Below are 57671 nucleotides of genomic sequence, written 5' to 3' on the forward strand. Positions count from 1 at the left end.
CGAGTGCCGCCGCCGGTGGTCGGAGATCCTCGGGCGGGTCCGCGCCGACCTCGACGCCACCGACCCGGACCACCACGCCGCCTACTTCCTCATGCGGGACTCGTCGTTGCGTGGTGACCTGCCCCGGCGCTGCGGCTACCTGGTCGGGCTGGCGGCGGTGCGCCGACTTCGCCAGCGGCACGGCCTGCCGGAACTGGCCACGTGGCCACTGCCCCGGGTCCGGGCGGAGATGGCCGCCGCGCTCACGGACCTGCCCGCCCCTCGTGCGGTTCGCTGAGACCTGCCTCACAGTATGGACATGGACACCACCACCTCCGCGCCCGAGGACGCTCGGCCCGCCCGCCGCGACCGCACCCGGTACCTCTACCTGGCGGTCATCGTCGCCGTCGTCGCCGGCATCGTGGTCGGCCTCGTCGCCCCCGACGTCGGCAAGGCGCTGAAACCGCTGGGCACCGGCTTCGTCAACCTGATCAAGATGATGATCAGCCCGGTCATCTTCTGCACCATCGTGCTCGGCGTCGGTTCGGTCCGGCAGGCGGCCAAGGTCGGCAAGGTCGGTGGCCTTGCGCTCGGCTACTTCCTGGTCATGTCCACGGTGGCGCTGGCGATCGGCCTGGTGGTCGGCAACCTCATCCACCCCGGCTCCGGCCTCGACCTGGGCCCGGACGTGGCCGACGCCGGCCGGTCCGCGGCCGGTGAGGAGAGCGCCGGCACGGTCGACTTCCTGCTCGGGATCATCCCGACCACGCTGGTCTCCGCGCTGACCGAGGGCGAGGTGTTGCAGACGCTGCTGGTCGCGCTGCTGGTCGGCTTTGCGGTGCAGAGCCTGGGCAGTCGGGGCGAGCCGGTGCTGCGGGCGATCGGCGTGCTCCAGCGCCTGGTCTTCAAGGTGCTGGCGATGATCATGTGGCTGGCGCCGATCGGCGCGTTCGGGGCGATGGCGGCGGTGGTCGGCGCCACCGGCGTGGACGCCCTGAAGAGCCTGGCCCAGATCATGCTCGGCTTCTACGCCACCTGCCTGATCTTCGTGATCGTGGTGCTGGGCCTGCTGCTGCGCCTGATCGCCGGGATCTCGATCTTCTCGCTGCTGCGTTACCTGGGCCGGGAGTTCCTGCTGATCCTCTCCACCTCGTCGTCGGAGTCGGCGCTGCCCCGGCTGATCGCGAAGATGGAGCACGCCGGGGTCAGCCGGCCGGTGGTCGGCATCACCGTCCCCACCGGCTACTCGTTCAACCTCGACGGCACCGCGATCTACCTGACCATGGCCTCGCTCTTCGTGGCCGACGCGCTGGGCAAGCCGCTCGCGGTCGGGGAACAGATCTCGCTGCTGGTGTTCATGGTGATCGCGTCCAAGGGCGCGGCCGGGGTGACCGGCGCCGGGCTGGCCACGCTGGCCGGTGGTCTCCAGTCGCACCGGCCGGACCTGGTCGACGGCGTCGGCCTGATCGTCGGCATCGACCGGTTCATGTCCGAGGCCCGGGCGTTGACCAACTTCGCCGGCAATGCCGTGGCGACCGTGCTGGTCGGCACCTGGACCGGGGAGTTCGACCGGGACCAGGCCCGCGCCGTGCTGTCCGGCGACCGGCCGTTCGACGAGAGCAGCATGCTCGACGAGGACGACGACGAGCGCCCCGCCGAGACCGGGACCCCGCCCGGCGCCGACCGGCCCCTCGCCGGCTCCACCGCCTGACCCCGTCCCGTTCCGGCCGGTCCTGCGGCCCGGCTCGTGCCGCTCGCTCGGGATTGGTCCGGGCCGCTCGGCTCTGCCCGGCGTGGCGCGCTGCTGCTGCGTCTGAGCGGCTCAGTCTGGTCGGCTCGGCCTGCCACGACCAGCCTCGACGATCATGCACTTGGTGCCCGGGCGAAGCGGGCGAAACCGCGCGACACGGGGGCCGAAACCGCAAGATCGGCGAGTGAGGGTGGGCCACGGGCCACGGGGGTGGGATTGGCGGTGTCGGGTGGGCGGTGCGGGTGGTTAGCGTCGGTGGCATGGAGCTGGAGCAGGCACGGAAGTTGTGGCAACCGGAGCCGGGCTGGCTGAACACCGCCACCTACGGGCTGCCGCCCGATCCGGTGTGGACGGCGATGCAGCAGGTGCTCGCCGACTGGCGGACCGGGCGGGTGTCGTTCGAGGTGTGGGACGAGTCGGTCGGGCGTTCCCGGGCCGCGTTCGCCCGGCTGGTCGGCGTGGACGCGGCCGACGTGAGCATCGGCGCGGCCGTCTCCCAGTTGGCGGCGCCGATCGCGGCGGCGCTGCCGCCGGGCGCCACGGTGGTGGTGCCCGAGGTCGAGTTCACCTCGATCCTGTTCCCCTGGTTGGTGCAGGAGGAGCGCGGCGTGCGGGTGCGCACCGTCCCGCTCGACGGCCTGGTCGACGCCATCGACGCCGGGACCGACCTGGTGGCGTTCAGCCTGGTGCAGTCCGCCGACGGCACGGTCGCCCCGTACGACGAGATCGTCGCGGCGGCCCGGGCGCACGACGCGCTCGTGGTGGTCGACGCCACCCAGGCCTGCGGGTGGCTGCCGTTCGCGGCGGACCGGGCGGACGCGGTGCTGGTGGGGGCGTACAAGTGGTTGATGGCACCGCGCGGTGCGGCCTTCGCCTACCTGGCGCCGGCGCTGCGCGAGCGGATGCGTGCCGACGCCGCCGGTTGGTACGCCGGCCGCGACCCGAGCGCCTCGTTCTACGGCCTGCCGCTGCGGCTGGCCGACGACGCCCGCCGGTTCGACATCTCCCCGTCCTGGCTCTGCTACGCCGGCGCGGCCCCGGCGCTGGAGCTGCTCGCCGAACTCGACCCGGTGGCGGTGCGCGACCACGACGTGGCGCTGGCCAACCGGTTCCTGGCCGGGCTGGGGCGACCGCCCGGCGACAGCGCGATCGTCACCGTCGAGGTGCCGGACGCGCAGGAGAAGCTGGCCCGGGCCGGGGTGCGGGCGGCGGTGCGGGCCGGCCGGGTGCGCGCCTCGTTCCACCTCTACACCACCGAGGCGGACGTGGACCGGGCGGTCGAGGCGCTGACCGACTGACCAGGCGGGGCGGCCGGCGTGCCACTCCGGGCACGCCGGCCGTTCCTCCCAAGCTCAGGAGCAGATGTTCGCCGACGTGTAGGAGAGCAGCCGCCATTCGAGGCCGGGACCGAGGGTCATGTCCCACCGGCCGTCCGCTCGGCGCCCGAGGTGGAAGAGCCTGCTGCCGACGCCGTCGTAGTAGAACCACCCCTCGCCCTCCCAGACGCCGAGGCGGGTCGCCGCCCTGGTCAGCGTCTTGGAGCCGACGACGCCGTCGCTGACGAGACCTCGGTCGCTCTGCCACTGCTTGGTGGCGGCCGTCGTCGCCGGCCCGAACCGGCAGTCGACGTCGGAGCGGGCGAGATACCCGTCGGCCCACAGGATCATCTGCCACATGGCGACGACGTTGCTGTGCGAGCGCGTCGACGCGGAGACGGGACCCTCGTCCCCCCAGTCGTCGGTCCAGGTGCCGGAGCCCGCGATGTACCCCTGGCTGACGCTGGCCGACGCCGGTCCGGCCGACATCGCGAGAGTGCCGAACGTGACGACGGCCATCGCCGTCACGAGGGCTCTGGTTCGAGTGCGCATGAGCGTCCTTTCTGCCTGACGGTGGTTGTGCCGGAGACACGTGTCGCGAGCGTCTCCGGTTGCCCTCCGTCAGGGTCCGGACACTCTGACTCAGGTCAGGTGGCCGCCGATCTTTGTGTAGCCGCGCAGCAGGTCCCGCGCGATGATCAGCCGCTGCATCTCGTCGGTGCCCTCGAAGATCCGGTACAGGCGCACCTGCCGGTACCAGCGCTCGATCGGTAGCTCCCGGGTGTAGCCCATGCCGCCGTGGATCTGGAGCACCCGGTCCACCACCCGGTTGACCATGCCGGCGCCGTAGAGCTTGCCCATCGAGGAGGCATGCCGGGGGTCCAGCCCTTGGTCGACCGTCCAGGCCGAGCGCAGGATCAGCCAGCGGGCGGCCTCCAGCTCGGTCTCCGAGTCGGCGATCATCCACTGGATGGCCTGGTTGGTGGCGATCGGCGCGCCGAACGTCTCCCGCGTGTTGGCGTGGTCGATCGCCATCTGGAGGGCCCGCTCGGCGATGCCGACCGCGTGCGAGGGGATGGTGTAGCGGCCCTTGCCGATCCACTCCATGCCCAGCGTGAAGCCCTGCCCGATCTCGCCGAGGATGTTGCGGTGCGGCACCCGTACGCCGTCGAACACGAGCGCGGCGGGGCCGCCCTCGCCCATGGTCTGGATGAACTCCGACCGCCAGCCCATCGCGCGGTCGACCAGGAACGCGGTGGCGCCGCCGTGCCGGGCGCCCTTCTCCGGGTCGGTCACCGCCACCACGATGGCGAAGTCGGCGTCGTTGCCGTTGGTGATGAACGTCTTCTCGCCGTCGAGGATCCAGTCGTCGCCGTCGCGTCGGGCGCGCAGCTTGATGTTCGCCGCGTCCGAGCCGGCCCCCGGCTCGGTGATGGCGAAGCAGGAGATCCGGTCCCCGGCGATGGTGGGGAGCAGGAACTCCCGCTGCTGCTCCTCGGTGGCGTGGAACAGGATGTTGTCGGCCTCGCCGCCGAAGCGGAACGGCACGAAGCTGCGCCCCAGCTCGGTCCAGATCAGCGACTGCGTGACCGCCGGCAGCGCCATCCCGCCGTACTCCTCCGGGGTGGCCAGCCCCCAGAAACCGAACGTCTTCGCCTTGAGCTGGAGCTCGCGCAGCTCGGCGCGGTCCAGGCCGGGCCGGTGGGCGCGTTCGCGGCGTAGCAGCTCCGCCTCCAGCGGCATCACCTCGCGGGTGACGAACGCGCGGACGGTGTCCCGGATCGCGCGTTCCTCGTCGGACAGGGCGAAGTCCACGGTGCCTCCTCGGGTCGGCGTCGGGTCCCAAACTAGCGCTCGGGTAGCGTCCCCATTCCCACCGCTGGTCTCCGCCCGGAAGGACGTCATGGAGCTGTGCATCGAGCTGGCGGCGAGCCGGCGATGAGGGCGCTCGTGGTACGCGGCCAGGGCGAGACCCCGGCCGTCGAGGAGGTACGCCTGCCCGCGCCCGGCCCGGGGGAGCTGCGGGTCCGGATCCGCGCCGCCGGCCTCTGCCACTCCGACCTGGCCATGGTGAACGGCACGCTGACCCCCGGGTACCCGCTGGTGCTGGGGCACGAGGCGACCGGCGTGGTGGCCGAGGCCGGGCCGGGCACCACGCTGGCCGTGGGCACGCCGGTGGTGCTCAACTGGGCGCCCGCCTGCCGCGACTGCTGGCACTGCCGGCACGGCGAGCCCTGGCTCTGTGCCGCGAACAGTGCCCCCTCGGTGCCGCGCGGCGAGACCGCCGCCGGGGAGCCGGTGCAGGTCACGCTCGGCCTCGGCGCGCTCGCCGAGGAGGTGGTGGTGCCGGAACGGGCGGCTGTGCCGGTGCCGGCCGGGCTGCCGCCGGCCCAGGCGGCGCTGCTGGGGTGCGCGGTGCTCACCGGCACCGGCGCGGTCCGCAACACCGCAGGGGTCACCGCCGGCGAGTCGGTCGCGGTGATCGGGCTGGGCGGCGTCGGGCTGGCCGTGCTCACCGCCGCCCGCCGGGCCGGCGCGTCGCCGATCCTCGCCGTCGACGTGGTGGCGGCCAAGCGGGAGCTGGCGCTGGCCGCCGGCGCCACCGACTTCCTGCGCTCCGACGACACGCTCGGCAAGCAGATCCGGGCCCGTACCGACGGGCGCGGCGTGGACCACGCGTTCGAGTGCGTGGGCCGGGCCGCCACCATCCGCGCCGCCTGGCGGGCGACCCGGCGCGGGGGAGCGGTCACCGTGGTCGGCATGGGCGGCCGGGACGACCTGCTCAGCCTCTCCGCGCTGGACATCTTCCACTCGGCGCGCACGTTGCGCTCCTCGGTCTACGGCTCGACCGACCCGGATCGGGAGGTGCCGGAGCTGGCCGCCGCGCTCGCCGCCGGCGACCTCGACCTGGCGCCGCTGGTCAGCGGCACGGTGTCGCTGGACGAGGCGCCCGCCGCGCTGGACCGGCTGGCCCGCGGCGAGGGCGCCCGCTGGGTGGTCACGTTCCCGGACTGAGCCCGGCCTCGACCAGCACCGCGACGCCGTCGAGCAGCCGCCGCAGGCCGACGTCGAGTTACGCCACCAGGCGGTGAGCCCGCCGCCCGGTCGCCGGGCACGGTGCCGGGCCACATGTCGACGACTGCCGATGGGTCGGGAACGCCCGGCGCCTGTGGAGGTCCGCCCCGTGCCGCGCGGGGGGAATGTGTGGCGCATCGACATGGTTCGACCCATTCGACGCCCCGTAGGTTTCCTGCACGCGACGGCCCTGTGACCCCGGTCACCGACCTGGCCGTGGCGGGTGGACCTGCGGAGGGTGCGGCGATGGTCGGGCAAGCGATCCTGTCGGCCCGTGGGCTGACCCGGGACTTCCGGGGTTTCCGGGCCGTCGATCGCGTCGATCTGGACGTGGCGCCGGGCACCGTGCACGCCCTGGTGGGCCCGAACGGCGCCGGCAAGACCACCCTGTTCAACCTGCTCACCGGCTTCCTGACGCCCAGCGGCGGGCGGATCGAGCTGGACGGCCGGGACGTCACCGGGCTGCCCCCGGAGCGGGTGGCCCGGCTCGGCGTGGCCCGGTCGTTCCAGATCACCAGCCTCTTCCCGCAGCTCGGCGCACGGGAGCACGTGGAGTTGGCGCTCCAGTCGCCCAGCGGGCTGGGCTGGCGGTTCTGGCGGTCGGCGAAGCTGCTGGGCCGCTACCGGGAGCGGGCCGACGAACTGCTGGCCATGGTCGGTCTCGCCGACCTCGCCGAGGCCCCGGCCGAGGCGCTCGCGTACGGGCGCAAGCGGGCCCTGGAGTTGGCCATCGCGCTGGCCCTGGACCCGAAGGTGCTGCTGCTCGACGAGCCGACCGCCGGGATGGGGCTGGAGGACGTCGACCGCACCGTCGAGCTGATCGCCACCGTCCGCACCGGACGGACCGTGGTCATGGTCGAGCACAACATGAGCGTGGTGGGCCGGCTCGCCGACACGGTCACCGTCCTCCAGGCCGGCACGGTGCTGGTCGAAGGACCGTACGAGCAGGTCCGCGCCGACGAGCGGGTCATCACCGCCTACCTGGGAGCCACCGATGCTGCGCATTGAGAACCTGTCCGCCTGGTACGGCGAGGCCCAGGTGCTGCGCGAGGTGAGCCTGGAGGTGGCCGCCGGCGAGGTGGTCACCCTGGTCGGGCGCAACGGCGCCGGCAAGTCCACACTGCTGCGGTCCGTGATGGGGCTGCACCCCGGGCGGCGCGGCGCGGTGCGCCTCGACGGGCGCGACATCTCCCGGCTGCCGGCGTACAAGCGGGCGCGGGCCGGGCTCGGCTGGGTCCCCGACGACCGGGGCGCGTACGCCACGCTCACGGTCACCGAGAACCTGACGCTGCCGCCCCGGGTCGGTCCCGACCCGTGGCCGCTGGCGCGGGTGTACGAGGCGTTCCCCGCCCTGTACGCCCGGCGCGACTCGGCCGCGACCATGCTCTCCGGCGGTGAGCAGCAGATGCTCGCGCTGGCCCGGGTGCTGCGCATGGGCGCCCGGCTGCTGCTCTGCGACGAGCCCACCGAAGGGCTGTCGCCGAGACTCGTCCAGCAGGTCGGCGACCTGCTGCGGGAGGCCAAGCAGCACGGCGTGACAGTGCTGCTGGTGGAACAGAACCTGCACTTCGCCACCGGCGTCGCCGACCGGCACTACCTGCTGGCCGAGGGACGGATCGCGGCGGCGATGGAGAACGCCGAGGTGCGGTCGCGGGAACGCGAACTGCTGGCGTACCTCGGGATCTGACAATCGACGGCTGGCTGCGCGCGGACCGCGCGGCGACGAAGGGGATGACCATGCGGAGGAGCGTGGGTGTGGCCGCCGCCTCGGCGGCGGCGCTGCTGGTGGCCGGCTGCGGCGGCGGTGGCCCGCAGTCCGGCGGTGACTCGAAGCTGACCGGCGACAAGATCGTGCTGGGCGTGCTCAACGACCAGTCGGGGGCCTACTCGGAGCTGTCCGGGCGGAACTCGGTCAAGGCCGTGGAGATGGCCATCGCCGACTTCACGGCCAAGCACGGCGACGACGCGGTCACGAAGAACATCAGCGTGGAGACCGCCGACCACCAGAACAAGCCGGACGTGGCCAACAGCAAGGCCCAGGAGATGGTCGACCGCAAGGGCGTCGACGCGATCCTGGACGTGCCGACCTCGTCGGCCGCGCTGAAGGTCGCCGACGTGGCCAAGGAGAAGAAGAAGCTCTATTTCAACATCGGCGCGGCGACCACGGACCTGACCGGCAAGAGCTGCAACAAGTACACGTTCCACTACGCGTACGACACCTACATGCTGGCGCACGGCACCGGCACGGTGACCACCGAGCAGGTCGGCAAGAACTGGTACATCCTCTACCCGAACTACGCGTTCGGGCAGGACATGGAGAAGAGCTTCACGGCCGCCATCGGCGCGGCCGGCGGGCAGGTCGTCGGCAAGGACGGGGCACCGTTCCCGAACACCAGCGGCGACTACTCGTCGTTCCTGCTCAAGGCGCCGACGCTGAACCCGAGGCCGCAGGTGCTCGGCACCATGCAGGCCGGCGCCGAGCTGGTCAACGTGGTGAAGCAGTACAACGAGTTCAAGCTGCGGGAGAAGGGCGTCGGGCTGGCCGTCGGCCTGATGTTCATCACCGACATCCACTCGCTCACCCCGGCCGCGCTGGCCGGCACCACCTACACCGACGCCTGGTACTGGAACTTCGACCAGCAGAACCGGGAGTGGGCGGACCGGTTCCAGAAAGAGACCGGCACCCGGCCGTCGTTCGCGCACGCGGCCAACTACTCCGCCGCCATGCAGTACCTGGAGGCGGTGCAGGCCGCCGGCACCGACGACGCCGACGCCGTGGTCAAGGAACTGGAGGGCAAGGAGATCAACGACCTCTTCCTGCGCAACGGCAAGATCCGCGCGGAGGACCACCGGGTCGTGCACGACGCGTACCTGGCCCAGGTGAAGCCGCAGGCCGAGGTCAAGGAGCCCTGGGACTACGTGAAGATCCTCAAGACCATCCCGGCGGCCGAGGCGTTCCGCGCCCCGTCGGCCGACTGCAAGCTCTGACATGTCCGGCTTCCTGCAGAACACGTTCAACGGGCTGGTGGGCGGGGCGTTCTACGCCCTGCTCGCCCTCGGGCTCGCGGTCATCTTCGGCATGCTCCGGGTGGTGAACTTCGCCCACGGCGCGTTCTACATGCTCGGCGCGTTCGGGGCGTACGTGCTGCTCGCCGAGGCGGGCGTGCCGTTCTGGGCCGCGCTGGTGATCATGCCGCTGGCGCTGGGCCTGCTCGGCATGGCGCTGGAACGGGCGGTGATCCACCGGCTCACCCGGCTCGACCCGCTCTACAACTTCCTGCTCACCTTCGGCCTGACGCTGATCCTGCAGGACCTGGTCAAGTCCCGGTACGGCGTGCAGTCCAGCCCGTACGCCACGCCCGCCGAGCTGAGCGGGACTGTCGACTTCGGGCTGTTCGACTTCCCGACGTACCGGGTGTTCATCCTCGGCTTCACCGTGCTGCTGTGCGTGGCGGTCTGGTGGGTGCTCGGGCGGACCCGGATCGGCATGGTGGTCCGGGCCGCCACCGAGCGGCCGGAGCTGACCCGGGCGTTCGGCATCGACGTGGGGAGGTGGGTCACCCCGGTGTTCGGCTTCGGCATCGCGCTCGCCGGGCTGGCCGGGGTGCTCGCCGCCCCGATGCGGGCGGTCAACCCGCTGATGGGCGCCGACCTGATCATCGTGGTCTTCGCGGTGGTGGTGATCGGCGGGCTCGGCTCGATCTTCGGCTCGGTCGCCGCCGGCTTCGGCATCGGCCTGGTCCAGGCGTGGGGCGAGGCGTACCTGTCCGACTACCCGCTCGTGTCGCAGACCGTCGTGTTCGTGGTGATGGCCGCCGTGCTGCTGTGGCGCCCGGCCGGCCTGTTCGGCCGTGAGGAGGCGCCGGCATGAGCGAACGCACCGAGCGGAGCGAGGGCCGTGAGGGCATGCCCGGTCGGCTCGGCATGAGCGAACGCACCGAGCGGAGCGAGGGCCGTGAGGGCATGCCCGGTCGGCTCGGCGTGAGTACTGCGGTGGACACCACCGGGGTCGAGAGGCCCGCACCACGGTCCGGCCTGCTCGCCGTCGCGCGGGCACCCGGCTGGGTCCGGTACGCGCTGCTGGCCGCCGGGCTGCTGGTCGCGCTCTGGCTGCCCAACGGGCTCTACCCGGCCGTCGCGGTGGACATCCTGTGCTGGGCGCTCTTCGCCGTCTCGGTGGACCTGCTGCTCGGCTTCACCGGCCTGATGTCGTTCGGGCACGCCGCGTTCTGGGGCACCTCGGCGTACGTCACCGGGCTGGTCGCGATCCACGCCGGCCTGCCGTTCCCGGCCGCGGTGCTGGCCGGGGCGCTGGCCGCGGCGCTGCTCGCGCTGCCGATCGGCTACCTCGCGGTGAAGCGCACCGGCATCTACTTCGCCATGGTCACGTTGGCGTTCGCGCAGATGGTCTACTACGTGGCCAACGAGTGGCGTTCGGTCACCCAGGGCGAGAACGGCCTCCAGGGCGTGCCGCGCGCGTTCTTCGGCGCCGACCTCACCGACGACTACTACTTCTACTACGCGATCCTGCCGATCGTGCTGCTCGGCCTGCTCGCGGCCTGGCGGATCGTGCACTCGCCGTTCGGCCGGGTGCTGGTCGGCATCCGGGACAACCCGGCCCGGGCCCGCGCGCTGGGCTACCCGGTGCACCGCTACAAGCTGACCGCGTTCGTGCTCTCCGGGTTCCTGGCCGGGCTCGGCGGCGGGCTGTTCGCGGTCGGCCACCGGTTCGTCTCGCTGGACGTGCTGCACTGGACCACGTCCGGCAAGGCGGTCATCGTGGTGGTGCTCGGCGGCATCGGCACGCTGTGGGGCGGCGTGCTCGGCGCGGCACTGGTGGTGCGGTTGGAGGACTGGCTGTCGTTCTCCGGGTTCGAGGCGATCGGGCTGGTCACCGGCGGCATCTTCGTACTGGTCGTGCTGCTGTTCCGGCGGGGTCTGTGGGGCACCGTCGCGCACCTGCTCCGGCGTCGGGGAGCCGCCCGGCGCGGATGAATTCCCCGGTGGCGCATCCGGATCGGGCCGCCCGGACGAACCCCCTGGTAGCAGAGCTACCCGGGGGTACGACCGTTGCTGACCGAGAACATGCCGGCCGGGGCCGCCGAGTCGGCCCGTAAACGGCTCCTCGCCGCCGCCGAGGAGCTGGACGACAACCAGGTCGCCGGGCTGGTGCTCGACCTGGCCGCCGAGGTCGGGGTCGCGCCGGTCTGGGAGCAGGTCTGCCTGCCGTTGCTGGGCGCGTTGCGCGGGGACAGCGCCGCCGAGATCGCGGTGGAGCACGCCCTGTCCGAAGGCGTCCGGGTCGGGCTGGACGTCTTCCGTCGGGAACCGACGCGACCGCTGCCGGTCCAGGGGGTGCTGCTCGCCGGCGCCGAGCACGAGACGCACTGCCTCGGGCTGCACGCCCTGGCGGCGGCGCTGCGCGAGCGCGGCCGGGGCTGCCTGCATCTCGGCTCGGCCCTGCCCTGGTCGGCGCTGGCCAGCGCCGTGGCCCGGGTCCGACCCCGGGTGGTGGTGGTCTGGTCGCAGACCCCGGTGACCGGCCGGGCGTACCGCCTGGTCCGGCTCCGGCGGGACGTCCCGGACGTCCGCCTGCTCGCCGCCGGGCCGGGCTGGATCGAGCCGTTCCCGCCCGGCCCCGCCGCGCCCCGCCGCCTCACCACCCTCACCGAGGCCACCGCCGCCTGCCTGTAAGGAGGGGGCCCCGCTTAACGCATTTGGTAGAGGCGGGGGCCCCGCTTAACGCCTACCCGTCGGCGCGCTCAGCCGGCGTGGAAGCCGTGCAGCAGGGCGGCCACGGCCGACTCCGGGTCGAACGCGTCGTCGGGGGTGGCGAGCTGGTTGCCCAGAAGACCGTCGACGAGCGCGAGCAGGCTCCGGAAGTGGGCCGGGGGATCGGTGGAGCCGAGCGCGTACCGGGCCAGCGGCACCCCCCACTCGGCCAGCCGGGCCCGGCCGGCCTCGATCGCCGGCCGCACCGCCGCCTCGACGAACAGCGCGTACCGGGCCAGCGTCACCACCCGGCCCTTGACGGTGAACTCCCGGATCAGCCGGCCGCCGGCCGGCATCCTGCGGCACGAGATCCGCGACCGGACGCCGCTGCCGTCCTACGTGGCCGGCCGGGTGGCGCTGCTCGGCGACGCCGCTCACGCCATGACCCCCGACCTTGGGCAGGGCGCCTGCCAGGCGCTGATCGACGCGGTCGCGCTGGCCGACTGCGTCCGGGACGCCGACGACCTGCCGGCCGCGCTGCGGGCGTACGACAGGCGCCGCCGCCGGCCCACCCAGCGGATCGCGGCCGGCGCGGCTCGCCCAGGCCCGGTGGCTGCTGCCGGTGCGTGACGCGGTGCTCCGGCTGGCGCTGGCCGCGGGCCCACCGGCCTGAGGCCCCCACGCCCCCGCCCCCAGGGCCGCGACGCCCCGGCGCCCCCGCCCCCAGGGCCGCGACGCCCCGGCGCCCCCGCCCCCAGGGCCGCGACGCCCCGGCGCCCTGTTTCACGGAAATAGTGGCTAACTGGGCCCCGAAGGCCACTCTTTCCGTGAAACAGGCGCATGGGGCGGGCGCGGGCGCATGGCGGCGGGCGGGGCGCGTGGGGCGGTGCGGGCCCGCGCACCGGGGGCGGGGCCGTGCCGGCGTGACCTGGCACACATTCGATACGGACCGGTTCCGTATCGAAACCTGCTCACCTACGCTCGGCAGCGTTACGAGTCTGCCCCGTATCGTATTCGGACGCGGGTGAGCCGGGGGGAGAACCCAGATGGAAGCGCACGAGAACACCGGACACCCGAGGAGGTGGGCGATCCTGGGGGTGCTGGTGATCAGCCTCCTCGTGGTCGTCCTCGACAACACCATCCTCAACGTCGCCCTGCGCACGCTCGCCGACCCGGTGCACGGCCTCGGGGCCAGCCAGGGCGACCTGGAGTGGGCGATCAACTCCTACACGCTGGTCTTCGCCGGCCTGCTCTTCACGTTCGGCGTGCTCGGCGACCGGTTCGGCCGCCGGCGCTTCCTGATCCTCGGGCTGGCGCTCTTCGGGCTGGCGTCGCTGCTCTCCGCGTACGCCCAGGACCCGGCGCAGCTCATCGGCGCCCGGGCGCTGATGGGCGTCGGGGGCGCCGCCATCATGCCGGTGACGCTCTCGATCATCTCCAACGTCTTCGACCCGCGCGAGCGCGCCCGCGCGATCGGCGTCTGGGCCGGCGCGGTCGGTCTCGCCGTGGCCATCGGCCCGGTGCTCGGCGGGCTCCTGCTGGAACACTTCTGGTGGGGCTCGGTCTTCCTGATCAACGTGCCGGTGGTGGCGGTCGGCGTGGTGCTGGTGGCGGTCCTGGTTCCCGAGTCCCGCGACCCCGCCCCCGGCCGGGTGGACGTGCTCGGCGTGCTGCTCTCCGTGGTCGGCCTGGTCGCCCTCACCTACGGCATCATCGACGGCGGTGAGCACGGCTTCGGCCGGCCGCAGGTCTGGGCCACGATCGTCGGCGGGCTCGCGGTGCTCGCCTGGTTCGTCACCCACGAGCTGCGCAGCGACCACCCGTCGCTGGACGTGCGGCTGTTCCGGGTGCCCCGGTTCGCCGCCCCGGTGGCGCTGGTCGGGCTGGTCTTCTTCGCCGCCATGGGCGTGATGTTCTTCGGCGCGTTCTACCTCCAGCTGGTCCGCGGCTACAGCCCGCTGGAGAGCGGCCTGCTCTTCCTGCCCTTCGCCGCCGCTCAGCTGATCTTCGCGCCGCGCAGCGCCGCGATGGTCCGCCGCCACGGCGGCCGGGCGGTCGCCGCGGTCGGGCTGCTGCTCACCACGGTGGCGCTCGCCGCCTTCGTGTTCATCGACGCGGACACGCCCATCTGGATCTTCTCGGCGGTGGGCTTCGTGCAGGGCGCCGGAATGGCAAACATCATGCCGCCGGCCACCGAGTCGATCATGTCGGCGTTGCCCCGGGAGAAGGCCGGGGTGGGCTCGGCGGTCAGCAACACGGTCCGCCAGGTGGCCGGCGCGCTCGGCGTGGCGGTGCTCGGCTCGGTGCTCTCCGCGGTCTACCGCGACCAGATCGACCCGGCGGTGTCCGCGTTGCCCGCCCCGATCCGCGACGCGGCCCGGGAGTCGGTCTCCGGCGCGTACGCGGTCGCCGACCGGCTCGGCCCGGCCGCGCCGCGGCTGATCGACGCCGCCAACGACTCCTTCGTCTCCGCGATGCACTGGGCCGCCGGCGTCTCCGCGCTGGTGGCGGCGCTCGGCATCGTGATCGTGGTGCGCTGGATGCCGGGCCGGGCGGCCGTCGCGCCCGACACCGCCCCGGCCACCGAGCCGGAGTTGGCCGGAACCGCATAGGTTCGGGGACAATGTCTGACATGACGTCCACGACGGGTGCTCCGCGATCGCCTGGTCGACCGCGGAGCACCCGCGCCGACGAGGCGATCGTGGAGGCCGCGCTCGACCTGCTCGCCGAGGGCAGCACGATCGAGGCGCTCTCCATCGAGGCGATCGCGGCCCGGGCCGGGGTCGGCAAGGCCACCATCTACCGCCGCTGGTCGGGCAAGGACGCGCTGCTGCTGGACGCGCTGCGCCGTCTCAAGGGCGCCCCGCCCCGCCCCGGTGGGCGCTCCGTCCGGGACGACCTGGTGCTGCTGGTCGGCGCCGTGGGCCAGCACGTCGACCCCCGGGTCCGCAAGATCATGCCCTGCCTGGTGCCCGAGGTGAGCCGCAGCTCCGCCCACCGGCAGGCCTACGAGGCGATCATCGAGCCCCGGCGGCAGGCGATGCGCGAGGTGCTGCGCCGTGCGATGGACAGCGGGGAGCTGCGCGCCGACCTCGACATCGAGGTGGCGATGGCGTTGCTCACCGCGCCGATGCTCACCCAGCGCATGCTGCACTGGCACCCCGAGCTGGACGAACGCATCCTGCCCGAGCGGATCGTGGACACCGTCCTGGCCGGCCTGCGCGCCCGCTGACCCCGGCCGGCCCGCGTGCCCGCCGCCCGGGATGCGCGCCGACGTCAGCCGGCAGGGGTGCGCGCCGACGTCAGCCGGCAGGGGTGCGCGCCGACGTCAGCCGGCAGGGGTGCGCGCCGACGTCAGCCGGCCGGGGTGCGCAGCCGGTGCAGGCGCAACGCGAGCTGCACCTCCAGCGCCCGCTCCGGCCGCTGCCAGTCGGCGCCCAGGAGCTGCCCGACCCGCTCCAGCCGCTGCGTCACGGTGTTGACGTGCACGTGCAACTGCTCGGCCGCCCGGGCCAGGCTGCCGCCCACCCCGAAGTACGCCTCCAGCGTCCGCACCAGCGCGGTACCCCGCCGGGCGTCGTAGTCGACCACCGGCCCCACCGTGGCGGTGAGGAACCGGGCCACGTCCCGGTCGCCGGCGTCGCCGACCGCCCCCAGCAGCAGCCCGACGAAGCCCAGCTCCGCGGTGCTCGCGCCCTGCCCGGCCCGGCCCAGCGCGCCGAGCGCGGTCAGGCAGCGCTCCGCCTCGGCGAACGTGACCGCCAACGACGCCGGACCGGCCGACGGCCCGCTCGCCCCGGCGGTCACCGGGCGGCCGGTCACCCGGGACAGGTCCCGGGCCACCGCGCGGGCCGCCCCGCCGGCGTCCCGGCCGGGCAGCATCAGCACCACCCGTCCGTCGCGCGCCGCGGCCAGCCCGCTCCGGGTCGAGGCGTACGTGGTGGCCCAGGAGAGCACCCGCTGCCGGGCCGAACCGGTCTCGGCGAACGCGTCGTCGCCGACCGCCACCAGCACGTGCGGGGCGTCCAGGTCCACCCCGATCCGGCGGGCCCGGCCGCGCAACGCGTCGGTGTCCCGCAACGGCCGCGCGATCAGGTCGTCCAGCAGCTCGCCCCGGACCCGACCCTCCGCCTCGGCCACCGTGCGGCGGAACAGCAGCAGCAGCGCGGTCACCAGCGCGGCGCGCTCCAGGATGCGCTGGTCGGCGTCGACCAGCTCGTCGTCCGGGCGCAGCACCAGCGCGCCCAGGTTCTCCGCGCCGGCCACCACTGCGGCGTACCAGAGCGGGCCCCGGCGTACGCTGCGCCCCTCGGTGCGCGACGCGGCGACCGCCTCCACGATGTCCGCCCGGTCCGGCTCCTCGATCTCGCCGACCCGGGCCAGCCGCCGCCCCTCGGCGTCCAACGCCAGCAGCGCGCCGCCGAGCACCTCGGTCACCGCGGCCGCCACGTCCTCCATCCCGCCGCCGCGCACCACCAGCGCGGTCATCCGGTCGTGCGCGGCGGCGGCCCGCTCCACCGAGCTGCTGTGCGCCCGGATCGTGCCGTTCGCCGCCGACAGCTCCGCCAGCGCGGCCCGCGTCTCGGCCAGCAGCCGGGCGGTGTCGATCGCCACCGCGGCGTGCGCCCCCAGCGACACCAGCAGCGACACCTCCTCCCGGGCGAACGGGCGGGCCGAGCGGTTGGCCGCGTAGAGCACGCCGATCACGCTGGAGCCGAGCCGCAGCGGCACGCCCAGGATGGCCACCAGGCCCTCCTCGCCCACCCCGCCGTCGATCTCCCCGGTGTGCCGGAACCGCTCGTCCTCCTGGTAGTTCGAGGTGACGTACGGGGTGCCGGTCTGCGCCACCAGACCGCCCAGCCCGTCGCCCATCTCCAGCCGCAGCCGCTGGAACCGGGCCGAGATGGACCCGTCGGTGACCCGCATGTACGTGTCGCCGCGTTCGTCGTCGTTGAGCGTCATGTACGCCACGTCGGTGCCGAGCAGGATCCGCGCCCGGTGCACGATGGCGCGGAGCACGTCGTCCAGGTCGCGCAGGCCGGCCAGGTCGCTGGCGGTGTCGTAGAGCCCGGACAGCTCGGTCTCCCGGCGCCGGCGGCGCTCCAGCAGCGCCCGGACCCGTAGCGCCACCACCTTCGCCTGCTCCAGTTCGGCCAGCCGGTCGGCGGGCAGGCCGGCGGCGCGCGCGGCGACCAGCGGACCCTCGAACTCGACCGCCGCGGCCTCGCGCGCCAGCAGTTCCAGGAACTCCACCGGCGACGACATGACCGACATTGTGCGCGGCGCCACTAGTTGGCCGTCCAGCCCCCGTCGAGGGCGATCGAGGCGCCGGTGAGGAACGCGGCCGGCGGCGCGCACAGGTACGCCACCAGTTCGGCCACCTCCTCCGGCTCGATCAGCCGCTTGATCGCCGCCCGGGCCAGCATGATCTTCTCCACCACCTCGTCCTCGCCGATGCCGTGGCTGGCCGCCTGGTCGGCGATCTGGCTCTCCACCAGCGCGGTCCGCACGTACGCCGGGTTGATGCAGTTGGCCGTCACGCCGTGCGCGGCGCCCTCCAGGGCGACCACCTTGGACAGCCCTTCGAGGGCGTGCTTGGCCGAGACGTACGCCGCCTTGAACGGCGAGGCGCGCAGCCCGTGCACGGAGGAGATGTTGACGATCCGGCCCCAGCCGTTCGCGTACATCCGGGGCAGCGCCCGGCGGATCAGCAGGAACGGCGCCTCGACCATCACCCGCTGGATGTACTCGAACCGCTCGACCGGGAACTCCTGCACCGGCGCGACGTGCTGCAACCCGGCGTTGTTCACCACGATGTCGGCGTCCACGTCGAGCCGGTCCACCGCCTCCGGGTCGGCCAGGTCGATCCCCTCGGCCCGGCCACCGGCCTCGGCGGCCACGGCCTTCGCCGCCGCCACGTTGCGGTCCACCACCACGACCGAGGCGCCGGCCGCCGCCAGGCGCAGGGCGCAGGCCCGTCCGATGCCGCTGCCACCACCGGTCACCAACGCCTGGCGACCGGAGAGGTCGACCTGTACGACGTGGGGCACCGCCACGGGTTCTGCCGTCATGGCGCAAGAAGTTACGAGGCGGGTGGCCCGGGGCACATGGGGCCGCGACACATACTCGACCGCTTCCGTGTGTGGTGCGTCCGGTGCCGATCGTCCCCGGCGTGTCCGCCCGTCCGCCGGTCGGACCGGACCAGTAGGGTGTGTCGAACACACGTACTGCTGGCGGCTCGGGGAGGAGGCGGCGTGCGCGTGCTGGGCGTCGACCCGGGGCTGACCCGATGCGGGGTCGGCGTGGTCGAGGGCGTGCCCGGTCGCCCCTGCACGCTGGTCGCCTACTACGTCGTCTACACCGATCCCGGTGACGACCTGCCGCTGCGCCTGCTGCACCTGGACCGCTCCCTGACCGACCTGGTCGCCGAGCACCGGCCCGACGCGGTCGCCGTGGAACGGGTGTTCAGCCAGCACAACGTGCGCACCGTGATGGGCACCGCCCAGGCCAGTGGCGTCGCGGTGCTGGCCGGCGCGCGCGCCGGCCTGCCGGTGCAGACCTACACGCCGAGCGAGGTGAAGGCGGCGGTGACCGGTTCGGGCCAGGCGGACAAGAAGCAGATGACCGCCATGGTGACCCGCCTGCTGCGGCTGGCGGAGCCGCCGAAACCGGCCGACGCCGCCGACGCCTTGGCGCTGGCCATCTGCCACGTCTGGCGCGGTGGCACCCGGTCCAAGCTGGCCGCCGCCGCCGACCAGGCCCGACGAGGAGGGGCGCGACGATGATCGCGAGTGTGCGCGGCACGGTGACCGCGACCGGTCCGGATCACGCGGTGGTGGAGGTGGGCGGCATCGGCCTCGCCGTGCAGTGCGCGCCGGGCACGATCGCCGACCTGCGGGTCGGGCAGCCGGCCCGGCTGGCCACCAGCCTGGTGGTCCGGGAGGACTCGCTCACCCTCTACGGCTTCGCCGACGACGACGCCAAGCAGCTGTTCGAGCTGCTCCAGACCGCCAGCGGGGTCGGTCCCCGGCTGGCCCAGGCGGTGCTCGCCGTGCACACCCCGGACGCGGTCCGCAAGGCGATCGCCAATGCCGACACCGCGGCGCTGACCCGGGTGCCGGGGATCGGCAAGAAGGGCGCCGAGCGGCTCGTGCTCGAGCTGCGCGACCGGGTCGGTCCGGTGGCGATCGGCCCGGACGGCGCGGCCGGGGTGACCGCCGGCGCCTGGCCGGAGCAGGTCCGCCAGGCGCTGGTCGGGCTCGGCTGGTCGGCGGCCCAGGCCGAGCAGGCGGTGGTCGCGGTCGCCGAGACCGTCGACGGCGAGACCCCGCCGGTGCCGGTCCTGCTGAAGCAGGCGATCCGCCTCCTGGGCCGCACCCGATGAGTGCGGAGAACCTGGTCTCGGCGTACGTCAGCGACGCCGAGCTGGACGCGGAGGCCAGTGTCCGGCCGAAGCGGCTCGCCGAGTTCATCGCCCAGGACCGGGTCCGCGACCAGCTCGACCTGCTGCTGCAGGGCGCGATGCGGCGCGGCTCCCCGCCGGACCACATCCTGCTCTCGGGCCCGCCCGGCCTCGGGAAGACCAGCCTGGCCAACATCGTGGCCGCCGAGCTGGGCGCCGGCATCCGGGTGACCAGCGGGCCGGCGATCGAGCGTTCCGGTGACCTGGCCGCGATCCTGACCAGCCTCGCCGAGGGCGACGTGCTGTTCATCGACGAGATCCACCGGATCGCCAAGCCGGCCGAGGAGCTGCTCTACAGCGCCATGGAGGACTTCCGGGTCGACGTGGTGGTGGGCAAGGGCCCGGGCGCGACCGCCATCCCGCTGGACGTCGAACCGTTCACGCTGGTCGGCGCCACCACCCGGTCGGGCCTGCTGACCGGCCCGATGCGCGACCGGTTCGGCTTCGTCGCGCACCTCGACTTCTACTCCCCGGCCGACCTGGAGACGCTGCTGCACCGCTCCGCCCGGATCCTCGGCGTGCCGATCACGCCCGACGGCGCGGCGGAGGTCGCCGGCCGGTCACGGGGCACGCCGCGGATCGCCAACCGGCTGCTGCGTCGGGTCCGTGACTACGCCGAGGTCCGGGCCGACGGCGTGGTCACGCTGGAGACCGCGCGGTCCGCGCTCACCGTCTACGACGTGGACGCGCTCGGCCTGGACCGGCTCGACCGGGCGGTGCTCAAGGCGCTCGTCGACTCGTTCCGGGGCGGCCCGGTCGGCGTCTCCACGCTGGCGGTGGCGGTGGGGGAGCAACCGGACACGGTCGAGGAGGTCTGCGAGCCGTTCCTGGTGCGGGCCGGGCTGCTGGCGCGGACGCCCCGGGGCCGGGTGGCGACGGAGGCCGCCTGGCGGCACCTGGGGCGCAATCCCCCGAATGGTACATTTGGTGTGGATGCCCCTTCGGGGCCCGATCTGTTCTCGACGCAGACCGATCGGCCGTGATCCTAACGTGATCTGTGCCGCATTCGGTCTTCTCAGGAGCAGGGACTAGACTTCGCCGCGGTCTGTACAGGACGTGAGAATCCGCCTCCGCTGCGGCGCCCCCCGGGGCCGGCGGGGGCCAACCGGAAGGTCGACACCGTGCTTTACGCAGCAGCGAGTGGCGGGGGAGCCGGCGGTCTGACGCCGATCCTCATGATCGCTCTGCTCTTCGTCGTCATGTACTTCATGATGATCCGTCCGCAGCAGAAGCGCCGCCGCGAGGCGGAGCAGATGCAGTCCGCTCTCGCCCCGGGCGACGAGGTGGTCACCATCGGCGGCCTGCACGGCACGGTCACCGTGGTCGAGGACGAGACGGTCCTGCTCGAGGTCGCCCCCGGCGTGCAGACCCGGTACGCGCGTCCCGCCGTGGCCCGGGTGGTCAAGCGGGCCGAGGCGCCCGAGGCCGAGACCATCAGCGAGGAAGTCGAGCCGGTCAAGGAGTGACCAGCCGCCCCGGACGGGGCAGCGGAAACACCCCCACAAGTGGATAGTTGGGTCGGCGTCCGTCGTCGGCATGCGGCCGGACCCGCGCGACGCCCCCGCGTCGCGCCCGGGTCGGCGTGCCGGTCGCCGACGTTGGCCAGCCGGAGCAGTCGGGCGGACACCCCCGGCCCGACAGGTGTCGCCGCCGTGGAAGCGGCGCGACCGTACAGGGAGACAGGACAGCCGTGGCACCACCTCAGGGACAGATGCGCCCCGGACGGCAGCTCGCCGTGCTCGGGTTCATCTTCGTCGTCCTCTATCTTTTGGTGTTCTTCTCGGGCGGCGCCAGCGGTGGCTGGAAGGACCGGCTGGAGCCCCGGCTCGGCCTGGACCTCATCGGCGGCACCCGGATGACGCTCGAGGCCACCAACACGGTGGACGGCAAGCCGCCGACCGCCGACAACCTCGAAGAGGCGCGGCAGATCATCGAGAACCGGGTCAACGCCTACGGCGTGGCCGAGGCGGAGGTGGTCACCGAGGGCAACCGGAACATCGTCATCTCCCTGCCCGGCCAGAACCGCGACCTGACCGACGTCGGTGAGGCCGCCGAGCTGCGCTTCCGCAAGGTGCTCAAGGCCACCGACGGCAGCGGCGCGGCCGCCGCGCCGGCGCCGAGCCCCAGCGCCTCCGCGGCGCCGTCCGGCAGCGCCAAGCCGTCGGGCAGCGCCTCGCCGAAGGCGTCCGGTAGCGCGTCGCCGAAGCCGAGCGCGAGCGCCAAGGTCTCCGCGTCGCCGAGCGCCGGCGGGCAGGGCGGCATGGCCCCCGCGCCGAGCGCCAGCGCCACGCCGGCGCCGTCGGCCTCCGCGAGCGCCGCCGCGCCGAGCCCGAGCGCCAGCGCCGCGCCGGTGCCGCAGAGCATCGAGCAGCAGCGCAAGGCCGTCGAGCAGAAGGTGGGCGCGGCCGCCTGGGCCGCCGCCTCCGGGCTCCAGGCCCCGGCCGACCCGTCGCAGGCCGACACGTTCAAGCCGTTCGGCACGCTCTCTCCGCAGGAGATCGCGGTGCTGACGCCGGAGATGCAGTTCAACGTGCCGACCATCACCTGCGCCCAGCTCGACAAGCGGCCGGCCGGCTCGATCAAGGACCCGAAGCAGAAGGCGGTCGCCTGCGAGTCCGGGGCGAAATACCTGCTCGACGTGGCCAAGGTGGAGGGCACCGACGTCAAGAACGCCTCCGCCCAGCTCGACCAGACCAGCCAGTGGGTGGTCAGCCTCAACTTCACCGGCGACGGCCAGGAGAAGTGGACCGCGCTGACCCGCGAGTCGTTCAACAACGAGGGCCAGGCCTGCGACCAGACCGCGCTCGGCCAGGACGGCAAGTGCCGGGTCGCCGTGGTGCTGGACAACCGGATCGTCTCCTCGCCGGAGATCCAGGGCGTGCTCACCGGCGACTCGCAGATCACCGGCAGCTTCGACAACAAGTCGGCGAACGCGCTGGCCAGCCAGCTCCGTTTCGGGGCGCTGCCGGTGACGTTCGAGCCGCAGGAGAGCCAGAACGTCACCGCGACGCTCGGCGACAGCCACCTGAAGGCGGGTCTGCTGGCCGCCGGCATCGGCATGCTGCTGGTCATCATCTACTCGTTCTTCTACTACCGGCTGCTGGGCTCGGTCATCTTCCTCAGCCTGGTGCTCTCCGCGCTGCTGGTCTTCGGCGCGCTGGTGGTGCTCGGCCGGTCGATCGGCTTCACGCTCACGCTCGCCGGCATCGCCGGCATGATCGTCTCACTGGGCGTGGCGGCGGACTCGTTCGTCATCTACTTCGAACGTCTCAAGGACGAGATCCGCGAGGGCCGCAGCCCACGCAGCGCGGTGCCCCGCGCCTGGGTCCGGGCCCGCCGGACGATCATCTCGGCGAACGCCATCACGCTGATGTCGGCCGTGGTGCTCTACATCGTGTCGGTCGGCGCGGTGAAGGGCTTCGCCTTCGCGCTCGGCCTGGCGACCGTGCTCGACCTGGTCGTCGTGTTCCTCTTCCGCCACCCGATCATGACGATGTTCGCCCGCACCCGGGCGTTCCTGTCCCCGCGGGTCAGCGGTCTGGGCCGGGCGCTGCCGGCCCGGTCGGCCGAGTCGGGCACCGCCCGCAACCCGCGCGTCAAGGAGGCCTGAGATGGCTAAGAGTGGTCTGGCCGCCCGGCTCTACCGGGGCGAGGCCGATCTCAACATCGTCGGCAAGCGCAAGCTGTGGTTCGGCGTGGCCGGCGCGCTGGTGCTGATCGCGGTGCTGAGCTTCGCGATCAACGGTTTCAAGCTCGGCATCGAGTTCGCCGGTGGCAACTCGTTCCAGGTTCCGGCCAGCGTCGGCACGCTCGACCGGGCCGAGACGGTCGTCGACGACGCGCTGGCCAAGGAGGCCCCCGGCGTCGAGGTGGTCACCGCGCAGAAGGTCGGCGGGGCCGGCGGCGAGACCTACGAGATGCGCACCGGGCAGCTCAGCCAGGAGCAGGCCAACGCGGCCAAGACCGCGATGGCGCAGGAGTTCGGCATCCAGCCCGACCAGATCAGCGGTAACCAGGTGTCCCAGGCGTGGGGCAGCCAGGTCACCTCGCGGGCGTTCCTCGGCCTGCTGATCTTCCTCGCGGTGGTGTCGGTCTACCTGGTGCTGCGCTTCGAGTGGCGGATGGCGGTCGCCGCGATCGCCTCGCTGCTCACCAACCTGGTCCTCACCGCCGGCATCTACTCACTGGTCGGCTTCGAGGTCACCCCGTCGACGGTCATCGGCTTCCTCACCATCCTGGGCTTCGCGCTCTACGACGTGGTGGTGGTCTTCGACAAGGTGCAGGAGAACACCCGCGGCATCACCGCGAACAACAACCTCACCTACGGCGAGGCGTCGAACCTGGCGCTCAACCAGAGCCTCATGCGCTCGCTGAACACGTCGGTGGTGGCGCTGCTCCCGGTCGGTGGCCTGCTCTTCATCGGCGCCGGCCTGCTCGGCGCCGGCACCCTGAAGGACCTGGGTCTGGTGCTCTTCGTCGGCATGGCGGTGGCGTTCCTGACCTCGATCCTGCTGGCCACCCCGCTGCTGGTGCTGCTGAAGAACCAGGACCCGCGGATCAGCGCGCACAACAAGCGGGTGCTCTCCCGCCGGGCGGCAGTCGCCCGGGGCGAGATCACTCCGAAGGGCGCGCCGCGGCCCGCGCCGACCGGCGACCAGCCGATCGAGGCGGACGCGGCGCTGGCCGGCGCCGCCCCGAAGGTCGGCTCCCGGCCGGCCGGCAAGCGCCCCAGCGGCGCCCGGGGCGGTCGCCCCAGCGGCGGCGGGGGCAACCGCCCGGGCGGCGCGAAGCGCCGCTGACCCCAGGGCCCGGACGGATCGACTCCGACGGCGTCCGTCATGCTGTTGCCACGGCATGACGGACGCCGTCGTCGTTTCGAGAGGACATGGGACGCACCGTGACGGAGACGCACACCACCGGCGTACGGGGAGACAGCGGCCCGGAGGTCGCCCGGCTGGTCGCCAGCCGGCTGCTGGACGTGCCGGACTTCCCCAAGCCGGGGGTCATGTTCAAGGACCTGATGCCGCTCTTCGCCGACGGTGTCGCGTTCCGCGAGGTGATCGACGGGATCATCGCCTACCACGGGCCGGAGTCCTTCGACGTGGTCGCCGGCATCGAGGCGCGCGGGTTCGTGCTGGCCGCCGCCGTCGCGTACGCCACCGGGGTCGGCGTGGTGCCGGTGCGCAAGGCCGGCAAGCTGCCCCGCGCCACCCACTCGGCCTCCTACGCCCTGGAGTACGGCGAGGCGACGCTGGAGGTGCACCAGGACGCGTTCACCGCCGGCCACCGGGTGCTGGTGCTCGACGACGTGCTCGCCACCGGTGGCACCGCCGAGGCCACGCTCGACCTGGTGGAGCGCGCCGGCGGCACGGTCTCCGGGTTCACCGTCCTGCTGGAGTTGGGCTTCCTCAAGGGCCGCGAGCGTCTCGCCCCGCGCCCGGTCCATGCCCTGTTGACCGTTTGACCCAGGTCGTCCTGGGGGCCCGCCGGCACCGACCGTCCGGGGGAGCGGTGGCGTACCCTCCGTACGGGTAGCATTGCCCTTTGCCTGACCGGGCGGGCGACCGTCCGGGCGGCGGAGCCGCCGGGGTCGAGCCCCGGTGACCGGCGCGGAACAACACCGACCCCCGGGTCGGTTGGACCAGACGTCGGCCGGACGGCCGGCGCATCCCGGCGAACGGTGAGGAGGCCGGTGTCCCACGATGTCGTCCCTCCGGTGGAGGGCACGGTGCACCCGACAGGCGATGCGGACGGCTCGGTGACCGAGCGCGACGGCAACCCACCGGTCGCCGCGACCGGCGACACGCCGGACGCGACGGCCGACGACGGGGTCGTGGTGCCGTTCCCGACCGACGGTCCCGGTGACCCCACGTCCAGCGGCGGCTTCGCCCTCTCCAACGCGCCGACCGGCCGGCGGGTTCGCGCCCGGCTGGCGCGGTTCAACGCGCCCTGGCAGACCTCGCAGGTCAGCGAGGTGTTGGAGCCGCTGATCGCGACCCACCGGGTGAACCATCCGAAGGCCGACGCGCGGCTGTTGCAGCGCGCCTTCGACACCGCCGCCCGCTGGCACTCGGGGCAGTACCGCAAGTCCGGCGACCCGTACATCACGCACCCGCTCGCGGTGGCGACCATCCTGGGCAACCTGGGCATGGACACCACCACGTTGGTGGCCGCGCTGCTGCACGACACCATCGAGGACACCGAATACACCCTCGACGCGATGCGCGCCGACTTCGGTGGCGAGGTCGCGCTGCTGGTCGACGGCGTCACCAAGCTCGACAAGGTCAAGCTGGGTGACGCGGCCAAGGCGGAGACCATCCGCAAGATGGTGGTGGCCATGGCCAAGGACCCCCGGGTCCTGGTGATCAAGCTGGCCGACCGGCTGCACAACATGCGGACGCTGACCTTCCTGCCCCGTCCCAAGCAGGAGCAGAAGGCCAAGGAGACGCTGGAGATCCTGGCCCCGCTGGCGCACCGCCTCGGCATGAACACCATCAAGTGGGAGCTGGAGGATCTGGCCTTCGGCACGCTGTTCCCGAAGCGGTTCGAGGAGATCAACCGGCTGATCGGGGAGCACCAGCCGCAGCGCGAGGCGCTGCTGCGCCAGGTGACGCAGAAGGTCCAGACGGACCTGAAGGCCGCCAAGATCAAGGCGGAGACCACCGGCCGGCCGAAGCACCTCTACTCGATCTACCAGAAGATGATCGTGCGCGGGCGCGACTTCAACGACATCTACGACCTGGTGGGTGTGCGGATCCTGGTCGACACGGTGCGCGACTGCTACGCGGCGCTGGGCGTCATCCACGCCAACTGGCAGCCGGTGCCGGGCCGGTTCAAGGACTACATCGCCATGCCCAAGTTCAACATGTACCAGTCGTTGCACACGACTGTCATCGGGCCCACCGGCAAGCCGGTGGAGATGCAGATCCGCACGTACGCGATGCACCGCACCGCCGAGTTCGGCATCGCCGCGCACTGGAAGTACAAGGAGCACAAGGGCACCCAGGTGGTGGGCCCGCCGGCGCACATCGACGAGATGACCTGGCTGCGGCAGTTGCTGGACTGGCAGCGGGAGGCGGCCGACCCGAGCGAGTTCCTGGACGCGCTGCGGTTCGACCTGTCCAGCCAGGAGGTGTACGTCTTCACCCCGAAGGGCGACGTCATCCCGCTGCCGACCGGGTCGACGCCTGTCGACTTCGCGTACGCGGTGCACACCGAGGTCGGGCACAAGTGCATCGGGGCGCGGGTCAACGGCAAGCTGGTGCCGCTGGAGTCGACGCTCTCCAACGGCGACGTGATCGAGATCTTCACGTCGAAGTCCGACACGGCCGGCCCGACGCAGGACTGGCTCGGCTTCGTCAAGAGCCCGCGCGCCCGCACCAAGATCCGACAGTACTTCAACAAGGAGCGGCGCGAGGAGGCGATCGAGGCCGGCAAGGACTCGATCGTCAAGGCGATGCGCAAGCAGGGCATGCCGTTGCAGCGGATGCTCACCTCGGACGCGCTGATGGCGATCGCCCGGGACCTGCACCTCGCGGACGTGGCCTCGCTCTACGCGGCGGTCGGCGACAGCCAGGTCTCCGCGCAGTCGGTGGTGCAGAAGCTGATGGCGTCCTACGGCGGCGAGGAGGGCGCGGCGGAGGACATCGCCGAGACCGCCGTCGCCACCCGGCCGCCGCGTAGCCGGCAGAGCAGCGCCGACCCGGGCGTGGTGGTGCGCGGCGTCAGCGACGTCTGGATCAAGCTGGCCCGCTGCTGCACGCCGGTGCCGCCGGACTCGGTGTTCGGCTTCGTCACCCGCTCCGGCGGGGTCAGCGTGCACCGCGACGACTGCGCCAACGCCGAGGACCTGCGGGCCCAGCCCGAGCGGGTGGTCGAGGTGAGCTGGAAGCTGACCTCGGCGTCGACGTTCCTGGTCGCCATCCAGGTGGAGGCGCTGGACCGGCACAAGCTGCTCGCCGACGTGACCCGGGTGCTTTCCGAGGAGCGGGTGAACATCCTCTCCGCGACGGTCACCACCACCCGGGACCGGGTGGCGGTCAGCCGGTTCAGCTTCGAGATGGCCGACCCGAAGCACCTCGGGCACCTGCTGGCCGCGGTGCGCAAGGTCGACGGTGTCTTCGACGCGTACCGGGTCACGTCCGGGGCCTGAGCACGCACCTACGAGAAACGCCCGCCGGTCCAGCCGGCGGGCGTTTCTCGATGACGCGGGTCAGCCCTGGATGTCGCTCAGGGTCACCTTGGTCATGACGATCTCCTTCTTCGGGTGACCGCCGCCGGCCTGCTTCGCGAACGCGCCGTCGTCGCCGGCCGCGGCGACCTGCTTCACCACGTCCATGCCGCCGGTGACGGTGCCCAGCACGGTGTAGTTCGGGTCGAGCGGGGAGTCGCCGTACACGATGAAGAACTGGCTGCCGGTGCTGCCCGGCTGGCCGGAGTTGGCCATCGCGATGACACCCTCCGGGTACGGCGGACGCTTGTTGGCGGGCAGGTTCTCCTCGGCCAGGTTGTAGCTCGGCCCGCCGGTGCCGTCGGTGTCCCGCCAGCCCTTCCCGGTCGCGCTCGGGTCACCGCACTGGAGCACCTTGATGCCCTGGGTGACCAGGCGGTGGCACTTGGTGTTGTCGAAGAAGCCCTTGCTGGCCAGGTGCGTGAAACTGCCGGCGGTGCACGGCACGGCGCTGCGGTCCAGCTTCGCGGTGATCGGCCCCAGGTTGGTGTCGATCGTCATCGTCTGGGTGCCCTTGTTCGCCTGCTGCGTCGGGGGCAGCCCGACGTCCTTGATCTGCGCCGGCCGGCCCTCCTTGGGCACCTCGTTGTAGGTGCACTGGGCGAAGCCGGCCGCGGTGCCGGCCTGCTGCTTGTCGTCGTCGTCGCCGAGCGACGTGGCGAGCCAGACGGTGCCGGCCACCACGAGCACCAGCACGGCCGCGGCGCCGACGATCGCCTGCGTCTGCCGGCGCTTGCGGGCCTTGCCGGCCCGCTCGGCCATCTCCCGCTCGAGCCGGGCCCGCGCCGCCGCCCGCTGGCGGTCTCTCGTGGACGTCACGGTCACTCCTCACGTGCTGTGTATCGGGGGACGGCGTCGCGCGCCGCCGAGTCGAAAAGGGTGGATCAACCGGCGCTGGGGCTGCCCGCCGGCGCGGCCTTCGGCTCGCCGACGGTGAGGCTCTGGATCACCACGTCCGTCTTCGGCTTGACCTTGGACCCGCTGCCATTGTCCACGGTCGGGATCGCGCCGATCTTCTCCACCACGTCGAGCCCGCCGGTGACCTTGCCGACGACGCTGTAGGCCGGCTTGGCCGGGCTGAAGTCCTTGAAGAAGATCAGGAACTGGCTGCCGTTGGTGCCCGGCGGGTTACCGACCAGGGCGACGGTGCCCTTCGGGTAGGCCGGTGACTGCCCCGGCGCGGGCGAGGCCGACGGGCTCGCCTCGGGCGCGGTGGGGACGTTCTCGTCGAAGAACGAGTAGGTCGGCCCGCCGATCCCGGTGCCGCTCGGGTCACCGCAGCGCAGCGCGCCCTCGGTGGTGATCTCGTGGCACTTGGTGGTGTCGTAGAACTTCCGGCTCGCCAGGTGGGCGAGGCTGGCACTGCCGCAGGGCGCGGCGGCCAGGTCCAGGTCGACGGTGATCGGCCCGCCCTGGTTGGTGGTCACCGTCATCGGCCGCGTGCCCGAGGTGGGCAGGCCCTTGGTGGCCGGCGTGCCGGCGTCCTTGAGGTTGGCGTTCGCGGCGCCGTCCTGCGGGGTCCAGAGGCAGGTGTCCTCGGCGGCCTGCTTCTTCGGCTCCGAGTCGAACGCGCCGAGCGCCCAGGCCGAGCCGGCCACGATCAGCACGAGCACCACCGCGGCGCCCACGCCGGCCTGGATCTGCCGGCGGCGCTTCGCGGCCGCGGCCCGCCGGGCGAGTTGCCGGTCGAGCTTGGCCCGCGCCATCTTGCGCTGCCGGTCCCTGCTGGAAGCCACAGGTGCTCCCCTTCCTCTGCCTGATCGTCGCCGGCGTCCGGGCGCCGCCCGCCGTCCTCGGTCGGGGTGCGCCACGCCACACGCCCGCCAGAGTGTACGGCTACCGACTGGGAAAGTGGTGTACGAGGTCCGGCCTCGCCTTATCGGGCGTTGTCACTGGGGCCGGTGGGGCGTCCGGGCGTGGTGGCGGGCGAAACCCGTTCGCCGGTACGACTAGGCTGCTGAGCGAGGACGACGACCGGACGGAGAGGGGACGGACGTGCTCGTGGCCGGCTTTCCCGCGGACGCCTTCGGCACCAACTGCTACGTGGTGGCGACCGCGCCGGGGGAGCAGTGCGTGGTGGTCGATCCCGGCATCGGGGTGCTCGACCGGCTCGACGCCGTGCTCGCGGAGCACCGCCTGCACCCGGCCGCCGTGCTGCTCACCCACGGCCACCTCGACCACACCTTCTCGGTGGCGCCGGTCTGCGGCGCGCGCGGCATCGCCGCCTACGTCCACCCGGAGGACCGCGAGCTGCTGGCCGACCCGTCCAAGGCGCTGTCCATGGACCTCACCGCGCTCTTCGGCGGGCGCCTGCCGTACGCCGAGCCGGACGACGTGGCCGAGCTGACCGACGGCGCGACGCTGTCGCTGGCCGGGTTGGAGATCACCGTCGACCACGCCCCCGGCCATACCGGCGGGTCGGTGCTGTTCCGGATGCCCGGCGCCGGCTCGCCCTGGGAGGCCGACGAGATCTGCCTCTCCGGTGACGTGCTCTTCGCCGGCTCGATCGGCCGCACCGACCTGCCGGGCGGCAGCATGCCCCGCATGCTGGCCAGCCTCCGGGAGAAGGTCCTCCCGCTGGCCGACGACACCGTCGTCCTGCCCGGCCACGGCCCCGCGACCACCATCGGCCGCGAGCGCGCGAGCAACCCGTACCTCGTCGAGGTGGCGGATTCCGCGCGCCCGGCCGCGCCCACCCGAGGCCTCTAGACCCGCACCCGCGCCCCGCGCGGGATCGCAAGGAGTACGCCATGAGCAAGCCCACGCCCATCTCCGGCTTCCCCGAGTGGACGCCGGCGCAGCGGATGATCGAGCAGTTCGTGCTGGACCGCATCCGCGCCACGTTCGAGCTGTACGGCTTCGCGCCGCTGGAGACCCGCTCGGTCGAGCCGCTGGACCAGTTGCTGCGCAAGGGGGAGACCTCGAAGGAGGTCTACCTGCTGCGCCGGTTGCAGGCCGACGCCGACGGGCCGGCCGGTGACGACGCGCTCGGCCTGCACTTCGACCTGACCGTGCCGTTCGCCCGCTACGTGCTGGAGAACGCCGGCAAGGTGCAGTTCCCGTTCCGCCGCTACCAGATCCAGAAGGTGTGGCGGGGCGAGCGCCCGCAGGAGGGCCGCTACCGGGAGTTCCTCCAGGCCGACATCGACATCGTCGACCGGGACACGCTGCCGGCCCACTACGAGGCCGAGATGCCGCTGGTGATCGGCGACGCGCTGCGGTCGCTGCCCGTCCCGCCGGTGCGCATCCAGGTCAACAACCGCAAGATCTGCGAGGGCTTCTACCGGGGCGTCGGGCTGACCGACCCGGAGGCGGCGCTGCGCGCGGTGGACAAGCTCGACAAGATCGGGCCGGCCAAGGTGGCCGAGCTGCTGGCGGAGACCGCCGGGGCGAGCGAGGCGCAGGCCAAGGCGGCGCTGGCACTGGCCGAGATCTCCGCGCCGGACGCCTCGTTCGCCGACGCGGTGCGTGCCCTCGGCGTCGACGACCCGCTGCTCGACGAGGGCATCGCGGAGCTGACCGCCGTGGTGGAGACCGCCGCCGCGCACGCGCCCGGCCTCTGCGTCGCCGACCTGCGCATCGCCCGAGGGTTGGACTACTACACCGGCACCGTCTACGAGACCCAGATGATCGGGTACGAGCGGTTCGGCTCGATCTGCTCCGGCGGCCGCTACGACAACCTGGCCAGCGCCGGCAACACCCGGTTCCCCGGGGTGGGCATCTCGATCGGGGTGACCCGGCTGCTCGGGCTGCTCTTCGGCGCCGACGCGCTCACGGTGTCCCGCTCGGTGCCGACGTGCGTGCTGGTCGCGGTCACCGCCGAGGAGGACCGGGCGGCCAGCGACGCGGTCGCGGCGGCGCTGCGGTCCCGGGGCGTCCCGACCGAGGTGTCGCCGTCCGCGGCGAAGTTCGGCAAGCAGATCCGGTACGCCGAGCGCCGTGGCATCCCGTACGTCTGGTTCCCCGGCGCGGACGGCGACGAGGTGAAGGACATCCGGTCCGGCGCGCAGGTGGCCGCCGCGGCGGGCGAGTGGACGCCGCCCCGGGCCGACCTGAAGCCGCTGGTCGCCGGCGCTGGCGTCTGACGACGATTCGACCTACGGTGGCGTAAGTTACGCCACCGTAGGGAGAACGTCGTGTCCGTGCTCAGCCAGACCGCTCTGCTCACCGAACTCGAACCGGTCGTGGAGAAGAACCTCGACCGGCACCTGTCGCTGGCCAAGGAGTGGTTCCCGCACGAGTACGTGCCGTGGAGCGACGGTCGCACGTTCGACGGCCCGCTCGGCGGCGAGGCGTGGTCGGAGGCCGACTCGACGCTGCCCGACGCGGCCCGCACCGCGCTGATCGTCAACCTGCTCACCGAGGACAACCTGCCCTCCTACCACCACGAGATCGCCAGCCTGTTCGGGCGGGACGGCGCGTGGGGCACCTGGGTGCACCGGTGGACCGCCGAGGAGGGCCGGCACGGCACCGCGATCCGCGACTACCTGACGGTGAGCCGGGCGGTCGACCCGGTGGCGCTGGAGCGGGCCCGGATGGTGCACATGTCCGCCGGCTACCGCAACGTCCACGACGACGAGGTGCTGCACTCGCTGGCGTACGTGTCGTTCCAGGAGCTGGCCACCCGCATCTCGCACCGCAACACCGGCCGGGCCACCGGCGACCCGATCTGTGAGGCGCTGCTGGCCCGGGTGGCGGCGGACGAGAACCTGCACATGGTCTTCTACCGCAACCTGCTCGCCGCGGCCTTCGAGCTGGCGCCGAGCCAGGCCATGCGGGCGGTCGCCGACGTGCTGGCCGACTTCCAGATGCCCGGGGTGGGCATCGACGGCTTCGCCCGCAAGTCGGTGGCGATCGCCCTGGCCGGCATCTACGACCTGCGCCAGCACCGTGACGAGGTGGTGGTGCCGGTGCTGCGCCAGTGGAACCTGTTCGAGGTGACCGGCCTGAACGGCGACGGCGAGGCCGCCCGCGAGCAGATCGCCGCCCAGCTCGACACGCTGGAGACCCAGGCGGCCCGCTTCGAGGAGCGCCGCGCCGCCCGAGCCGCCCGCCTCACCACACCCCGCTGACCCCCGCCCCTTCACCCCCCACTTCCCGCTGATTCACGGAAAGAGTGGCTATCTGCGGCCGGATAGCCACTCTTTCCGTGAAACTGCGCGGCGCGGTGGGGCGCGTGGGGCGCGGCGCGGTGGGGCGCGGTGGGTGGGCGGGGAGTCAGGCGGGCGGGGGTAGGGGGAAGAGGAGGCAGGTGGAGGTGGCGTGGGCTACCAGGCGGTTTGCCGGGTCGGTGAGGCGGGCCTCGGCCAGGGCGGTGCGCCGGCCGCGCTGGAGCACGGTGCCCTCGCAGCGCAGCGTGCCGCTGGCCACGGTGACCGGGCGGAGGAACTTCACGTTCAGGTCGAGCGAGGTGTAGCCGACGCCGACCGGCAGCGTGGTGTGCACCGCGCAGCCGGCGGCGGTGTCCAGCAGGGTGGAGAGGACGCCGCCGTGCACCGTGCCGAGCGGGTTGTAGTGGAACTCCTGCGGCACCAGCTCGACGACGACGCGACCCTCGTCGGCCTCCATCCGCGCCATGTCGATCAGGTGCATGACCGGCGGCGCGGCCAGCTCGCCGGCGATCATCGCGCGCAGCAGGTCGAGACCGCTGCGGCGGCCGAGGTGGGCGGCGCCGGCGACCGGGTCGGACCAGGTGAACGTGCGACTGCGCTCCTGCGTCTGGGTCATGGACTCAGCCTTGCAGCGCGTTGCTGAGTCTGTCAATCAGACCTAGCCTGGTCGGCATGAGACCCGCGGCACTGGACTGGTCGGTGGAGAACTGCACCATCGCGCGCGCCATGGAGATCCTCGGCGAGCGGTGGACCGTGGTCGTGCTCCGCGAGGTGTTCAACGGCGTACGCCGCTTCGACGACATGCGGGTGCGCACCGGCATCCCGCGTCAGGTGCTGACCAACCGGCTGGCGATGCTGGTGGAGCGCGGGGTGCTGCGCCGGGAGCCGTACCGCGAGCCGGGCAGCCGGCCGCGGCACGAGTACCGGCTCACCGGGATGGGGCTGGACCTGTGGCCGGTGCTGGTGGCGGTGCTCGGGTGGGGCGACCGGTACCTGGCCGACCCGGAGGGCCCGCCGCTGAGCGTGGCGCACCGCGACTGCGGCGGCGAGGTGCGGGTGGCGCTGCGCTGCGCCGAGGGGCACGACGTGACCGCGGCGCGCGACGTGTTGCCGCGTCCCGGCCCGGGCGCGCGTCGTCGCGGCTGAGCAGGGCCGCGTCGGGTCTGACACCTGGTGGCGATGTTGTTGCCACGGCGTTACATGCGGCGGCGGTGCGAATCCGGTCAAACGCATGTCTTGTTTACGATCTTAAATGTGTGAATACTTTGGTCAGCCCGGACGGTTTCCCCAGGTCGCCCGGGTTGTCCTCGGGCGTTCCCCCATGACAGCGCCCGTTCACCCCCATTCGGAGGTTGTTACATGCGACCCACGAGGTCCACGCTCCGTCGCGCCGCCGCCGTCGCCGTGGCCGGTACCCTGGTCACCGGTTCCCTGCTCGGCGCACCCGCTCAGGCCGCCCCCTCGCCCGCCTCGCCCGACGCCGCCGCCTCCCTCGTCGCCAAGCTCGGCGACCGCGCCGCCGGCACGTACGCCGACGCCAGCGGCAAGATGGTCGTCACCGTGACCGACGCCGCGGCCGCCCGCCAGGTGCACGCCGCCGGCGCCGTCCCGAAGCTCGTCACCCGCGGCGCCAACCAGCTCAAGGCCGCCACCAGCGAGCTGGAGCGCTCCGCCAAGATCCCGGGCACCGCCTGGTGGACCGACGCCGCGACCAACCAGGTCGTCGTCTCCGTCGACAGCACCGTCACCGGCGCCAAGCTGGAGCGGGTCAAGGCCGCCGCCGCCCGCACCGGTGGCGCGGTCCGCATCGAGGCCGAGGCCGGCACGCTGACCACCCGGATCTCCGGTGGCCAGGCCATCTACACCGGCGGCTACCGCTGCTCGCTCGGCTTCAACGTGCGCAGCGGCTCGACCTACTACTTCCTGACCGCCGGGCACTGCACCAACCTGGGCTCGACCTGGTACTCGAACTCCGGTCAGACGAGCGTCCTCGGCACCCGGACCGGCACCAGCTTCCCGGGTAACGACTACGGCATCGTCCGGCACAGCAACTCGGCCAACGCGGCCGGCAACGTCTACCTCTACAACGGCAGCTACCAGGACATCACCACGGCCGGCAACGCGTACGTGGGCCAGGCCGTCAAGCGTTCCGGCAGCACCACCGGCCTGCGCAGCGGCAGCGTCTCCGCCACCAACGCGACGGTCAACTACGCCGAGGGCAGCGTCTCCGGCCTGATCCGCACCAACGTCTGCGCCGAGGGCGGCGACAGCGGCGGCTCGCTCTTCGCCGGCAGCACCGCGCTCGGCCTCACCTCCGGCGGCAGCGGCAACTGCTCCTCCGGCGGCACCACCTACTTCCAGCCGGTCACCGAGCCGCTCAGCGTCTACGGCGTGAGCGTCTTCTGATCCGTACCCCACGAACGGGCCGCCGGGCGACCGGCGGCCCGTTCCGCGCGTACCGGGAGTGCCGGGCCCCGGACCGGGTAGGTATCGGCCGGTGAGCGCCTCCCCGACCGACGTGACCGACGTGACCGACGTGACCGACCGGCAGCCGTCCGCCTGGGCGCCGCTGCGGTCGGCCGCGTTCCGCAGCCTCTGGCTGGCGGTGCTGGCCAGCAACATCGGCACCTGGATGCAGACCGTCGGCGCGCAGTGGCTGCTGGTCGATCAGCCCGGCGCCGCGACGCTGGTCGCGCTGGTGCAGACCGCCAGCATGCTGCCGGTGCTGATGCTGGCGCTGCCGGCCGGCGCGCTCGCCGACACGTTCGACAGGCGGCGGTTGCTGATCGCCGTGCAGTGCTTCCTGGCCGCCGTCGGCGTGCTGCTCACCGTGCTGACCGCGGCCGGCCGGATGCCGCCGGCGCTGCTGCTCACGCTCACCTTCGGCCTCGGTGTCGGGCAGGCGCTCACGCTGCCCGCCTGGCAGGCGGTGATCCCCGAGCTGGTGCCCCGCTCGCAGCTCGTCTCCGCCTCGGCGCTCGGCTCGATCAGCGTCAACCTGGCCCGCTCGGTCGGACCGGCGGTGGCCGGCGTGCTGGTGGCCCAGGCCGGCGTGGCGGTGGTCTTCGCGGTCAACGCCGTCTCGTTCGCGATCTTCGCGCTGACGTTGCTGCGCTGGCGACCGGAGCGCCGGGACGCCGACACCACACCGGAGCGGTTCACCGCGGCGCTGCGCGCCGGTGGCCGGTACGTCCGGCACTCGCCGGTGGTCCGCCGGATCCTGCTGCGCGCCGCCCTGTTCGTGGTGCCCGGCAGCGCGTTGTGGGCGCTGCTGCCGCTGGTCGCCAGCCGTCGGCTCGGCCTCGGCGCGGGCGGCTACGGCGTGCTGCTCGGCGCGCTCGGCGTCGGCGCGGTGGCCGGCGCCCTGGTCCTGCCCCGGATCCGCCGGGTGCTCACCAGCAACCACCTGCTGCTCCTCGCCGGGCTGCTGTACGCGGCGGTGCTGGCGGCGCTCGCGCTGGTGCCGGTACCGGCGGTGGCGGTGGTCGCGCTGGTCCCCGCCGGGCTGGCCTGGATGACGGTGCTGTCCAGCGTCAACGCCGCCATGCAGCTCTTCCTGCCCGGCTGGGTACGCGCCCGCGGCCTGTCGGTCTACCAGATGGTGTTCGCCGGCGGTCAGGCGCTCGGGGCGGTCGCCTGGGGCGCGCTCGGCGAGTTCACCGGCCTGGTCGGCGCGCTCACCGTGGCCGCCGCGCTGATGGCGGTCGGCGCGCTGAGCGTGCTGCTCTGGCCGTTGCGGGAGACCCGGGGCGTGGACCGTGACCCGGCCGTGTACTGGCCCGAGCCGCACCTGACGCTGGAACCGCCGGCGCGTGGCGGCCCGGTGCTGGTCACCGTCTCGTACACGGTCCGCCCCGAGCGGCAGGCCGAGTTCGTCGAGGCGATGCGCGCGGTCGGCCGGTCCCGCCGGCGTACCGGCGCGATGCGCTGGGGGCTGTTCCGGGCCGGGGAGCGGGCCCACGGCTACGTCGAGGTGTATCAGGTGCCGACCTGGGAGGAGCACCTGCGCCAGCACGGCGGCCGGCTCACCGGGGCGGACCGGGTCGTCGAGGAACGGGCCCGGGCGCTGGCCGAGGACGACGTCCGGGTCAGTCACCTGCTCCCGGCCGAGCCGGACTGACCGGACGGGTGCCGGGGAACCGGCCGGCCCGCCCTGACAGAATGCTTCGGAGCAGTCGTGGACCAGATGAGGAGTCGCCAGCCGTGATCCGTACCCACAATGCCGGAAGCCTGCGCGCCGCGGACGCCGGCTCGACGGTGACGCTCGCCGGGTGGGTGGCCCGCCGGCGCGACCACGGCGGTGTCATCTTCGTCGACCTGCGCGACGCCTCCGGCGTCGTGCAGGTGGTCTTCCGCGAGGAGGACGCGCACGCGCTGCGCAACGAGTTCTGCGTCAAGGTCGTCGGCGAGGTGACCCGCCGTCCCGAGGGCAACGAGAACCCGGACCTGCCGACCGGCGAGGTCGAGGTGACCGCCACCGCGCTGGAGGTGCTCTCCGAGGCCGCGCCGCTGCCGCTGCCGGTGGACGACCAGGTCGAGGCCGGCGACGACATCCGGCTCCGGTACCGCTACCTCGACCTGCGTCGCGGCGGCCCGGCGAAGGCGATGCGGCTGCGCTCCAAGGCCAACCAGCTCGCCCGCACCGTGCTGCACGAGCGGGACTTCCTGGAGATCGAGACGCCGACGCTGACCCGCTCCACCCCGGAGGGCGCGCGCGACTTCCTGGTCCCGGTGCGCCTCCAGCCGGGGAGCTGGTACGCGCTGCCGCAGTCGCCGCAGCTGTTCAAGCAGCTGCTCATGGTCGGCGGCATGGAGCGCTACTACCAGATCGCCCGCTGCTACCGGGACGAGGACTTCCGCGCCGACCGGCAGCCGGAGTTCACCCAGCTCGACATCGAGATGTCGTTCGTCACCGAGGACGACGTGATCGACCTCGGCGAGGCGATCGTCGCGTCGCTCTGGAAGGAGCTGGCCGGCCACGAGATCGCCCGGCCGATCCCGCGGATCACCTGGCACGACGCGATGGCCCGCTACGGCTCCGACAAGCCGGACCTGCGCTACGGCGTCGAGCTGACCGAGCTGACCGACTACCTGCGCGGCACCGCGTTCCGGGTGTTCGCCGGCGCGATCGACGCGGGTGGCTACGTCGGCGCGGTGGTCATGCCGGGCGGCGCGAGCCAGACCCGCAAGGAGCTGGACGGCTGGCAGGACTGGGCCAAGGCGCGTGGCGCGCGCGGCCTGGCGTACGTGGTGCTGGACGCGGAGACCGGCGAGGCGCGCGGGCCGGTGGCGAAGAACCTCTCCGCCGAGCACCTGGGTGGGCTGGCCGACGCGGTCGGCGCGAAGCCCGGCGACGCGGTCTTCTTCGCCGCCGGCACGGACACCCGGGAGGCGCAGGAGCTGCTCGGCGCCGCCCGCATCGAGATCGCCAAGCGGGCCGGCCTGGTCGACGAGAGCGCCTGGGCGTTCTGCTGGGTCGTCGACGCGCCGATGTTCGAGCGCACGGACGACGGTGGCTGGACCGCCGTGCACCACCCGTTCACCTCGCCGAACGCGGAGTGGGTGGACCGCTTCGAGGAGGCGCCGGACCGGGCGCTGGCCTACGCGTACGACATCGTCTGCAACGGCAACGAGATCGGCGGCGGTTCGATCCGTATCCACCGGGGCGACGTGCAGCAGCGGGTGTTCGACCTGCTCGGCATCACGCCGGAGGAGGCGCAGGACAAGTTCGGCTTCCTGCTGGAGGCGTTCAAGTACGGCGCCCCGCCGCACGGCGGCATCGCGTTCGGCTGGGACCGGGTCTGCATGCTGCTGGCCGGCGCGGACTCGATCCGCGAGGTGATCGCGTTCCCGAAGACCCGCGGCGGCTTCGACCCGCTGACCGGCGCGCCGACGCCGATCACCGGGCAGCAGCGCGCCGAGGCCGGCATCGACGCCAAGCCGAAGGCGCCCGCCGCCCCGCACGCCGGCACCGCCGGCCCCGCCGCCCCGGTCGCCGACCCCACCTGATCCTCCCTCTCACCCCCACGTCCCACCCGGCGTGAGCTGTCGATCATGAGGTTGGCGGGACGGCGCGCGGCGTGTCGTCCCGCCAACCTCATGATCAGCGCGTCGGGGGTGCGGGGTGGAGCTGGTGGTCGTGGGCGGCAGCGGGTTTCTGGGCGGTGAGGTGTGCCGGCAGGCGGTCGCCGCCGGCTGGCGGGTGGTGGGGACCTGCCACTCGGGCGCCGTCGGGGTGCCCGGCGTCGCGGAGCGTCGGCTGGACGTGACCGACCGGGCCGCGGTGCGCGCGCTGCTGACCGAGGTACGCCCGGACGCCGTGGTCAGCACCCCGTACCGCTTCGACGACTGGGCGGTCACCGCCGACGGGGCGGCCCACGTCGCGTCCGCCGCCGCCGAGGTGGGCGCGCGGCTGGTGCACCTGTCCAGCGACGCGCTGCACGCGGGGCGTCCGGCGCCGTACGCCGACGACGAGCCGCCCACGCCGGTGTATCCGTACGGGGCGGCCAAGGCGGCGGCTGAGACGGCGGTGCGGGCGGTGGACCCGGGGGCGCTGGTGGTGCGGACCTCGCTGATCCTCGGGGCGGGGAGCAAGCAGATCCAGCGCTGCCGGGACGCGCTCGCCGGTCGGGCCACGCTGTTCAGCGACGAGATCCGCTGCCCGATCGACGTCACCGACCTCGCCGCGGCGGTGCTGGAGCTGCTCCCGACCGACCTGGCCGGCCCGCTGAACGTGGCCGGCCCGGACCAGGTGAGCCGCGCCGACGTCGGACGGCTGCTGGCCCGCCGGCTCGGCGTCGACCCGGCCGGGCTGCGGACCACCACCACGACCGCCGCCGGTCTGCACCGCCCGATCGAGGTACGCCTCGACTCCACCCGGGCCACCGGCCTGCTCCGGACCCGCCTGCGCGGCGTCGCCGAACTGTTCGCCTGACCACCCCACCGCTTGCACACTTTCTTTGCACGGGTCTTGTGCACGGGAAGTGTGCACAGATATTGTGCATCGCATGGAGAGTGAACAGACCCGTCCCGAGCCGCGCCGGGTCCGGCTGGACCACCAGCAGGTGCGCGTGCTGGCCCACCCCCTGCGGATGCGCCTGGTCGGCGCGCTGCGGGTGAACGGGCCGGCCACCGCCACCCGGCTCGCCGAGCTGCTCGGCACCAACACCGGCGCGACCAGCTACCACCTGCGCCAGCTCGCCGAGGTGGGCATGGTGGTGGAGGACCCGGAGCTGGGCACCGGGCGACAACGGTTCTGGCGGGCCGCGCACGACGTCACCCAGTGGGAGGCCAGCGACTACGACGACGACCCGGACGCCCGCGCCGCCATCGAGTGGATCGAGGCGGACTACATCCGCTTCTTCACCGAGCACGCCGAACGGTGGGCCGCGCAGCGCCACGAGTGGTCGCCGGCCTGGCGCGACGCGTTCGGCATGGGCGACTTCTTCATGCGGATCCCGGCCACCCGCCTGGAGGCGATCAAGGCGGAGGTCTTCGCGCTCCTCGAACGGCACCGCGACGAGACCGACCCCGACGACCCCGACGCCGAGCTGGTGCAGCTCTACCTGGCCGCCTTCCCGCTCAGCCCGGTCCTGCCACCCACCGAGGAGAAGCCGTGAGCGTCCTGTCCGTACGCCAGATCCGGTTCCGCTACCTCACGCTCCACGGCCTGCGCTGGCTGCCCAGCGGCCTGCTCATGACCGTGATGATCCTGCTGATGCAGGAGCGCGGCCTGTCGCTGTCCCAGATCGGTCTGGTCGCCATCGCGCAGGGCCTGGTGGTGCTGGCGCTGGAGCTGCCCACCGGCGGGTTCGCCGACGCGCTCGGCCGCAGACCGGTGCTGCTGACCGCCTGGGTGGTCGCGCTGGCCTCCCTGGCACTGATGGCGGTGGCCGACTCGTTCTGGATGTTCTTCCTGGTCTGGGCGTTGCAGGGCGTCTACCGGGCGCTCGACAGCGGCCCGCTGGAGTCCTGGTACGTCGACGCCACGCTGGCCGCCGACCCGGACGCCGCGTACGAACGCGGCCTCGGCTGGGCCGGCACCGTCATCGGCGTCGCCATCGGCGTCGGCGCGCTGCTCGGCGGCGGCCTGGTCGCGCTCGGCCCGATCGGCCCGGTCAGCGCGCTGACCGGACCGGTGCTGGTCGCCGCCGCGCTCCAGGCCGTCTCGATCGTGGCGCTGCTGACGCTGATGAGGGAGCAGCGCCCCACGTCGGGCCCGGCCACGTTACGGACCTCGGTGGCGCAGGCGCCCCGGATGGTCGGTCAGGCCGTCGGCCTGCTGCGCCGCAACCGGGTGCTGCTGGCGCTGGTCTCCGTCGAGCTGTTCTGGGGCTTCGGCATGGTCACGTTCGAGTCGCTGCTGCCGATCCGGCTGTCCGAGGTGGTCGGTGGCGCCGACCGGGCGGCGGCGCTGCTCGGCCCCGCCGGCTCGGCCGCCTGGCTGGCCAACGCGGCAGGCGCCGCGCTCACCCCGGTCCTGCTGCGTCGCCTCGGCGCCGCGCCGGCCGCCGCGCTGATGCGGGTGCTCCAGGGCGTGACGGTGGTCGGCATGGGCCTGCTCGCCGGCCCGGTCGGCGTGCTGCTCGCCTACCTGGCCTGCTACACCGTGCACGGTGCGTCGAACCCGCTGCACATGGGGCTGCTGCACCGGCAGGTCGACGGGCCGTACCGGACCAGCGTGCTGTCGCTGAACTCCATGATGGCCCAGCCGGCCGGTGCGCTCGGCGCGGTGGTGCTCACCGCGCTGGCGGACGCCACCAGCGTCCGCGTGGCCATGCTGGTCGGCGCCGTGGTGCTGGCCGTGGCCGCGCCGCTCTACCTGCCGGCCTGGCGCGCCGGGCGAGCCGCCGCGCGGTCCGGGGTCGCGGAGCCCGGTGCCCCAGCGTCAGGTGCCGCCGTGTCGGGGGTCGCGCGGTCCGCGGCGGGCCCGGTTCCCGCGACCGGTCCCGACGGAATCCCCGCCGGCCCGGGGCCGGTGGCCGTGCCGGTGTCGGCACCGTCGGCCGATGCCGATGCCGATGCCGGTGCCGGTGCCGGGTCTGGGTCGGTGGGCCGGTCCCGCTGACGGATGTCGCCCGGCGTCGGGGCGAAGATGGCCGCCGGGGCTGCAAACTTGATGGCGCGAACGACTCATGCCGACCACCGGCGGATCGACCAGCGCCCGATCCATCCGTGCCATCAAGTTCGTCGCCCCACGCGAGATCTTGGTACGGAATGGCCCCCAGAGGGGCCGAACCGTTCCAAGATCTCCGGGAATCTCGACGAGTGGGCGGGGGCCCCAGCGCCACGTGGTCGTACCGGGTGAACCGGGCGCGCGCCATTCCGGCGGTCAGCGCCCCGCCCAGCCCTCGGCCGCGATGCCCGGGCGTGACGCCCGGGTCGCCTCTCCCCGCGGCCTGGTCGCGTCGCAGCGCGTGCCGGGCGTACGGGTGGTGGCCGGTCGCGGCGAGCACCGCCTCCCGTCCGGTCGGCGCCTCGTCGACCGTGATCATGCCGCCAGCCTCCGAGAGGACCAGCCATGACCCCCATCCGCTCCGTCCGGGCGGTCCGCCTGCCCGGCTCGCACTGCGTGCTGCGCGAGTGGACCGACGCCGACGTCCCCGCCCTGCACGAGTTCCTCACCGAGCCCGGCATGCTCGACGGCGTCCTCGACGAGGAGACGCCGACCGTCGAGGTGGTGCGCGGCGCGCTACCCAGGTGGCGCGACACGGCCGCCGGGAAGCCGCGCCCGGAGTACCGGCTGGCGGCCGTCGACGGCGACCGGCTGCTCGGGCTGGGCGTGCTGACCGTGACGTCGGTGGAGCACCGGCGCGGGGAGGTCGGCTACGCGGTGCGGACCGCGCACCGGGGCGCCGGGATCGCCACCGGGATCACCCGGCTGCTGCTGGACCTCGCGTTCGAGCGGGTGGGGCTCCACCGGGTGGAGGCGACCGCCCGGCCGGACCACGTCGCGTCCCGCCGCGTACTGGAGAAGGCCGGCCTGCGGCCGGAGGGGGTGAGCCGCGACCACCTGCTCGTCCGCGGCGTCTGGCGGGACTCCGCGCGGTACGCCGTGCTCGCCACCAACCGCCTCCACGGTGGAGATTGACGAACAGACCGATCGGGTACATCCGTCGCCGACCTACTGGGAACCCCCACCGGAGGAAACGACATGCTCGCCATTCTCGCGGCCATCGTGTTCGGCTTCGCGCTGCTTCTCGACTTCATGAACACCAACCTCGGCGCCCCCGATCTGTTCAGCACCCCGACGCTCATGCTGATCGGCTTCCTGCTGCTCTCGCTCTACCTGGCCGGGGTCGGCTCCGGCCCGCGCGGCGGCGGTGGCGGCCGGTGGTACCGGGGCCGGCGTCCGGGTCGCGGCTGACCGGAAAAGACCACACGGGTCGGGTCGGCGGCGCGATTCCGGCGCCGTCGGCCCGGCCCGGTACTGTTCTCGTGATGGAATCCGACGCCCTCTTCACCCTCGGCGAGCCCGCCGGAGCGCCCGGCGCACCCGCGGCCTCCGGCGGCGTCGACGGTTTCACCGACACCCGCGCGGATTCGCCGCTGCCGGTCCGGATGCGGCCGGCCGGCCTCGACGAGCTGATCGGGCAGGACCATCTGCTCGCCCCCGGCGCGCCGTTGCGCCAACTGGTCGAGGGGGCCGCGCCGATGTCGGTCATCCTCTGGGGTCCGCCCGGCAGCGGCAAGACCACGATCGCCCACCTCGTGGCCCGCGCGACCGACCGGCGCTTCGTGGCGATGTCCGCGCTGACCGCCGGCGTGAAGGACGTGCGTGCCGTCATCGAGACCGCCCGGCGGCAACGCCGCTCCGGCGGCCCACCGACCGTGCTCTTCATCGACGAGGTGCACCGATTCAGCAAGACCCAGCAGGATTCCCTGCTCGCCGCCGTCGAGGACCGCACCGTCACACTGCTCGCGGCGACCACGGAGAACCCGTACTTCTCGGTCATCTCGCCGTTGCTGTCCCGCTGCGTGCTGCTCACGCTCCAGGCGCTGGACGACGACGCCGTGCGCGGGCTGCTGCGCCGCGCGGTGGCCGACGAGCGTGGGCTCGGCGGCACGCTGACCCTGGCCGAGGACGCGGAGGACCATCTGGTCCGGCTCGCCGGCGGCGACGTACGCAAGGCGCTCACCGCGCTGGAGGCGGCGGCGGCCACCGCGACCGCGACCGGCGCCGGGCGGATCGACCTCGCCGTGGCCGAGCAGGCGGTCGACGTGGCGGCCGTGCGCTACGACCGGGACGGCGACGCGCACTACGACGTGACCAGCGCCTTCATCAAGAGCATGCGTGGCTCGGACGTGGACGCGGCACTCCACTGGCTGGCCCGGATGCTGGTGGCCGGCGAGGACGCCCGGTTCATCGCCCGCCGGATGGTGATCTTCGCCAGCGAGGACGTCGGCATGGCCGATCCCACCGCGCTGACGGTGGCCACCGCCGCGGCGCACGCGGTGGAATACGTGGGCCTGCCCGAAGCCCAGCTCAATCTCGCGCAGGCGGCCATCCACCTCGCCACCGCCCCGAAGTCGAACTCGGCCACCACCGCCATCGGGGCCGCCGTCGCCGACGTGCGCGCGGGTCGCGGCGGGTCGGTGCCGCGCGGGCTGCGCGACGCCCACTACTCCGGGGCGCGGGGGCTCGGCCACGGAGCCGGTTACCGCTACCCGCACGACGACCACCGGGGGGTGGTCACCCAGCAGTACGCTCCGGACGACCTCGTCGGGATCGACTACTACCGGCCCAGCGGGCACGGCGCGGAGCGGGCGGTGGCCACTCGGCTGCCGGTGCTGCGTCGGATCGTCCGCGGGTCGCCCGCACCGGTGACGCGGGGGGAGGCCGGCGTGCCGGCCGCCGCCACCGGAGTCCGGGCCGGCGGCACCGAGCAGGTCGGCGGGGCGAGTGAGGGTGGCGGCGACGCCACCGAGGGGGGTCAACAGTGATGGCGCGTGGTCCGGATCGGCCGGCGGACGGCCCTGACGAGCGGCGCGATCCAAAGGCCAAGGGCCGCCGGTGGGGACGCGGCCGGTCCGCCGAGGCCGAGCCGGACCAGGCGGTCGCCGGCGAGGAGTTCGGCTGGATCGACGACCTGCGTACCGCCAAGCAGCAGCGCGGCGAACTGGGCCCGGAGGGGGAGACGCCGCCGGGTCCGCGACCCGGGGCTGCCCGCGCCCCCGAGCCGGACCGGCCGCCCCGCCCGGGCGCGGCGCCCCCGCCGGGTCCGGCCGGCACCGGCCCCGGTGCGCCACCGGCGCCCGGCGGCCCGGTCGTTCCGCCTCCGGCACCCGGTCGCGCTGCCGCGCCGGCTCCCGATCCCGGCCGACCCGGCCCGCCGCCTCCGGCGCCCGGTCGACCTGGTCCGCCGCCGCCGCCGACGTCCGGTCGGCCGGGCCCGCCGCCGCCGACGTCCGGTCGGCCGGGTGCGCCGCCGCCGACGTCCGGTCGGTCCGGTCCGCCGCCGGCCGCCGGTCAACCTGGTCGCGCTCCGCAGGCGCCCGGCGGACCTCAGCCGCCCGGTGCCGGGTCAGCCGGTCGCACCGACGCGGCGATGCCGCCGGTGACCGGCCGCTCCGGAGCGGCGGCACCGCCGGCCCCAAGCCGTCCCGCCGAGGCGCCGCCGGCCCCCGGCCGCTCCGGCCCGGGCCTGCCTCCCGGTGCCGTGCGGCCCGGCCCGGCTGCACCCCCCGCCGGGCCCGGCCCGCGTCCGCCGGTGGCCCGGCGTGGTCCCGACGGCCCCGGATCGGGGCCTGCGGCGCCGCCGGTCCGTCCCGCCGGCCCGGAAGCGGCCGCCCCGCGCCGTCCGGTGGAGGGGCCCTGGCCCGGTGTGCCCGAGGCACCCCGGCCGGACGGCCCGCCACCGCACCGCAGCCCGGACGGCCCGCCACCGCACCGCAGCACGGACGGCCCCACCGGCCGACAGCCGGCGGTCGCCGGCCGGCCGGCCGGTCCTCCCGTCGTGCCCCCGGCCGGCCCGCCCGCCGGGCGACCCGGGCCCGACCGCGCCCCGGCCGAGCCGGGCCCGGGATGGCCGTCCCCCGGGGACGGCGACGTCTCCCGAGCGGCGGCGCCACCCACCCCGCGCGGCCGGCACGGCGCCGAGACGCCCGGCCCCCACGCCGCCGGCACGCACCCCGGGGCCCGACCCGCCGGTCGCCGCGTGTCGCCCGACGACTCGGGCGCGATCGGGCCGGTCTCCGGCGCGGGCCGCCGGGCGCGGCCCGACGGCGGGCCGACCGATGCGCCGCCGGCCCCCGGCGGTGGACGGCGTTCCCGCCACGAGGCGCCGCCGTCCGCCGGTGGCCACCGCTCGCCGGACGGTGACCCCGCCGCCCGACCCGTCCCGGGTGCCGGCCGGCGGGCCGCCGCCGAGCTGGACCGGCCGACCGCCGTACCCCGCAGCGGGAACGCCCCGGACGTCCCCGGCGCCACCGCGCCCGTTTCCGGCGGCCCGACGGAGGCGGCGGGCCCGCCCGGTTCCCGCCGCGCCCCGGCCCGCGGCCGGCGGGCCGCACCCGACGCCCCCGGTGAGGTCGGCCCCGCCGCCCCGCCGGCCCGGGCACCGCGCCCGGCGGCCGGCGAGGTGGGTGAGCCGCGTCCGCAGCGCCCCGAGCGGCCCGCCGACTGGCTGCGCCAGGCCGGCCGCACGCCGCACACCGACCCCGCCATGCCGGCGGCCCGCCGTCCGACCGGCCCACCGGTCGACGAATCAGCCGGCGCCCCGGACCGCGCTCCGACCGGCCGCGCCCCGGCCGCGCCGCCCGGCCCGGCCGCGCCGCCCGTCCGACCCGAGCAGCCCGGTCCGGCCCGGGACGCGGCCCGATCCGCGCCGCCCCGCGTGACCCGGCCCGAGCAGCCCCGTCCGAGCCGATCCGATGAGCCTGGTCCGACCCGGTCCGCGCCGCCCGGTCCGAGCCGGTCCGATGAGCCTGGCCCGGCTCGGTCCGACCAGCCTGGCCCGGCTCGGTCCGATCAGCCTGGCCCGGCTCGGTCCGAGCAACCCGGTCCGGCCCGGGGCGCGGCCCGACCCGCCGGCGTGCCGCCGGTGGCCGGGGACCGTTCCGCGGCCGGCCCGGCGCGTGCCGGAGTGCCGTCGACGGGTCCGGGCGGGCCCGGTCCGCACGGCGACCCGGAGCGCACCGGTGGCGTGCCGGTCCGGGGCGGCCGTCCCGACGGTCGCGGTCCGGTCCGCCCCGACGACGCCGTCCCGCCGGGCGGTGCGCCCCGTCCGGCGGCAGCGCCCGGTCCACGACCATCGGTCGGGTCGGCAGCGGCCCGGGCCGCCGCCGGGGTAGCCAGGCCGGTCGGTCCGGACGAGCGGACCGCCGGGCGGGCCGTCCCGCCCACCCCGGAACCGGTCCGGGCCACTGCCGCCGCCGCGCCCGTCGGCGGAATGCCGGGTGCGCCGGCGGTGGCGCGGGCGGCTGCGGTCGTACCGGCGGGGGAGGCCGTGGGGACGCGGCCCGGAGCGGGCGACGGGCCGGCGCCGCGACCGGCCGGTCCCGGCGGGGACGAGGCGGAGGCCGGTGGCCTGCGTGGCGCCCGCTCCGAGCTGCGTCGGCAGATGCGCGAGCGGCGCCGACTGCGGATGGGCCTCCTCGCCCTGGTCAGTCTCGTGCTGCTGGGCGCGGTTCCGCTCTACTTCGGGATGCGGACGCTCAGCCGCGACCCGGTCTTCGACACCCTCGACGCGCTCGACGTGCCGTCCTGGGCGGCGACGAAGACGGTCGACAACGTCAGCGGCAGCCGCTGGTGCCTCCAGGACTGCCGGCTGCGGGAACGCGCGGTCGAGTCCGACCAGGGGTGGAAGCAGACCGTGGCGGTCTACGAGCAGGCCCTGGCCAAGGACGGCTGGCGACGCTGGAAGGTCGACCGCTGCCCGGAGGAACAGGTCGAGGGCAGCTACACCTGCTGGCGGCGGGACGAACTCACGCTCGACCTGTGGGTCCGCGACCCCGCCTGCACGCCGCCGCCGGTGGACGGGGAGCCGGCGCCGTCCGCGCCGCCCGCGCCCGCAGCGGCGACGTGCACCGGCTCGTTGGTGTCGGTGAAGGTGCGTAACGCGATCGACGACGAGCGCACCGGCCCGACGCCGACCACCGATCCGTCACTCACCGGTGAGGATCCGTTCCCGACCCTCACCGACGACCCGCTCGGCGAACCGACCCCCTCACCGTCGTGAGCCGACTTCCCTCACGGACGGTAGGGTCTGGGGCTGGCGCGCCCGCCCGTGCCCGGTGACCACCGGGCCGGCGGGGGGCGACGTGGGCAGGTACGGTCGCGCGTTCCGGGGCGTCAGACCCCGGGACAATGCTTGAGGAGGACATGCGCGTGAGTGGTGGAGAGATCGCTGCGCTGATCGCGGCCGGCGCGTTCCTGATGTTGGTGCTCGTGCTGGCGGTGCCGATCCTGCGGCTGCGGCACACCGTCGACGCGACGACCCGCATGATCGGCGACCTGAACGACCGCACCGGGCCGCTGCTCGGTGACGTGAACACCACGGTGAAGAACGTCAACGTGGCGCTGGAGCAGGTGCAGACCTCGCTGGACGGGGTGAACCTCCAGCTCGCCAAGGTGGACACCATGACCAGCCACGCGCAGAACGTCACCGCGAACGTGGCGAACCTGGCCACCGTGGTCTCCGCCGCGGCGGCCAACCCGCTGGTGAAGGTGGCCGCGTTCGGTTACGGCGTGCGCAAGGCCGCCTCCGCCCGCCGGCACGCCGAGACCGAGCGCGAGGTGCGCGACACCATCAAGCAGCAGCGTCGGGCCGCCAAGCGCGGCAACCGCTGACCCGACCGGCGTACGCGGGAAGGATGAGAGCATGAGGCGGTTGTTCTGGCTGGGCATCGGGCTGGCCGTGGGCGTCCTGGTGGTGCGTAAGGCCACCCGGACCGCGCAGGCGTACACCCCGGCGGGCATCGCCAGCGGGCTGTCCGAGTCCGCCGGTGGCCTGGTCGAGTCGGTGCGCGCCTTCGTGGACGACGTGCGGGTCTCGATGGCCGAGCGTGAGCAGGAGATCCACGAGGCCTTCGCCCGCGGCGAGGCGTACGACGACGAGTTCGCCGAGCTGCGGGAGGACCCGCGGATCGGCGACCGGCAGATTTTCCCGGAGGAGCACCAGCGATGAAGACGGCGGAGATCAAGCGGCGGTTCCTCGCCCACTTCGAGGCGAACGGTCACGCCGTGGTGCCGTCCGCTCCGCTGCCCGCCATCAGCGACCCGAACCTGCTGTTCATCAACGCGGGCATGGTGCAGTTCGTGCCCTACTTCCTCGGGCAGCAGACCCCGCCGTACGCGCGGGCGACCAGTGTGCAGAAGTGCATCCGGACGCCGGACATCGACGAGGTCGGCAAGACCAGTCGGCACGGCACGTTCTTCCAGATGAACGGCAACTTCTCGTTCGGTGACTACTTCAAGTCCGGGGCGATCCCGCTCGCCTGGGACCTGGCCACCAAGTCGGTCGAGGCGGGCGGCTTCGGGCTGGACCCGGAGCGGATCTGGGCGACGGTCTACCTCGACGACGACGAGGCGTACGACATCTGGCGCAGCACCGGCGTGCCGGCGGAGCGGATCGTGCGCCGGGGCAAGGCCGACAACTTCTGGTCGATGGGCATCCCCGGCCCGTGCGGTCCGTGCTCGGAGCTCTACTACGACCGCGGCCCGGAGTACGGCCGCGAGGGCGGTCCGGAGGTCGACGAGGACCGCTACCTGGAGTTCTGGAACCTGGTCTTCATGCAGTTCGAGCGCGGGCCGGGCGTCGGCAAGGAGGACTTCCCGATCCTCGGCGACCTGCCGGCGAAGAACATCGACACCGGCATGGGCCTGGAGCGGATGGCCTCGCTGCTGCAGGGCGTGGACAACCTCTACGAGATCGACGAGGTCAAGCCGATCCTGGACCGGGCGGCCGAGCTGACCGGCAAGCGGTACGGCGCGCACTCGGGGCACGCGGCCAACCAGTCGCACCCGGACGACGTGCGGCTGCGGGTGATCGCCGACCACGTGCGCACCGCGCTGATGCTCATCGGCGACGGGGTGACCCCGTCGAACGAGGGCCGCGGCTACGTGCTGCGCCGGATCATGCGCCGGGCCATCCGGTCGGTGCGGCTGCTGGGCTACCAGGACCGGGCGCTGCCGGAGCTGTTGCCGGTGGCGCGGGACTGCATGGCGCCGTCGTACCCGGAGCTGGCCGAGGACTTCGGCCGGATCTCGCAGTACGCGTACGCCGAGGAGGACGCGTTCCTCGCCACGCTGCGCGCCGGCACCACGATCCTGGACACCGCGATCGCGGAGACGAAGTCGGCCGGCCAGCCGGCGCTCTCCGGTGACAAGGCGTTCCAGCTCCACGACACGTACGGCTTCCCGATCGACCTGACCCTGGAGATCGCGGCCGAGCAGGGCCTCCAGGTCGACGCGGACGGCTTCCGCCGGCTGATGGCCGACCAGCGCAGCCGCGCCAAGGCGGACGCGCAGGCCCGCAAGACCGGGCACACCGACGTGTCGGCGTACCGGTCGGTGCTCGACGGCGGCGGGCCGGTGGAGTTCACCGGCTACACCGAGCTGAACCGGGAGTCCCGGGTGCGCGCGCTGCTGGCCGGCGGCACCTCGGTGGCCGCCGCGGCCGAGGGGGACACGATCGAGCTGGTGCTCGACACCACCCCGTTCTACGCCGAGGGCGGCGGTCAGCAGCCCGACCAGGGCCTGATCACGGTCGGTGGCGGCCAGGTCGAGGTCTTCGACGTGCAGCAGCCGGTGCCCGGCCTGATCGTGCACCGCGCCCGAGTGGTGCGCGGCGAGGTCCGCGCCGGGGAGACCGGGTACGCGGAGATCGACGCGTCCCGCCGACGGGCCATCTCGCGTTCGCACACCGCGACGCACCTGGTGCACCAGACCATGCGCAACTTCCTCGGCGAGTCGGCGACCCAGGCGGGTTCGCTGAACGCGCCGGGCCGGCTGCGGTTCGACTTCAACACCCCGACCGGGGTGGCGCCGAGCGTGCTGCACGACGTGGAGCAGCAGGTCAACGAGGTGCTCCTGGCCGACCTGGAGGTGCACGCGTTCGTCACCAGCCAGGAGGAGGCCCGCCGGATCGGCGCGATGGCCCTGTTCGGCGAGAAGTACGGCGAGCGGGTCCGGGTGGTCGAGGTCGGTGACTACGCCCGGGAGCTGTGTGGTGGCACGCACGTGGCCCGCTCGGCCCAGCTCGGCCTGGTGAAGATCCTCTCCGAGGCGTCGGTGGGTTCCGGCGTACGCCGGATCGAGGCGCTGGTCGGCATGGACGCGTTCGGCTTCCTGGCCCGCGAGCACCTGCTCGTCTCCCGGCTGGCCGAGCTGTTCCGGGTGCCGGGCGAGCAGGTCGCGGACCGGGTGGAGCAGACCGTCACCCAGTTGCGGGACGCGGAGAAGGAGCTGGAGAAGCTCCGCGCCCAGCTCGTGCTCGGCGGCGCCGGCGCGCTCGCGGCGCAGGCGAAGGACGTGCGCGGGGTGGCGTACGTGGGCACCGAGGCGCCCGAGGGCGCGGCGGCCAACGACGTGCGGACCCTCGCGCAGGAGATCCGGGGTCGGATCGACGCGGCCCGTCCGGCGGTGGTCGCGGTGGCGGCCCGCGCGAACGGCAAGGCGTCCCTGGTGGTGGCCGTCAACGCCGCCGCCCGGAGTCGGGGCCTGAGCGCCAAGGACCTGGTCAAGGCCGCGTTCTCCGGTCGGGGCGGCGGCAGCGACGACCTGGCGCAGGGTGGTGGTCTGCCCGCCACCGAGGCGCCGAACCTGCTGGGCACCGTGGAGAAGGCGGTCGCCGACGCGGCATGAGCGAACGCACCGAGCGGAGCGAGGGCCGTGAGCGCATGCCAGGCTGGCACGGCATGAGCGAACGCACCGAGCGGAGCGAGGGCCGTGAGCGCATGCCCGGTCGGCACGGCATGAGCGCACTGATCGACGCCAGGGCGGACCTCCCGGTCCGCCCTGGCCCGTACCGGCTCGGGGGTGTGGCGCTAGATGGCTGAGTTCGTCCGTGGTGTCCGGCTGGGGGTGGACGTCGGCCAGGTCCGGGTCGGGGTGTCCCGGTCCGATCCGCACGGCATCCTGGCCACCCCGCTGGTCACGCTGGCCCGCGACCTGACCGCCGAACCGGATGCGGTGCCCGCCGACATGGCCGAACTGGTCCGCCTGGCGGCCGAGCACGAGGCGGTCGGGATCGTCGTCGGGCTGCCGGTCAACCTCGCCGGAAAGCACGGACCGGCGGCGGTGAACGTATCAGCCTATGTCGCCCGTTTGGCTGATGTAATGAGGCCGATTCCGGTGACGCTGACGGACGAGAGGATGTCGACCGTCGTCGCGAGTCGTAGGCTGGCCGAGCGGGGCGTCCGGGGAAAGCGTCAACGAGCGGTGGTCGACCAGGCTGCCGCGGTGGAGATTCTGCAGAGCTGGTTGGACGCACAGCGGAGGCGGACGGATGATCGACGATCTTGATCTGGGGTTCGACGAGCAGGACAGGGGGGAGAAGGGCCGGCACCGGCGCGGCGCGGTGCGTCGCCGCCAGGGCAAGTCCGGCGGCAGCCGGGGCAAGACCCTCCTCGCGCTCGCGCTCGCCCTGGTGCTGCTCGGCGGCATCGGCGGTGGTGCCTACTACGGCTTCGACCGCATCCAGAACTACTTCGTCACCCCCGACTACGACGGGTCTGGCACCGGCGAGGCGATCGTCGAGATCAAGCAGGGCGCGCTGATCGCCGACATGGCCGACGCGCTGGTGGCCGCCGACGTGGTGAAGAGCACCAAGGCGTTCATCGAGGCCGCCGAGGGGAACTCGCGCAGCAAGAACATCCAGCCCGGCACGTACAAGCTGCGTAAGCAGATGAGCGGTGACGCGGCGGTCACGGCCATGCTGGACCTGAAGAACAAGATCGTCAACGGGATCACCATCCCGGAGGGCCTGACCGCAAAGACGGTGTATAAGCGGCTCTCCGAGAAGACCGACATCCCGATCAAGGACTTCGAGGCCGCCGCGAAGGACCCCGAGGCGCTGGGCGTGCCGGACTGGTGGTTCAAGCGTTCCGACGGCAAGAAGGTCAAGCCCTCGATCGAGGGCTTCCTCTTCCCGGACACCTACGAGATCCCGCCGAAGGCGACCGCCGAGACGGTGCTCAAGCTGATGGTGGACAACTTCCTCACCGTCACCGGCGACATGAAGTTCGCCGAGAAGGTGCAGGCGGAACGCGGCGGCATCAGCCCGTACGAGGTGCTGATCGTAGCGTCGCTCGCACAGGCGGAGGCGGGCAACAAGGATGATCTCGGCAAGATCGCCCGCGTTGCCTACAACCGGGCATACAGCGGCAACTTCCCCTGCAACTGTCTGCAGTTCGACGTATCGGTCAACTACTACTGGGAGTTGACCGGTAAGCCGACCAAGGCGTCGAAGGAGATGCGCAACGAGGAGTTGTACGACGAGAAGAACCCCTACAGCACCCATGTCCGTCCCGGCCTGCCCCCGACCCCCATCAACAACCCGGGAAAGCTTGCCTTGGAAGGGGCGCTTGAGCCCCCGGACGGCAAGTGGCTCTTCTTCGTCGCCATCGACAGGCAGGGGCACTCGGCCTTCGCGACGACTAACGCCGAGCACGATCGGAACATCGAAAAGGCCAAGGAGAACGGCGTTCTGTAAGCATGACCGGGTGACCTGGCTCGGCTGCGGAGCTTGGTGAGATCGGCTGAAGTCACTATGCTTGGTGTCTCCATCGGACACAAAGCGGGGGTGGCTCATGGTGCGTGGATTCTGGTCGCGGCGGGTCGGCGTTGTGGGAAGCAGCGTCGCGGTGCTGGTGGCATTCGCGGCTGTACCGGCCCAGGCGGCGACTATCAGCCGGAGCACGACCGGAGCTGCCGGACGAGCGGTCTACTTGGGCGACGCCAACTGGGAGTTGTTCGCTCGTGACACGCTGTCGGACGGGCACTGCGCGCGCTGGCAGGTACGCGCTCCCGGTGGCACCTCGTGGTCGTGGCAGGGCGATTCCGTGTGCACCTCAACCGAGAAGTCTGCGACGTTCGGTGTGTCGGACTACTCATACCGGATCTGCCGGACCGGGATCGGTAACTGTTCGACCCCGGCTACGCTGCCCTGATCCGTTCATCGTCGGGGGGAGAGAGAGTGCCCGTTCCGGATCCCCGTCGTGCTGGGGTCGTCGGTAGGCCGATCGCGCACTCGCTCTCCCCGGTGATCCACTCGGCCGGGTACGCGGCGGCCGGACTGACCGGCTGGTCGTACACGACGATCGAGGCTGACGCGGACGAGCTGCCCGGCCTGGTCGCGGGCCTCGGCCCGGAGTGGGCCGGGCTGTCGGTGACCATGCCCGGCAAGGAGGCGGCGCTCGCGCTGGCCGACGAGGTCTCGCCGGTCGCCGCCGCGGTCGGTGCCGCCAACACGCTGGTACGCCGACCCGACGGCACCTGGTACGCGGACAACACCGACGTGACCGGCATGGTCGAGGTGATCGGCGGCGCGGGTTGCGTGGCCGGCGCGGTGGTCACGGTGCTCGGCGCCGGCGGCACGGCCAGGGCGGCGATCGCGGCGGCGGCGCGGATCGGGGCCGCCGAGGTGACGGTGGTGGCCCGCCGGCCCGAGGCGATCGACGAGCTGCGCCCGGTGGCGGCGGCGGTCGGGGTGCCACTGGCCGGCGCGGAGTGGGACGGCGCGCCCGCGCACGCCCGCGCCGACCTGGTGATCTCCACGGTGCCGAAGGGCGTCGCCGATCCGCTCGCGGAGAACTTCGACTGGCGGCCGGAGACGGTGCTGTTCGACGCGCTCTACGACCCCTGGCCGACCCCGCTCGCGGCGGCGGCGCTGGCCGCCGGCTGTCGGGTGATCTCCGGGCTGGATCTGCTGCTGGCCCAGGCGATCGGCCAGTTCGAGCACTTCACCGGCGTCGCCGCACCGCGCGCCGCGATGCGCGCCGCGTTGGAGGGTAAGGCGGGGCCCCCGCTTAACGCTTTCGGTATAGGCGGGGGCCCCGCTTAACACCGCGCGTTAAGCGGGGCCCCCGCCTAACCGTGGGGCCGAGCGGGCGGAGCGAGTGGCGGCGTGTCCGCAAGGCGGGACACCGGCGGCACCGTGCCGGGCCGGACCGGGGGCGTGACACACTGACCGCTGTGTTGCGCTGGCTGACTGCAGGTGAATCGCACGGACCCGCCCTCGTCGCGCTGCTGGAGGGGGTGCCCGCCGGCATCGAGGTGACCACCGGGGAGATCGCGGGCGAGCTGGCCCGCCGCCGGCTCGGCTACGGCCGGGGCGCCCGGATGGCGTTCGAGCAGGACGAGATCGAGATCATCGGTGGGCTGCGGCACGGCGTGACGCTGGGCAGCCCGGTGGCGATCCGGGTGGGCAACTCGGAGTGGCCGAAGTGGCGCACCGTGATGGCCGCCGACCCGGTCGACGCCGACGAGCTGGCCAGCCAGGCGCGTAACGCCCCGCTGACCCGTCCCCGCCCGGGTCACGCCGACCTGGCCGGGATGCAGAAGTACGGGCACACCGACGCCCGGCCGATCCTGGAGCGGGCCAGCGCCCGGGAGACCGCCGCCCGGGTCGCCGTGGGCACGGTCGCCAAGGCGCTGGTGCGGCAGGCACTCGGCGTCGAGATCGTCTCGCACGTGGTGGAGCTGGGGCCGGTGGCGGTGAAGCCGGGACTGCGGCCCACGCCGTCCGACGCCGCCCGGATCGACGCCGACCCGTTGCGCTGCCTCGATGCCGAGGCGAGCGCCCGGATGGTCGCCGAGGTCGACGCCGCGAAGAAGGCCGCCGACACGCTCGGCGGCGTGGTCGAGGTGCTGGCGTACGGCGTGCCGCCGGGCCTGGGCAGCCACGTGCAGTGGGACCGCAAGCTCGACGCCCGGCTGGCCACCGCGCTGATGTCGATCCAGGCGATCAAGGGGGTGGAGATCGGCGACGGCTGGCAGCAGGCGCGGTCCCGTGGCTCGGAGGCGCACGACGAGATCATTCCCACCGCCACCGGCGTGCGTCGGGTCACCGACCGGGCCGGCGGCCTGGAGGGCGGCATCACCACCGGCGAGCCGTTGCGGGTGAAGGCGGCGATGAAGCCGATCTCCTCGCTCAACCGCGCGCTCGCCACGATCGACGTGACCACCGGCGAGCCGGCCACCGCGATCAACCAGCGCTCCGACGTGTGCGCGGTGCCGGCCGCGGCGGTGGTCGCCGAGGCCATGGTGGCCCTGGTGCTGGCCGAGGCGGCGGTGGAGAAGTTCGGCGGCGACTCGGTCGCGGAGATGCGCCGCAACCTGACGAGCTACCTCGACAGCCTGGTGGTCCGGTGAGCGCGAGGAACGCAGCGAAGCGGAGTCCCGCAGTCGTGAACGGAAGGCTGGCACAGTGAGCACCCGGCCGGTCTGCGTGCTGGTCGGAGCGCCCGGCTCCGGCAAGACCACGGTGGGCACGGCGCTCGCCGCCGCGCTCGGGGTGGACTTTCGGGACACCGACACCGACATCGAGCGGCTGGCCGGCAAGCCGATCCCGGAGATCTTCGTCGACGAGGGCGAGGACCATTTCCGTACGCTGGAGCGGGCCGCCGTGGCGGCGGCGCTGGCCTCGCACGCCGGGGTGCTCGCGCTCGGCGGCGGCGCGGTCCTGGCCGAGGAGAACCGGGCCGCGCTGATCGGCCACACCGTGGTGCACCTGTCGGTGGAGCTGCCGGACGCGATCAAGCGGGTCGGGTTGGGCGCGGGCCGGCCGCTGCTGGCGTTGAACCCTCGGGCCACCCTCAAGCACCTGCTGGACCAGCGCCGCCCGCTCTACGCCGAGGTGGCGACCGCGACGCTGGTGACCGACGGGCGCGCGCCGGAGGACCTGGCCGCCGAGATCGCCGCCCTGCTCAAGCCCTGAGGCCCGGTTCACCGCCTGCGAGCCGTGCCCGGCGGCTCGCCGCGCCATCAGGCCCGGCCGGTGGCCGAGTTGCCTCGGGCGCCCGGACCGGACCATGCCCGGTCGCGGAACGCCGCAGACGTCTCCCAAGCAGGTAAACACCCATGGTGTGCCACCGAGGGTCGCCGACGCCGGCGGGTGGAACGCCATGGGTGTCTCCGAAGCGTCTTGACACCCATGGTGTTCCACCGAGGGCTGCCGACGCCGGCGGGTGGAACGCCATGGGTGTCTTCGACGCGTGGTGACACCCATGACGCTCCAGCGTTCGTGGTGAGCGGGGCGGTGGTGTGGCCGGGATCCCGGGGGCGCGCCGGTCAGGCGCGGACCGGCTCGGGACCGGTGGTGCGGCGCGTGGCCGGGCGGTGGGCCGGGCGCTCCGGTCGCCAGGTGGCGAGCAGCGCGAGCGCGAGGGCGATCTCGGCCAGGTCGCCGAGGTAGTACATGAGTGTGGCGCCGGCCCGCAGCTCGGCGCCGGTGGCCGGCACGTCGACGAACACGCCGGCGTAGAGCAGTTGGGCGATCGTGGCGTGGGCGGCGACGCCGGCGCCGAGCACCACCAGCCGAAGGGGCACCCGGGGGCGGTGCGGGCCGGGGTCCGGCCCGGCGATGGACCAGGCGAACAGGGTGCCGCTGAGCAGGAAGTGCGCCTGCACCAGCGTGTGCAGCAGTGGACTCTCCAGCGTCGCCCGGTAGAGCGGGGTGAGGTGGAGCAGCCACAGGCCGCCCGCGGTGAGCAGCAGGCCGGTCACCGGATGGCCGAGCACCCGCGCGACCGGGTGCCGCAGCGCGTGGACCAGCCGGCGTCCGGTGCGCCGGTCCAGGGTGCGCAGCAGCAACGTGACCGGCGCACCGAGCACCAGCGCCAGCGGCGCCAGCATGCCGATCAGCAGGTGCTGCCACATGTGACCGACGAAGTCGCCGGCCGGCCGGAGCAGCCCCACGGTCACCAGCAGCGCGCCGAGCCCGAAACTCGCGGTGCGCGCGGACGACCAGCCCGGCCGGCCCGGATCCCGCTGCCGCAGCGCGGCGGCCAGGTAGGCCCAGAAGACGACCGCCGGCAGGAGCGCGGTCGCCGGGAAGCCGTCGGCGTGCCCGCCGTGATTCACCGCGCCTCCGGC

53 protein-coding genes (2 of these 53 cut by a window edge) are annotated in these 57671 nt (G+C 73.5%); 43 read left to right on the forward strand and 10 right to left on the reverse strand.

Annotation, left to right across the window (positions count from 1 at the left end; genetic code table 11):
- The 3 genes from ACH495_RS15880 to ACH495_RS15890 form a co-directional block, all read left to right on the forward strand.
- Window positions 1–277 carry the final stretch of a hypothetical protein gene (locus tag ACH495_RS15880; protein ID WP_396858452.1) on the forward strand. Its footprint begins 629 nt before the window's first position, so only the last 277 of its 906 coding nucleotides appear in the window; its start codon lies beyond the left edge, outside the window; it ends in the stop codon at window positions 275–277.
- Between the two features lie 21 nt (window positions 278–298).
- Entirely contained in the window at window positions 299–1690 is a 1392-nt protein-coding gene (locus tag ACH495_RS15885; protein ID WP_396858453.1) for a cation:dicarboxylate symporter family transporter, read from the forward strand.
- A 299-nt stretch (window positions 1691–1989) separates the two neighbouring features.
- Complete coding sequence (locus tag ACH495_RS15890) at window positions 1990–3027, forward strand: aminotransferase class V-fold PLP-dependent enzyme (protein ID WP_396858454.1); 1038 nt, start codon at window positions 1990–1992, stop codon at window positions 3025–3027.
- A gap of 54 nt (window positions 3028–3081) precedes the next feature.
- On the opposite strand, the gene ACH495_RS15895 is transcribed toward ACH495_RS15890, so the two are convergent.
- Window positions 3082–3597, reverse strand: coding sequence for a peptidoglycan-binding protein (locus ACH495_RS15895; protein WP_396858455.1), 516 nt, complete (start codon window positions 3595–3597; stop codon window positions 3082–3084).
- Between the two features lie 90 nt (window positions 3598–3687).
- A complete protein-coding gene (locus ACH495_RS15900; RefSeq protein WP_396858456.1) occupies window positions 3688–4860 on the reverse strand; it encodes an acyl-CoA dehydrogenase family protein in 1173 nt (390 codons plus the stop codon).
- A gap of 123 nt (window positions 4861–4983) precedes the next feature.
- Between ACH495_RS15900 and ACH495_RS15905 the strand changes: the two genes are divergently transcribed.
- The 7 genes from ACH495_RS15905 to ACH495_RS15935 all read left to right on the forward strand — a co-directional run bounded on the left by ACH495_RS15905 (window position 4984) and on the right by ACH495_RS15935 (window position 11814).
- Window positions 4984–6060: an alcohol dehydrogenase catalytic domain-containing protein gene (locus ACH495_RS15905; RefSeq protein WP_396858457.1), complete on the forward strand. Its 1077-nt coding sequence runs from the start codon at window positions 4984–4986 to the stop codon at window positions 6058–6060.
- 306 nt (window positions 6061–6366) lie between these two features.
- Entirely contained in the window at window positions 6367–7128 is a 762-nt protein-coding gene (locus tag ACH495_RS15910; RefSeq protein WP_396858458.1) for an ABC transporter ATP-binding protein, read from the forward strand.
- The gene (locus ACH495_RS15915; RefSeq protein ID WP_396858459.1) at window positions 7115–7807 is read left to right on the forward strand and encodes an ABC transporter ATP-binding protein; all 693 of its coding nucleotides are present in this window, start codon (window positions 7115–7117) and stop codon (window positions 7805–7807) included. Before ACH495_RS15910 ends, ACH495_RS15915 begins: the two co-directional genes overlap by 14 nt.
- A 44-nt stretch (window positions 7808–7851) precedes the next feature.
- The gene (locus ACH495_RS15920; protein WP_396858460.1) at window positions 7852–9108 is read left to right on the forward strand and encodes an ABC transporter substrate-binding protein; all 1257 of its coding nucleotides are present in this window, start codon (window positions 7852–7854) and stop codon (window positions 9106–9108) included.
- Between the two features lies 1 nt (window position 9109).
- Window positions 9110–9991, forward strand: coding sequence for a branched-chain amino acid ABC transporter permease (locus tag ACH495_RS15925; RefSeq protein ID WP_396858461.1), 882 nt, complete (start codon window positions 9110–9112; stop codon window positions 9989–9991).
- Between the two features lie 92 nt (window positions 9992–10083).
- Window positions 10084–11115, forward strand: a complete 1032-nt coding sequence (locus tag ACH495_RS15930) for a branched-chain amino acid ABC transporter permease (RefSeq protein WP_396858579.1) — start codon at window positions 10084–10086, stop codon at window positions 11113–11115.
- 75 nt (window positions 11116–11190) lie between these two features.
- Window positions 11191–11814, forward strand: coding sequence for a transcriptional regulator (locus tag ACH495_RS15935; protein ID WP_396858462.1), 624 nt, complete (start codon window positions 11191–11193; stop codon window positions 11812–11814).
- A gap of 68 nt (window positions 11815–11882) precedes the next feature.
- Here ACH495_RS15935 and ACH495_RS15940 read toward each other — a convergent pair whose 3' ends face one another.
- Entirely contained in the window at window positions 11883–12188 is a 306-nt protein-coding gene (locus ACH495_RS15940; protein ID WP_396858463.1) for a hypothetical protein, read from the reverse strand.
- Between ACH495_RS15940 and ACH495_RS15945 the strand changes: the two genes are divergently transcribed.
- From ACH495_RS15945 to ACH495_RS15955, 3 genes are all read left to right on the forward strand, one after another.
- Window positions 12154–12462, forward strand: coding sequence for an FAD-dependent monooxygenase (locus ACH495_RS15945; RefSeq protein ID WP_396858580.1), 309 nt, complete (start codon window positions 12154–12156; stop codon window positions 12460–12462). The genes ACH495_RS15940 and ACH495_RS15945 overlap by 35 nt on opposite strands.
- Before the next feature lie 416 nt (window positions 12463–12878).
- Window positions 12879–14444, forward strand: coding sequence for an MFS transporter (locus ACH495_RS15950; RefSeq protein WP_396858464.1), 1566 nt, complete (start codon window positions 12879–12881; stop codon window positions 14442–14444).
- A gap of 11 nt (window positions 14445–14455) precedes the next feature.
- Window positions 14456–15064, forward strand: coding sequence for a TetR/AcrR family transcriptional regulator (locus ACH495_RS15955; protein WP_396858465.1), 609 nt, complete (start codon window positions 14456–14458; stop codon window positions 15062–15064).
- Between the two features lie 122 nt (window positions 15065–15186).
- Here the strand turns inward: ACH495_RS15955 and ACH495_RS15960 are convergent, their stop codons facing one another.
- Both ACH495_RS15960 and ACH495_RS15965 read right to left on the reverse strand, forming a co-directional pair.
- The gene (locus tag ACH495_RS15960; protein WP_396858466.1) at window positions 15187–17106 is read right to left on the reverse strand and encodes a helix-turn-helix domain-containing protein; all 1920 of its coding nucleotides are present in this window, start codon (window positions 17104–17106) and stop codon (window positions 15187–15189) included.
- Window positions 17107–17120: 14 nt separating this feature from the next.
- The gene (locus ACH495_RS15965; protein ID WP_396858467.1) at window positions 17121–17903 is read right to left on the reverse strand and encodes a 3-hydroxybutyrate dehydrogenase; all 783 of its coding nucleotides are present in this window, start codon (window positions 17901–17903) and stop codon (window positions 17121–17123) included.
- A gap of 183 nt (window positions 17904–18086) precedes the next feature.
- Here ACH495_RS15965 and ruvC point away from each other — a divergent pair, with 183 nt between their 5' ends.
- The 8 genes from ruvC (at window position 18087) to ACH495_RS16005 (ending at window position 27446) form a co-directional block, all read left to right on the forward strand.
- Window positions 18087–18617, forward strand: coding sequence for a crossover junction endodeoxyribonuclease RuvC (gene ruvC, locus ACH495_RS15970; RefSeq protein WP_396858468.1), 531 nt, complete (start codon window positions 18087–18089; stop codon window positions 18615–18617).
- A complete protein-coding gene (gene ruvA, locus ACH495_RS15975) occupies window positions 18614–19216 on the forward strand; it encodes a Holliday junction branch migration protein RuvA (protein WP_396858469.1) in 603 nt (200 codons plus the stop codon). Before ruvC ends, ruvA begins: the two co-directional genes overlap by 4 nt.
- Entirely contained in the window at window positions 19213–20277 is a 1065-nt protein-coding gene (gene ruvB, locus ACH495_RS15980; protein WP_396858470.1) for a Holliday junction branch migration DNA helicase RuvB, read from the forward strand. The genes ruvA and ruvB overlap by 4 nt, the downstream gene beginning before the upstream one ends.
- Window positions 20278–20415: 138 nt before the next feature.
- Complete coding sequence (gene yajC / locus ACH495_RS15985; protein WP_396858471.1) at window positions 20416–20760, forward strand: preprotein translocase subunit YajC; 345 nt, start codon at window positions 20416–20418, stop codon at window positions 20758–20760.
- 224 nt (window positions 20761–20984) lie between these two features.
- Window positions 20985–22904, forward strand: a complete 1920-nt coding sequence (gene secD, locus ACH495_RS15990) for a protein translocase subunit SecD (protein ID WP_396858472.1) — start codon at window positions 20985–20987, stop codon at window positions 22902–22904.
- A 1-nt stretch (window position 22905) separates the two neighbouring features.
- Window positions 22906–24093, forward strand: coding sequence for a protein translocase subunit SecF (gene secF / locus ACH495_RS15995; protein ID WP_396858473.1), 1188 nt, complete (start codon window positions 22906–22908; stop codon window positions 24091–24093).
- Window positions 24094–24191: 98 nt separating this feature from the next.
- Window positions 24192–24758, forward strand: coding sequence for an adenine phosphoribosyltransferase (locus tag ACH495_RS16000; protein WP_396858474.1), 567 nt, complete (start codon window positions 24192–24194; stop codon window positions 24756–24758).
- Between the two features lie 252 nt (window positions 24759–25010).
- On the forward strand, window positions 25011–27446 hold the full coding sequence (locus ACH495_RS16005; RefSeq protein ID WP_396858581.1) for a RelA/SpoT family protein: 2436 nt from the start codon (window positions 25011–25013) through the stop codon (window positions 27444–27446).
- A gap of 60 nt (window positions 27447–27506) precedes the next feature.
- Here the strand turns inward: ACH495_RS16005 and ACH495_RS16010 are convergent, their stop codons facing one another.
- Together ACH495_RS16010 and ACH495_RS16015 are read right to left on the reverse strand one after the other, a co-directional pair.
- A complete protein-coding gene (locus tag ACH495_RS16010) occupies window positions 27507–28343 on the reverse strand; it encodes a peptidylprolyl isomerase (RefSeq protein ID WP_396858475.1) in 837 nt (278 codons plus the stop codon).
- 65 nt (window positions 28344–28408) lie between these two features.
- Window positions 28409–29260 (reverse strand): peptidylprolyl isomerase, encoded by an 852-nt coding sequence (locus tag ACH495_RS16015; protein WP_396858476.1) that lies wholly within the window; start codon window positions 29258–29260, stop codon window positions 28409–28411.
- Window positions 29261–29519: 259 nt separating this feature from the next.
- On the opposite strand from ACH495_RS16015, the gene ACH495_RS16020 reads away from it, so the two are divergent.
- The 3 genes from ACH495_RS16020 to ACH495_RS16030 are packed head-to-tail and all read left to right on the forward strand — an operon-like array spanning window position 29520 to window position 32596.
- Entirely contained in the window at window positions 29520–30233 is a 714-nt protein-coding gene (locus ACH495_RS16020) for an MBL fold metallo-hydrolase (protein ID WP_396765769.1), read from the forward strand.
- Between the two features lie 41 nt (window positions 30234–30274).
- Complete coding sequence (gene hisS, locus ACH495_RS16025) at window positions 30275–31609, forward strand: histidine--tRNA ligase (RefSeq protein WP_396858477.1); 1335 nt, start codon at window positions 30275–30277, stop codon at window positions 31607–31609.
- A 51-nt stretch (window positions 31610–31660) separates the two neighbouring features.
- Complete coding sequence (locus ACH495_RS16030) at window positions 31661–32596, forward strand: acyl-ACP desaturase (protein WP_396858478.1); 936 nt, start codon at window positions 31661–31663, stop codon at window positions 32594–32596.
- A gap of 145 nt (window positions 32597–32741) precedes the next feature.
- Here the strand turns inward: ACH495_RS16030 and ACH495_RS16035 are convergent, their stop codons facing one another.
- The gene (locus ACH495_RS16035) at window positions 32742–33251 is read right to left on the reverse strand and encodes a PaaI family thioesterase (protein WP_396858479.1); all 510 of its coding nucleotides are present in this window, start codon (window positions 33249–33251) and stop codon (window positions 32742–32744) included.
- 56 nt (window positions 33252–33307) lie between these two features.
- Here ACH495_RS16035 and ACH495_RS16040 point away from each other — a divergent pair, with 56 nt between their 5' ends.
- The 19 genes from ACH495_RS16040 (at window position 33308) to ACH495_RS16130 (ending at window position 56514) form a co-directional block, all read left to right on the forward strand.
- The gene (locus tag ACH495_RS16040) at window positions 33308–33781 is read left to right on the forward strand and encodes a winged helix-turn-helix transcriptional regulator (RefSeq protein ID WP_396858480.1); all 474 of its coding nucleotides are present in this window, start codon (window positions 33308–33310) and stop codon (window positions 33779–33781) included.
- A 213-nt stretch (window positions 33782–33994) separates the two neighbouring features.
- The gene (locus ACH495_RS16045) at window positions 33995–35041 is read left to right on the forward strand and encodes a S1 family peptidase (RefSeq protein ID WP_343442174.1); all 1047 of its coding nucleotides are present in this window, start codon (window positions 33995–33997) and stop codon (window positions 35039–35041) included.
- A gap of 91 nt (window positions 35042–35132) precedes the next feature.
- Window positions 35133–36755: an MFS transporter gene (locus ACH495_RS16050; protein WP_396858481.1), complete on the forward strand. Its 1623-nt coding sequence runs from the start codon at window positions 35133–35135 to the stop codon at window positions 36753–36755.
- Between the two features lie 83 nt (window positions 36756–36838).
- Window positions 36839–38644: an aspartate--tRNA ligase gene (gene aspS, locus ACH495_RS16055; protein WP_396858482.1), complete on the forward strand. Its 1806-nt coding sequence runs from the start codon at window positions 36839–36841 to the stop codon at window positions 38642–38644.
- Between the two features lie 115 nt (window positions 38645–38759).
- Complete coding sequence (locus ACH495_RS16060) at window positions 38760–39569, forward strand: SDR family oxidoreductase (protein ID WP_396858483.1); 810 nt, start codon at window positions 38760–38762, stop codon at window positions 39567–39569.
- Between the two features lie 73 nt (window positions 39570–39642).
- Complete coding sequence (locus ACH495_RS16065; RefSeq protein WP_396858484.1) at window positions 39643–40254, forward strand: ArsR/SmtB family transcription factor; 612 nt, start codon at window positions 39643–39645, stop codon at window positions 40252–40254.
- Window positions 40251–41702, forward strand: a complete 1452-nt coding sequence (locus ACH495_RS16070; protein ID WP_396858485.1) for an MFS transporter — start codon at window positions 40251–40253, stop codon at window positions 41700–41702. The genes ACH495_RS16065 and ACH495_RS16070 overlap by 4 nt, the downstream gene beginning before the upstream one ends.
- Before the next feature lie 453 nt (window positions 41703–42155).
- The gene (locus ACH495_RS16075) at window positions 42156–42725 is read left to right on the forward strand and encodes a GNAT family N-acetyltransferase (protein WP_396858486.1); all 570 of its coding nucleotides are present in this window, start codon (window positions 42156–42158) and stop codon (window positions 42723–42725) included.
- Between the two features lie 63 nt (window positions 42726–42788).
- A complete protein-coding gene (locus ACH495_RS16080; protein ID WP_396858487.1) occupies window positions 42789–43001 on the forward strand; it encodes a hypothetical protein in 213 nt (70 codons plus the stop codon).
- 74 nt (window positions 43002–43075) lie between these two features.
- A complete protein-coding gene (locus ACH495_RS16085; protein WP_396858488.1) occupies window positions 43076–44578 on the forward strand; it encodes a replication-associated recombination protein A in 1503 nt (500 codons plus the stop codon).
- A gap of 2618 nt (window positions 44579–47196) precedes the next feature.
- Window positions 47197–47814, forward strand: coding sequence for a hypothetical protein (locus ACH495_RS16090; protein ID WP_396858582.1), 618 nt, complete (start codon window positions 47197–47199; stop codon window positions 47812–47814).
- A gap of 149 nt (window positions 47815–47963) precedes the next feature.
- Entirely contained in the window at window positions 47964–48425 is a 462-nt protein-coding gene (locus tag ACH495_RS16095) for a DUF948 domain-containing protein (RefSeq protein ID WP_343442165.1), read from the forward strand.
- A gap of 31 nt (window positions 48426–48456) precedes the next feature.
- Window positions 48457–48762: a hypothetical protein gene (locus ACH495_RS16100; protein WP_343442164.1), complete on the forward strand. Its 306-nt coding sequence runs from the start codon at window positions 48457–48459 to the stop codon at window positions 48760–48762.
- Window positions 48759–51440 (forward strand): alanine--tRNA ligase, encoded by a 2682-nt coding sequence (alaS, locus tag ACH495_RS16105; protein ID WP_396858489.1) that lies wholly within the window; start codon window positions 48759–48761, stop codon window positions 51438–51440. The genes ACH495_RS16100 and alaS overlap by 4 nt, the downstream gene beginning before the upstream one ends.
- A gap of 186 nt (window positions 51441–51626) precedes the next feature.
- Window positions 51627–52100 carry a Holliday junction resolvase RuvX gene (ruvX, locus tag ACH495_RS16110; protein WP_396858490.1) on the forward strand — a complete coding sequence of 158 codons (474 nt, stop codon included), beginning with the start codon at window positions 51627–51629 and terminating at the stop codon, window positions 52098–52100.
- On the forward strand, window positions 52084–53289 hold the full coding sequence (gene mltG, locus ACH495_RS16115; protein WP_396858491.1) for an endolytic transglycosylase MltG: 1206 nt from the start codon (window positions 52084–52086) through the stop codon (window positions 53287–53289). Before ruvX ends, mltG begins: the two co-directional genes overlap by 17 nt.
- Before the next feature lie 483 nt (window positions 53290–53772).
- A complete protein-coding gene (locus tag ACH495_RS16120) occupies window positions 53773–54639 on the forward strand; it encodes a shikimate dehydrogenase (protein WP_396858492.1) in 867 nt (288 codons plus the stop codon).
- Window positions 54640–54770: 131 nt separating this feature from the next.
- Window positions 54771–55949 carry a chorismate synthase gene (gene aroC, locus ACH495_RS16125; protein WP_396858493.1) on the forward strand — a complete coding sequence of 393 codons (1179 nt, stop codon included), beginning with the start codon at window positions 54771–54773 and terminating at the stop codon, window positions 55947–55949.
- 55 nt (window positions 55950–56004) lie between these two features.
- Complete coding sequence (locus ACH495_RS16130; protein WP_396858494.1) at window positions 56005–56514, forward strand: shikimate kinase; 510 nt, start codon at window positions 56005–56007, stop codon at window positions 56512–56514.
- Window positions 56515–56867: 353 nt separating this feature from the next.
- Here ACH495_RS16130 and ACH495_RS16135 read toward each other — a convergent pair whose 3' ends face one another.
- Together ACH495_RS16135 and ACH495_RS16140 are read right to left on the reverse strand one after the other, a co-directional pair.
- On the reverse strand, window positions 56868–57659 hold the full coding sequence (locus tag ACH495_RS16135; RefSeq protein WP_396858495.1) for a cytochrome c oxidase assembly protein: 792 nt from the start codon (window positions 57657–57659) through the stop codon (window positions 56868–56870).
- Window positions 57656–57671, reverse strand: partial view of a DUF2243 domain-containing protein gene (locus ACH495_RS16140; RefSeq protein WP_396858496.1) — the 3' portion only. Its footprint extends 485 nt past the window's final position; only the last 16 of its 501 coding nucleotides appear in the window; the start codon falls outside the window, past its right edge; it ends in the stop codon at window positions 57656–57658. Before ACH495_RS16140 ends, ACH495_RS16135 begins: the two co-directional genes overlap by 4 nt.

The sequence above is a fragment of the Micromonospora sp. NPDC018662 genome (assembly GCF_044391475.1).
Lineage (GTDB): Bacteria > Actinomycetota > Actinomycetes > Mycobacteriales > Micromonosporaceae > Micromonospora.

What these genes read in the sequence shown, in the direction of transcription:
- ACH495_RS15885 (WP_396858453.1), top strand. Translation starts at nt 299, where the DNA reads ATGGACACCACCACCTCCGCGCCCGAGGACGCTCGGCCCGCCCGCCGC.
- ACH495_RS15890 (WP_396858454.1), top strand. Translation starts at nt 1,990, where the DNA reads ATGGAGCTGGAGCAGGCACGGAAGTTGTGGCAACCGGAGCCGGGCTGG.
- ACH495_RS15895 (WP_396858455.1), bottom strand. Translation starts at nt 3,597, where the DNA reads ATGCGCACTCGAACCAGAGCCCTCGTGACGGCGATGGCCGTCGTCACG.
- ACH495_RS15905 (WP_396858457.1), top strand. Translation starts at nt 4,984, where the DNA reads ATGAGGGCGCTCGTGGTACGCGGCCAGGGCGAGACCCCGGCCGTCGAG.
- ACH495_RS15910 (WP_396858458.1), top strand. Translation starts at nt 6,367, where the DNA reads ATGGTCGGGCAAGCGATCCTGTCGGCCCGTGGGCTGACCCGGGACTTC.
- ACH495_RS15915 (WP_396858459.1), top strand. Translation starts at nt 7,115, where the DNA reads ATGCTGCGCATTGAGAACCTGTCCGCCTGGTACGGCGAGGCCCAGGTG.
- ACH495_RS15920 (WP_396858460.1), top strand. Translation starts at nt 7,852, where the DNA reads ATGACCATGCGGAGGAGCGTGGGTGTGGCCGCCGCCTCGGCGGCGGCG.
- ACH495_RS15925 (WP_396858461.1), top strand. Translation starts at nt 9,110, where the DNA reads ATGTCCGGCTTCCTGCAGAACACGTTCAACGGGCTGGTGGGCGGGGCG.
- ACH495_RS15930 (WP_396858579.1), top strand. Translation starts at nt 10,084, where the DNA reads ATGCCCGGTCGGCTCGGCGTGAGTACTGCGGTGGACACCACCGGGGTC.
- ACH495_RS15940 (WP_396858463.1), bottom strand. Translation starts at nt 12,188, where the DNA reads ATGCCGGCCGGCGGCCGGCTGATCCGGGAGTTCACCGTCAAGGGCCGG.
- ACH495_RS15950 (WP_396858464.1), top strand. Translation starts at nt 12,879, where the DNA reads ATGGAAGCGCACGAGAACACCGGACACCCGAGGAGGTGGGCGATCCTG.
- ACH495_RS15955 (WP_396858465.1), top strand. Translation starts at nt 14,456, where the DNA reads ATGTCTGACATGACGTCCACGACGGGTGCTCCGCGATCGCCTGGTCGA.
- ACH495_RS15960 (WP_396858466.1), bottom strand. Translation starts at nt 17,106, where the DNA reads ATGTCGGTCATGTCGTCGCCGGTGGAGTTCCTGGAACTGCTGGCGCGC.
- ACH495_RS15965 (WP_396858467.1), bottom strand. Translation starts at nt 17,903, where the DNA reads ATGACGGCAGAACCCGTGGCGGTGCCCCACGTCGTACAGGTCGACCTC.
- ruvA (WP_396858469.1), top strand. Translation starts at nt 18,614, where the DNA reads ATGATCGCGAGTGTGCGCGGCACGGTGACCGCGACCGGTCCGGATCAC.
- ruvB (WP_396858470.1), top strand. Translation starts at nt 19,213, where the DNA reads ATGAGTGCGGAGAACCTGGTCTCGGCGTACGTCAGCGACGCCGAGCTG.
- secF (WP_396858473.1), top strand. Translation starts at nt 22,906, where the DNA reads ATGGCTAAGAGTGGTCTGGCCGCCCGGCTCTACCGGGGCGAGGCCGAT.
- hisS (WP_396858477.1), top strand. Translation starts at nt 30,275, where the DNA reads ATGAGCAAGCCCACGCCCATCTCCGGCTTCCCCGAGTGGACGCCGGCG.
- ACH495_RS16035 (WP_396858479.1), bottom strand. Translation starts at nt 33,251, where the DNA reads ATGACCCAGACGCAGGAGCGCAGTCGCACGTTCACCTGGTCCGACCCG.
- ACH495_RS16040 (WP_396858480.1), top strand. Translation starts at nt 33,308, where the DNA reads ATGAGACCCGCGGCACTGGACTGGTCGGTGGAGAACTGCACCATCGCG.
- ACH495_RS16045 (WP_343442174.1), top strand. Translation starts at nt 33,995, where the DNA reads ATGCGACCCACGAGGTCCACGCTCCGTCGCGCCGCCGCCGTCGCCGTG.
- ACH495_RS16065 (WP_396858484.1), top strand. Translation starts at nt 39,643, where the DNA reads ATGGAGAGTGAACAGACCCGTCCCGAGCCGCGCCGGGTCCGGCTGGAC.
- ACH495_RS16075 (WP_396858486.1), top strand. Translation starts at nt 42,156, where the DNA reads ATGACCCCCATCCGCTCCGTCCGGGCGGTCCGCCTGCCCGGCTCGCAC.
- ACH495_RS16080 (WP_396858487.1), top strand. Translation starts at nt 42,789, where the DNA reads ATGCTCGCCATTCTCGCGGCCATCGTGTTCGGCTTCGCGCTGCTTCTC.
- ACH495_RS16085 (WP_396858488.1), top strand. Translation starts at nt 43,076, where the DNA reads ATGGAATCCGACGCCCTCTTCACCCTCGGCGAGCCCGCCGGAGCGCCC.
- ACH495_RS16090 (WP_396858582.1), top strand. Translation starts at nt 47,197, where the DNA reads ATGCGCGAGCGGCGCCGACTGCGGATGGGCCTCCTCGCCCTGGTCAGT.
- ACH495_RS16100 (WP_343442164.1), top strand. Translation starts at nt 48,457, where the DNA reads ATGAGGCGGTTGTTCTGGCTGGGCATCGGGCTGGCCGTGGGCGTCCTG.
- alaS (WP_396858489.1), top strand. Translation starts at nt 48,759, where the DNA reads ATGAAGACGGCGGAGATCAAGCGGCGGTTCCTCGCCCACTTCGAGGCG.
- ruvX (WP_396858490.1), top strand. Translation starts at nt 51,627, where the DNA reads ATGGCTGAGTTCGTCCGTGGTGTCCGGCTGGGGGTGGACGTCGGCCAG.
- mltG (WP_396858491.1), top strand. Translation starts at nt 52,084, where the DNA reads ATGATCGACGATCTTGATCTGGGGTTCGACGAGCAGGACAGGGGGGAG.